This window comes from Dialister succinatiphilus YIT 11850, assembly GCF_000242435.1.
GTDB lineage: Bacteria > Bacillota > Negativicutes > Veillonellales > Dialisteraceae > Dialister > Dialister succinatiphilus.
The window spans coordinates 532,291-589,961 of the sequence record NZ_JH591187.1; the positions used below are offsets into that span (position 1 = coordinate 532,291).

A 57,671-nucleotide genomic window follows, 5' to 3' on the forward strand; every position below is an offset into this window, starting at 1 on the left:
AGCTGGTAAAAGTTATTAGAGATGTTTACCGAAATTCTTCGCCCGGGGTCAGGATGGTCTGTCGGCCAAATAAAAGGAAGGCCCCTCTGAATTTCTCGTTTCCCCTTGAGGGGAAATGCCACGTAGTGGCAAAAGGGTGTACGAGGGTAAGCATACCAATGAAACTCACCATCGTTCTCCTCGGGAGGGCTTTGGCCGACTCGCGCATTCTATGCAGAATGCGCGCAAGTGAGGGCGGGAAGGGAAGCAGGTAACGCAGGCTCCTTTCTCAGAAAGGAGCTGGACAAAGCCCTGAGGAACACCGAGTAATACACTTTATACTTATGAATCAAATCAGGCCATTTCAGGGCCTCGGATTTTTTACGAAAATCCGCTATCCTCCGTCGCCTAACGGCGTGCACAGCGAACACATTTTGTAGGAGCAAAGCGACGCACAAAATGTAGTGAGTCGTTTCCCCTTTAGGGGCCACCCCCTTCCAAAGGAAGGGGGCTATAAACTGCCGCGCAGCGGCCACCACAACCCTCGGGCCAGGGGCCCGTCAAACCTAAGAACCTTTGGGCCCGAAGGGCCTATCAATCTTAAGAACCTTTCCCTCCGATCGCGCTCAAAGGGCGCTCCCCTGTAAATTTCATGCCATAAAAAAAGACAGCCCCGGGGCTGCCTTTTTTTATTTGGTATTAGTAGTTTTCAGCTTTGATAGCAAAGAAGCTTCTTGGATGGCCGCAAACCGGGCATTCCTGCGGAGCTTCTACGGATTCTACGGTGTAGCCGCAGTTAGCGCACATCCACAGTTTCTTTTCGCCCTTCTTGAATACCTGGCCGTTTTCTACGTTAGCAAGGAGCAGTTTGTAGCGGGCTTCATGGGATTTTTCGATTTCACCGACTTTGGAGAAGAGGAAGGCAATCTGGGGGAAACCTTCTTTTTTAGCGGTTTCAGCGAATCCCGGATACATGGAGGTCCATTCATCGTGTTCGCCTTCAGCAGCCATCTTCAGATGTTCAGCGGTGGTCTTCTTCAGGTCGCCTACCAGCCAGAACCAGATTTTGGCATGAGCTCTTTCGTTGTTTGCAGTTTCACGGAAGAGGTCAGCAATCTGGCGGGAGCATTCCGGATCCTTTTCTGCTTCGTTGGCGAAGAGATTGTACTTTACATGAGCCTGGGATTCACCGGCATAAGCGGCACGCAGGTTCTTTTCAGTCTGGGTGCCTTTCAGTCTCTTCATTTCTTCTAATACTTTTGCTTCGTCCATAATAAATCCTCCTTTTAATTTTGCAGGATAATTGATTGTTTTTTTGTGTGTGCCTGCACACACTTTAAGTATATGGAGATTAATGAAAAAAGTCAAATGAAGAATATTGTATGACACTTACCTAAAAATTAGGATGATTACTTCTTAATAATTTAGACATGGCGATAATAGAAATAAGGAATACTGAAATTCGGAAAGGACGCGGCTGATGGCGCAATTGAAATCGGGACTGGGGCGGTGCTTTTCCGTATTTCCGCAGAGTCTGTGGCCCTTGGGAAGCACTGATTAATTCATAGAGTTTTCTTTTATAAGAATTTTTATGCACTGTTTCGTCATGGGCTTCCTTAAATAGCTCGCTATTCGCGTCAGCCCATTCCTCGCATTGCATAAAAATTCAAGAATAAAAGCAAACAATGATTTAATCATCGCTTCCCTTGAGTGAAGCGATGCAGCTCTTCTATACAACCTGCGGCGCAGCCGCATTACCCATTTCCAAAAATCATGAATTGAATTATAATGGGTATAAAGAACGCATTATTTCTTTATCTTTTCTCGACAATCTTTACAAAACCTTTACATTCATGCGGTACCATACATATAGCAGTTTGTGCGTTTTTTACGGAGGACACCCATGTTTAGTCTTGTCAATAAGCACGAAGAGTTTTTTGATTTTCTCGTTACCAACGCAGAGTATTTCCACAAAGGGTCTCTCATGGCCAGGGAGGTGCTGCAGGATCCATCCAAGCTGGAGCGGTATGTAAAGGATGTAAAGGCCCTGGAGCATTCGGCGGATAAGGTGACCCATGAAATTTCCGCGAAGATGCGCCATGTGTTTATTACGCCCATTGACCGGGAGGATTTCTTCCTGCTCACCACCACGCTGGATGACTGTGTGGATGATATCCAGGATGTGGTAATGTGCCTGAAGCTTTATCATGCCGGTATCGGGTCCAAGCTGCCTATGCGCATGGCGGATATTCTGGTGGAAATGTCTTCGGAGCTCATTGTCCTTTTCCGTCTCTTGAAGTCCATTGATAAGAATGAAACGGAAATCGGTGAGCGTACCCGTAAGATCAATGCTCTTGAAAGTGAAGGAGATGAAATTTACAGAAACGCAATTTCTGACTTGTTTGACGGCACCCATGAGGTGATGGAAATCATCCGCTGGAAGGAAATCATGGAGGCCATGGAGGATACGGCCAACAGGGCAGAGAAGGTGGGGAACCTGATTAAAGAGGTGGTCATGAAGTATGCCTGATATTTACATTATAGGCATCGTGATTGTCCTGGCGCTGTGTTTTGATTTCATCAATGGATTTCATGATACCGCCAACGCTATTGCCACCTGCGTGGCAACCCGTGCTTTAAGCCCTAAAGTGGCAATCATCATGTCAGCCATCCTGAATTTCGTGGGCGCCATGATTTCTACCGGCGTGGCCAAGACTATCGGCGGCGAAATCGTCACTTCTCCGCACATGGTGGACTCGGTGGTTCTTTCTTCTGCCTTGGCATCCGCCATTATCTGGAATCTTTTTACCTGGCGCATCGGCATGCCGTCCAGCTCTTCCCATGCTCTTATCGGTGGGGTCATTGGAGCGGTGATTATTTCCTACGGCACTGGCGCCATCCATCTGGCCGGGGTGCTCACCATCGTCATCGGCCTGGTGCTTTCTCCGGTATGCGCCCTGGTAACGGGATATATAATGATGACCGTTCTTTATATTGCTTTCCGAAACGTGGGAAAATCGAGGGTAAACTATGTGGCTACCCATATCCAGATGGTATCTGCGGCACTCATGGCTTTCTCTCATGGTTCCAACGACGCCCAGAAGTCCATGGGCATCATTACGCTGGCTCTTCTTTCAGGCGGCTACATTGGTCAGCTGGAGGTGCCCTGGGAAGTGAAGGTGGCCTGCGCCCTGGCCATGTGCCTTGGTACGTCTGTGGGTGGCTGGCGGATTATCCGTACTGTAGGAAATAAGATTTTCCGGATGCAGCCGGTCAATGGCCTGGCGGCAGATTTGAACTCGGCCATCACCATTTTCTCTGCCACCATGCTTCACCTGCCTGTTTCTACTACCCACGTGGTAACTGGCTCTATCATGGGCGTGGGCTGGGCGACCCGTTTCCGTGCTGTCCACTGGAGCGTGGCTTACCAGATGGTGTCCGCCTGGATTATGACCATCCCCTGTACCGCAGCGGTAGGGGCGCTGGTGTATCTTTTGATTAAACATGTATTGTAATAAAAGAGGCTGTGAGAAATGCAAACCCATTTCTCACGGCTTTTTTGCATGGTTCCGTTTGAGTAAACTATCCGGTCCTGCTGGCGAGATCGGGATCGGGACCGAGGGGGCACGCGCCTTTGGCGCGTAGGTTGTGGCCGCCTGATGGCGGCAGGTTGTGTTCGCTTCGCTCAGGGGGGCGACAGCGCCTACGGCGCTGAGGGTTGCGGTATCGCCCTATCGGGCGAAGAGTATTATAATGCCGCCTTTCGGCGGTCACGTCCCCATAGAGTATCATAATCATTCTTTCCTTCGTACATCCCTTCGCCACTTCGTGGCCCTCTTCCCCTAAAGGGGACGCAAGAACGTTACGGGATTGGCTGTCTGTGTCATATGTGACACAATATCCAGTGCCACCTATTTTCTCGTTTCCCCTTGAGGGGAACGCCTCGAAGAGGCAAAGGGTGTACAAGACAGAACGCCGATTTGACACCCCATCGCTATCCTGACCGCCAATCGGCGGCCCCCTGAACGAAGTGATGCACAGCAAACACATTTTGCACTATGCGAACTGGATTTGTAAGGGAGCATCAGCGACCTGAAAATCCAGTGAGTCAGTGACAGCAGTGGATGCACTATGCGAACTGGATTTGTAAGGGAGCATCAGCGACCTGAAAATCCAGTGAGTCAGTGACAGCAGTGGATGCACTATGCGAACTGGATTTGTAAGGGAGCATCAGCGACCTGAAAATCCAGTGAGTCAGTGACAGCAGTGGATGCACTATGCGAACTGGATTTGTAAGGGAGCATCAGCGACCTGAAAATCCAGTGAGTCAGTGACAGCAGTGGATGCACTATGCGAACTGGATTTGTAAGGGAGCATCAGCGACCTGAAAATCCAGTGAGTCAGTGACAGCAGTGGATGAAGGAGCACTAGCGACGCGCAAAATGTAGTGAGTCGTTTTCCCTTTTGGCGGCTATGCTTATGAAGTCAGCGTTACGGGAATTCCTTCCCGCCCTCACTTGCGCGCATTCTGCATAGAATGCGCGAGTCGGCCAAAGTTGGCCCTTAGCCTGCACATTAAAGGGCCTTCCTTTTATTTGGCCGACCGACCATTCTGAGCCGTAGGCGAAGAATCTCGGTACATGTAGATAGTGACACTTACTAGTCCACTAGTTCACTAGCCCACTAGCTCACTAAAGAATCCCAGTCGGCGGGAAGTGCGCTTCAGGTACCAGGCCCCTGCATGAATTCCTATGGCTTCATATTCGCCAGGCACCGAGATTCTTCACTGCATTCAGAATGACAGAGTCAAGGGGCCATCCAACGACCGGTACTGCCTCGATTTCTTCCCGCCTCCCCTTTGAACCTTACAAACCTTCCGGCCAAAGGCCGATCAATCCTAAGAAGCTTCACGCCCGATAAGGTGGTTCCCTTCATAGCGGATGATTCTCGAAGATATCCTATTTCTTTGGTTTATGTTAAAATAGGGTGCATAGGTAACCCGGGATGGGTATACCGGGAGGTGTATATGTTAATTCAATGGTTCCCAGGCCACATGACGAAGACGAAGCGGATGATCGAGGATCATCTGAAGGCGGTAGATGTGGTGGCTGAGCTGCTGGATGCGAGGATTCCTGCTTCCAGCGCCAATCCTATGGTGGAAGAGCTGGTGAAGGGGAAACCCCGGATTGTCATACTGAACAAGGCGGATCTGGCGGATCCGCGGCAGACGGATCGGTGGGTTTCTTTCTACAGGAAGAGAAATATCCCTGTGGTGCCCATGAGTGTAGGCAACGGGAAGAATAAAAAGAAGCTTTTGTCTCTTATTCGGGAGACGGCGAAACCGATTCTGGACAAGTGGTACAGGAAAGGGCTGAAGAACCGGTCGGTGCGGCTCATGATTCTGGGTATTCCCAATGTAGGAAAGTCGTCGCTTATCAATTTTCTGGCAGGCACGGCTGCGGCCAGAACGGCGAATACGCCGGGCCATACCCGGGGGAAGCAGTGGGTCCGTCTGTCGGAGGGACTGGATCTTCTGGATACGCCGGGGGTGCTGTGGCCCAAGTTTGATGACCAGACTGCGGCCCTTCGCCTGGCGGCTACCGGGGCCATTGCAGGGGATGTATTTAATCCCGACGAGGTGGTGCCGGTGCTTCTGTCGTCTCTGGCGGAAACGGAACCGCAGGTTCTGAAGGAGGTTTACCACATCGATGATGTAAACCAGGATCCCCAGCTGCTTCTGGAGGCAGCGGGGCGAAGGAGGGGATGTCTTCTTCCCGGAGGGGCCATCGATTATGACCGGGCGGAAACAGCGGTGCTTCACGATTTCCGCAGCGGCAAGCTGGGGAAGATTACCCTGGATCCGGTGCCGGAGGAGGAGCCATGACGATTTCTGAAATCCGGGAGATCCTGAAAAAGGATGATGTGCCGGAGGAGGTATTAAAGGAAATCCTTTCCGATGAGCGTAAGGGGGTCAGGAATCTGGCTGCTTCCTATATGCGCCGGCTGGAGCGGGAAAGTAGGGAACGCATGCGGGTAGAGGCTCTCTATGAGGTGGAGAGCGAATTTTACAAAAGAGGCATGACCCACATCGTAGGTATCGACGAGGTGGGGAGAGGCCCTCTGGCCGGGCCGGTGACGGTGGCGGCGGTAATTCTGAAACCCCATTGGTTTGCACCGGGCCTGAACGATTCCAAAAAAGTAACGCCAAAGCACCGGGAGGCGCTTTCTGCAAGGATTCATGAGGAAGCGGTGGACCTGTCTATCGTGAGCATGCCGCCTTCGGAAATCGACGCGGTGAATATTTACCAAGCCACCATGGAGGCCATGTACCAGGCGGTGAAAAATCTTCATGTGAAGCCTGACGCTGTCATTGTAGACGCCATGCCTCTCCATTTCTCCTGTCCCACCATTTCCATGATTCACGGCGACGCCAGAAGCGCTTCCGTAGCAGCGGCGTCCATTGCAGCCAAGGTATACCGGGATCATCTGATGGATGAGTACGACAAGAAATACCCGGGCTACGGCTTTGCCCAGAATAAGGGCTACGGCACAGCCGAGCACATCGAAGCGCTCCACCGGCTGGGGATTACGCCTATCCACAGGAAAAGTTTTGAGCCCGTAAAGTCTATGATTTATGAGGGCTGGTAATAGAGGAGGAAAAGTATGAAACAATGTATGGATGCGGACAATCTTCACCGAAGGCTGAAGAAAATTATCGGCCAGGTGCAGGCCATCGACCGCATGGTGGATGAAGATGTACCCTGTGAAGACATTATTACGCAGGTAAACGCAGCAAAATCGGCGCTTCACAAGGTGGGGCAGATCATTCTGGAGGGCCACCTGCAGCACTGCGTCAGGGATGGCATCGAGCAGGGAGATGCGGAAGAAACCATAGCGAAATTTGCGAAAGCCGTGGAGCGGTTCTCCAATATCATTTAAACTTTTCCGCTCTTCAGGGCGCGAAATGGTAGCAGCCGGATTTCAGAAATCAAAGCAGGAGGCCTCGAATCAATGCTTTCCTAAGGCACTCTTGTACAAAATCATATAATTGAATAGAGATAAATGAATAAAAATTATATACATATTAGGCTGCATTAGAACTATCTTTTACATATCCGCTTTTGTTGTCACTGGACTTCTGTGGTGTTACAATTTTAAGTGCGGTATAAGTTTTAGCGTGCCGCTTGTTATATAGGGAGGCTTTTTTGTATCCTGTGAATTTAAAAATGAAGGGACTTCCCTGTCTTGTGATTGGCGGAGGGCATGTTGCTGTCCGTAAGGTGAAGAAGCTGCTTCTGGAAGACGCAGAGGTGACTGTGCTGGCTCCGGAGATTTCGCCGGAACTGATGCAGTACTTCAGGGAAAAGCGGATTTCCTGGCAGCAGGCTTCCTACCGGAAAGGGGACGCGAAGGGGTATCGCTTTGTGGTTACTGCCTGCGGTATCCGCCAGGTGGCGGAGTGGGTGCATGAAGAGTCCCTTCTTCAATCCTTTTTGTATAATGCGGCGGATTTTCCGCCTTTGGGGAACTGTTCTCTTCCTGCCGCTTTTGAAACGGGAGGCATTCACTTTGCCATTTCTACCGACGGAAGGTCGCCGGCCATGGCGAAATATGTGAAGAACTGGCTGAAAGGCAGGATTCCTCCTGCTTTTGGTGTGTGGCTGGACAAGGCGGCCCTTCTCCGGGAGGAGCTCAGGAATGAAATCGCTGACAGCCGGGATCGGGAACGTTTCTGGCATATGGTATTTGATGATGAGATTATGAATCTTGTTATTACAGGGAAATTAGACGAAGCAGAGGAGCGTGTGCGTAATGCAGTTGGTTGTTTTAGGTCTGAATCATAAGACCGTTTCCGTAGACATACGGGAGCAGTTTGCTATTTCTGAGGAAAGCGCCAGGAGTGGTCTTCGCCATCTGGATGAACAGGAGGGAATCGAGGAAGCGGTGGTTCTTTCCACCTGCAACCGGACAGAAATCTATGCGGTGCTAAAAAATGGCGCTGCTAAAAAGACGCTCTACCAGTTCTTCCTGGCCCTTTCGGGAAACAGCGAGGCGAAGAAGGAATATTTCTTCTATTTTGAAGGAGAAGCCTGCATCCGCCATCTCTTCGAAGTAGCATCAGGGCTGGATTCCATGGTGATCGGTGAAAGCCAGATCCTGAACCAGATTAAAACGGCCTATACCATGGCTCTTTCTGAAAAGGCCACGAAAACTATTCTGAATACCCTTTTCCATCGGGCCATTACCACGGGGAAACGGGTGCGCACGGAGACCCGCATTTCCTATAGCGCTGTGTCCGTGAGCTACGCTGCCGTCAAGCTGGCTGAAAAGATTCTGGGCGGCCTGGACGACCGGACGGCCATGGTTTTCGGCGCCGGGGAAGCAGCGGAGCTTCTGGTGAAGAACCTCATGGGCAAGGGCCTCAAGAAGGTGATCGTCACCAACCGCCACATGGATAAGGCGGAAGACCTGGCTTCGAAAATCCACGGGGAAGCGGTACCTTTCCACAGCGCCCTGTCTCACGCCGACGATGTAGATATCATCGTCACCGCCACCGGCGCTTCCCAGTACATTGTGAAAGCCTGGGATGTAAGGAATCTCATGATGCGTCGGGGCAGCCGCCCTCTGGTGGCCATCGATATCGCCGTGCCCTGTGATATTGAGCCGGAAGTGGGGAATATCCGGAATGTGACCCTTTACAATATTGATGACCTCCAGGAAATCGTGGCCAATAACATCCGTTTCCGTGAAGAGGAAGCACAGCGGGCGGAAGTCATCGTACAGGAGGAAATCGAATCCATTGAGGATCGCTTCAAATATTTAAGCACCCGTCCCGTTATGGTATCCCTGTCCGATAAGGCAGAGGAAATCCGTCAGCGGGAGCTCCGCCACGGCCTCTCTAAAATTGAAGGACTCACTGATGAGGATAAGAAGGTGCTGTCCCATATGACCCATATGATTGTGCGGAAAATCCTTCGGGAACCCATGATCCATCTGAATGAATACGCCGGCACGGAATGGGAGTCGGAGGATAAGTCCGCCGTTGCCCGCCTGTTCAAGCTGGATGTAAGAAAGGGGCAGGAACTTGAAAAATAAAATTACCATTGCCACCAGGGAAAGCCTTCTGGCTCTCTGGCAGGCCCATTATGTGGAAAACCGTCTGAAAGAACAGTATCCCGGTCTTTCGGTGGAGCTTCTTCCTGTCACCACTAAGGGAGACCAGATTCTGGACAGGCCGCTGGTGGAAATCGGAGGCAAGGGCCTTTTCATTAAGGAACTGGAAGTGATTCTTCTGGAGAAAAAGGCGGATATTGCAGTCCACTCCCTGAAGGATATGACCGCTAAATGCCCTGATGGGCTCACCATTGCGGCAGTCACCAAAAGGGAGGACCCACGGGACGCCTTCGTTTCCAATACCTTTAAATCTCTGGATGAGCTGCCTCACGGCGCCAGAGTGGGCACATCCAGCCTGCGCCGCCAGGCCCAGCTTCTCCATTGGCGGCCGGACCTTACCATCCGCTCTCTTCGCGGCAATGTGCAGACAAGGCTGCGCCATCTGGATGAGGGGGATTTTGACGCTGTCATTCTGGCAGCGGCGGGCCTCAAGCGGCTGGGACTTGGAGACAGGATCACTTCCTATATTTCTACGGAAGACAGCATTCCTGCTGCCGGCCAGGGCGTCATGGCGGTGGAAGCCAGAAGTGATGACCAGGAAACCCTGGACCTTCTTTCTTTCCTCCATGACGAGGAAGTCGCTTCCTGTATCCGTGCCGAACGGACCTTCCTGGCCAGGGTAGGGGGCGACTGCAAGGTGCCGGCCGGCATTTATGCGGTGCCGGAAAAGGGACATATATCTGTGAAGGCTTTCATTGCTTCCCCTGATGGAAAGAAACTGTATCGGGGCAGCACGGAAGGTCCCATTTCCCGGGCGGAAGACCTTGGCAGCGCTATGGCCGGCAGGCTTCTTGACGAAGGCGGCCGGGCAGTGCTGGAAAAACTGCAGAAAATCTGACAAATGAATTGAGGAGAATATACATGAAACAAGGGAAAGTCTATTTAATCGGCGCAGGCCCAGGAGATCCGGAACTTTTGACACTGAAAGGGAAGCGGTGCCTGGAGGAAGCGGATGTCATCGTAGGTGACTACCTGGCGGACAAGCGGCTCCTTCGGTATGCCCGGCCCGATGCGGAGTATGTGTACGTGGGCAAGAAGGCCGGATGCCACACCATGAAGCAGCATGAAATCAGCCTCCTTCTGGCGGAAAAGGGAAAGGAAGGGAAGATTGTGGCCCGCCTCAAAGGCGGGGATCCCTTCGTTTTCGGCAGGGGAGGAGAGGAAATCGAGGTGCTTCGCGAGGCAGGCGTCCCCTTTGAAGAAGTGCCCGGCGTGACCAGCGCCATCGCAGCGCCGGCTTATGCAGGTATTCCGGTGACCCATCGCGGCGTGGCTGCTTCCTTTGCGGTGATTACCGGCCATGAGGATCCCAATAAGGACAGGTCTTCCATTCACTGGGACAAACTGGCCGGCGGCGTGGATACCCTTATTTTCCTTATGGGCGTAGGCCATACTGCTCTCATTGCTTCCCAGCTTATGAAGTATGGAAAAAGCGCCGATACGCCGGCTGCTTTTGTCCGCTGGGGTACTCGTCCTTACCAGGAAACCTATACCACCACCCTGGGAAAGGCGGCGGAAGATGTGGTTAAAATGGGAATCAAGCCGCCGGCGGCCTTTGTGGTAGGCAATGTGGTGAAGCTGAGAGAAAAAATGCGGTGGTTTGACAACCGTCCGCTCTTTGGGAAACGAATCATTGTCACCCGTTCCCGGAGCCAGGCTTCCCGGCTGGTGACCGTACTGGACCAGAAGGGCGCTGAAACCTTGGAAATCCCTACCATTGCCATCAGGGATCCCTCTGATGATTTCAAAGGCATGGATGAAGCGCTGGACCGTCTGGAAATGTATGACTGGCTTATTTTTACCAGCCAGAACGGGGTAGATTCCTTCTTCCGGCGTCTCTACCAGTCCGGTCGGGACACCCGAGCCCTGGGCCACATGAAAATCGGGGCCATCGGACCGGCCACCGCTCGCCAGCTCACCCGTCACGGCCTTCATGCCGACTGCGTGCCGGCAAAGTACAAGGCGGAAAATCTGCTTTCCGAGATGAAGCCTCTCCTGAAAGGCTATGAAAAGGTGCTTATCCCCCGGGCCAAAGTGGCCAGAAGCGTCCTTCCTGAAGGCCTTCGGGACCTGGGATGCCGGGTGGATGTGGTGGAAGCTTACCGCACGGAAGCGGACACCGCCCACAAGGAAGAGCTGCTGGACGTGCTGGAGCATCACGGAGCTGATATCATCACCTTCACCAGCTCCTCCACCGTGTATAACCTCATGAACCAGATCGACGGGAGGACGGATCTTCTGAAAGGCGTTACCCTGGCATGCATCGGACCCATTACCGCCGCTACATGCCGTAAATATAATCTGGAACCATCTATCATTTCTGATATCTATACGATTGATGGCCTTGTCAATGCAATTGAAAAAGGAGTCGAAAAGAAATGAAATTAAACACACTTCGTCCAAGAAGACTGAGAAGAACGGAAGCCATCCGCTCCATGGTCAGGGAAAACTCCCTGGAACTCAATGATTTCGTCTATCCGATTTTCGTAGTGCCCGGCACTAACGTGAAGGAAGAAATCCCCAGCATGCCTGGACAGTACCACCTTTCTGTGGATAATGCGGTGAAAGTGGCGGAAGAAATTTACAAAATGGGCATTCCGGCAGTGGAAGTCTTCGGCCTTCCGGAATACAAGGACGACATTGGCTCCTCTGCCTGGGATATGAAGAGCCCCGTGCAGCGGGCTATCCGGGCCATCAAGGAAGCGGTGCCGGACCTTGTCATCGTAGGTGACGTATGCCTCTGTCAGTACACAAAGAGCGGCCACTGCGGCGTGCTCAAAGGTCATGAAGTGGATAACGACCCCACTTTGGAACTTATTGCCAAAGTCGCACTTTCCCAGGCCGAATGCGGCGCCGACATCGTGGCACCTTCCGATATGATGGATGGCCGTGTGGCTAAAATTCGTGAAACCCTGGATGCCAACGACCTTTCGAACGTTTCCATCATGTCCTACGCCGTGAAATACGCTTCCGGCTACTACGGTCCCTTCCGTGACGCCGCTGACTCTGCGCCTCAGTTCGGAGACCGCAGAGGCTACCAGATGGACCCGGCCAACAGCAGGGAAGCCATGAAGGAAGTGGATCTGGATATGGCTGAAGGCGCCGACATTATCATGGTGAAACCGGCCCTGGCTTATCTGGATATCGTCCGCCAGGTGAGAGACCATATCAACCGTCCCGTAGCAACCTACAATGTATCCGGTGAATACGCCATGGTGAAAGCCGCTGCCGCTAAAGGCTGGATTGACGAAAAGAGAATCGTCATGGAATCCCTCCTCTGCATGAAGAGAGCCGGCGCTGATATCATCATTTCCTACCATGCTCCCGATGTGGCTAAATGGATGAAGGAGGAAGCAGGGAAATGATCGACCTCACCAAGTCCAAAGCCGCTTTTGAAGAAGCTAAAAAATATATGCCCGGCGGCGTCAACAGCCCCGTGCGATCCTATCCCCATATGGGCTGCCCGCCTCCTTTCATCCAGGAAGCCCATGGATCCCATATCACCGATATCGACGGCAACACTTACATTGACTATGTAGGCTCCTGGGGTCCCATGGTCCTGGGCCACGCCCATCCGGCTGTAATCAAAGCCATCCAGAAAGCCGCTGAAAGAAGCACCAGCTACGGCGCTCCTACAGTGATGGAAACGGAAATCGCCGAACTTATCCACCAGGTTTATCCATCCATTGAAAAAATGCGCATGGTCAACTCCGGCACCGAAGCCACCATGAGCGCTCTCCGTGCCGCCAGAGGCTATACCGGCAGGGACAAGATCCTGAAATTTGAAGGCTGCTATCATGGACACGGTGACAGTCTTCTGGTGAAAGCCGGCTCCGGCGCTGCCACCTTCGGCAGCCCCGACAGCGCCGGTGTCACCAAAGGCACTGCCAAAGACACCCTGGTGGTTCCTTACAACGATATCCCCGCCTTCACAAAAATGATGGACGAAAAGGGCGATGAAATCGCCGCTGTCATCGTAGAACCGGTGGCAGGCAACATGTGCTGCGTACCTCCGGTAGAGGGATTTCTTGAAGCCCTCAGGAAAGAAACGGAAAAACACGGCACTGTCCTCATTTTTGACGAAGTCATGTGCGGCTTCCGTACCACCTTCCACGGTGCTCAGGCCCGCTATCATATCCACCCCGATATGACATGCCTTGGCAAAATCATCGGCGGCGGCCTCCCTGCAGCAGCCTACGGCGGCAGAAGAGAAATCATGAACTGCATCGCTCCCGACGGTTCCGTCTACCAGGCCGGCACCCTGTCCGGCAATCCCCTGGCAGTCACCGCCGGCATCGAAACACTGAAACAGATGATGGCCATTCCGGACTTTGATAAAATTCTGGAAAAGAAAACAAAGGACCTCCTGACAGGCTGGAAACAGGCTGCAGACAAAGCAGGGGTACCCCTTGTATGCCACCAGTCCGGCTCCATGTTCGGTATTTTCTTCTCCGAAAAAGACGTGCTCAATTATCACGACGCCTGCAGCGCTAATGCGGCGCAGTTCAAAGCCTGGTTCCTCTCCATGCTGAACCAGCACATCTACCTGGCTCCCTCTCCTTTTGAAACCCTCTTCATGTCTTACGCCCACAGCGACGAAGACATTGAAAAGACCATCCAGGCAGCAGACAAAGCCATGGAAGAAGCAGCGAAAGTTAAATAAATAAGTAAAAATCACGGTCTCCCTGCGGGGCCGTGATTTTTTTTGCCTGTCTGCGGGAAAGTTTTTCCTTATGTCCTCTGGCTGCCTCGTGAGCAGAGAAAGGTCCGGCCCCTGGAGGAAATTAAGGAAGCGCTGATTAAATCATTGTTTGCTTTTATTCTTGAATTTTTATGCAATGCGAGGAATGGGCTGACGCGAATAGCGAGCTATTTAAGGAAGCCCATGACGAAACAGTGCATAAAAATTCTTATAAAAGAAAACTCTATGAATTAATCAGTGCTTCCTTAAATATACAAAAAAATATATTTAATTTCCTTTACTTCGATAAATGTCTATGATATAATATAAACATCGAAGGGGTTCGATAACGAGCCTCACAGTGTGAACGAAGCAAAGGAGAAACACCCATGAAATTATCCGCAAAACTTTTAAAAGCCCTGAACAAACAGATCAATATGGAACTGGCTTCCGGTTATTTATACCGTTCCATGTCCCATGACATGAAGAACCTGGCTCTGAACGGCTATGCCAAATGGCTGGACAAGCAGTATGAAGAAGAAAGAGAACACGCTTTCAAAATCATTTCCTATGTAGAAGACAGAGATGGTGTAGTAGACTTTGACTCCGTAGAAGGCGTTAAGAAACATTACGACAAGCCGCTGGACGCTGCCAAAGATTCCCTGGCTCATGAAGAAAAAGTATCCGCTTCCATCAGAGACCTCTTCAAACTGGCCAGAGAAGAAGGGGACATTGAAACCGAAGTCTTCCTCCAGTGGTTCATCACTGAACAGATTGAGGAAGAAGTCAATGCCCGCGACAACGTGGCAGGCTTTGAAAAAGCAAAGGATTGCGAAGGACTGCTCTTCATGTTCGATGCACACCTGGGCGGCCGCTGATTTCTGATTCCTGTAAAGTACCTTCCTTTTGGAGGGTACTTTTTTGTTTGGGAACGACTTAAGTCAGCACAAGGGTAAGCAGGTAACGTCAGGCTTCTTCCTTAGGTGGTAATTTTATGCAGAATGCGCACATGAGGGTTGACGGGGCTTCGCCCCGAAGGTTCTTAAGGGGCTTAAGTTTGACGCGCCTTTGGCGCGAGGGTTGTGGTGGCGCCTATGAATTTATAGAAGGCGCCCTCTTATGAAAAAACCTTTACAACCGGGCTTTCACCCGAGGGAAAACAGGCCAACCGCCCTGGCGGGCGTCGGAAATGCATCCCCCTTTGGTGGCTGGCGCCACCACCTTTCCCCCACTTCGTGGTGGCACTATAAAGCTCCGTTATGCTGTGAGCGACTTATGAAAGGAACGCTTCGCGGTGCTTTATTCTGCCCCCCTGCATAAGGGGAAGTCCGGCGCAGCCGGATAGGGTGGTGCGCCCGGCATGGGTGTAATCTAATGGGTGAAAGTCCCTAGTGCGGTATGACCATAACAAGCACACAGCCAATGGCAAGGGGTCCACCGTGAGGTGGGGTCTGAAGGAAGCCGGAGGCAAAACCTTGGTCCGACGAATAGAAACTTTATACGAAGGCAGAGTCTGACAGGATGAGGCAGCCACCTATGCTGAAGTCCAACGATGGTCTTGGCCAGGCTTTGTAAATAAAGCGGATAGATGAGGTGAAAGATTACACTCTTACCCGGGGAGGTCTCATGGACGTCAAAGCAGTGATAGGTCGTATATCTGGACCGGGCGGAGACGGTTGGAAAAGATTTGTCATGAGAAGTCAGCAGAGGTCATAGTACCGCAAAAGCGGAAAGGACCGAACAATTCCGGCCAAAGTAAATCATGAAAGGAGGAACGTGTGATGAAAACAGAATACAGTTTACAAACTGGCTACCGGTTGGAAAATAGTGGAACTGACGAAGATACAACAAGGAGCGTCGAGCACGGTCCTCGGGAAATGGAAGAAATGGCAAGCAGAATCACACTGGAGCGCATTGTGAACAGAGGTAATCTCTACGATGCCTATCAGCGAGTAAAAGCCAATAACGGGGCACCCGGCATAGACAATATGACTGTGAAGGAATACCCCGAATGGTACGCAGAGCATGGAGAGGAATGGATTGCAAGTATCCTGAACGGAACCTACAAGCCACTCCCTGTGCGGCGAGTAGAAATCCCGAAGGACAACAAAGGAGGAAAGAGGAAGCTTGGAATACCCATTGTTAAAGACAGAGTATTACAACAGGCGACCGCACAAATCCTCATGCCCTTCTATGAGTGCAAATTTGCAGAATGCAGTTTTGCATACCGGCCTCATAGAGGGGCCCGGCAGGCAATGGAAGTGGTAAAGCGGAGTGTAGAAGAAGGATATGAATACGCATGCGTACTCGACCTTTCTAAATACTTCGACACCATCAACCATGAACTGCTGATGAATATGCTGAGACAGGACATTTCGGATAAAAGAGTCATCGAACTCATCAAGAAATTTCTGAAAAGCGGAGTCATGGTCAAGGGATTGAAACAACGCACAGAAGAAGGCTCACCGCAAGGTGGGAACCTGTCCCCATTGCTGGCAAATATCTATCTGACTCCATTCGACAAAGAGTTTGAGGGGAGAGGCGTACGTATCGTCAGATACGCCGACGACATCCTCATACTGGCCAAAAGCCAAAGAGCGGCAGAAAGACTGCTGAAAAGCAGTACTAAGTATCTGGAAACCCGGCGGAGGCTTAAGGTAAACAGAGAAAAGAGCAAAGCAATCAGCATCTATAAAACGCCGGACTTTAAATTTCTTGGATTCTCGGTGACCAAAAGAGGGAAAGAGGTTAAACTAATGCCTCATCCGAACTCAGTAGCCAAGTTGAAGAGGAAATTGAAAAGTCTGACAGGTCGTAGCAAAGGCAGGGGCGCAAGAGAGATTATCCACAAAACGAATGAATATAATCGTGGATGGGTTGGCTATTATGGAATAGCAGACCTGACACGGATAGCAGGTCTTGATGGATGGGTAAGGTCTCGTATACGAATGTGCATATGGAAGCAGTGGAAGAACATATCCACACGGATAGATGCACTGCTCCGACTGCATGTTCCATGGAGACTTGCATTCAAGTGGGGAAAGAGTCAGAAAGGATACTGGCGCATAGCTCATAGCCAGATAATGATGACTTCAGTGACAAACAGGATACTGGAGAAAGCTGGATTCATCGGTCTAAAACAATGCTATGAGAATATAATCTGCCCAAGGAATTGAACCGCCGTATACCGAACGGTACGTACGGTGGTGTGAGAGGGATGAATAATCTCTACTCGATTGGCGAGCGCAGCGAGCCAGTCAGCAGAATGCGTATTAAGCTATATTACCCATAACGACAATCCCGTAACGCTGACTTTATAAGCATTGCCCGAAGGGCAATCCGCAACCCTCGGGGCCAAAGGCCCCGTCAAACTTAAGAACCCTCCGGCCCGAAAGGGCCGGTCCATCTTAAGAACCTTTTCCCTATGAACCCTGTGAACCCTCAAGCCGCAGCCGCGCTTCCATTTCAAATAAAATTGACACTCCCAGTGCCGGCTATGATATAATTTATCGGAGAAGTAGAGAAAAGGGGAACTGCCATGTCGGACAAACCACGCAAGTTTATTATTTTGACAGCCAGCATAGGAACAGGGCACAGCCAGGCAGCCCGGGCGATTGCGGAGGCCATGCAGGCGTCCCATCCCTCCGATTCCGTCAGTGTCCTCGATTTTGTATCCAATAACCGGCTTTCGGTGGACCATATTATCAAAGATACTTACTTGAAGATGATCGATGTATTTCCCTCCATGTATGACCACTTATACAGCGATTCCCAGAACAGCCGGTTCGGACAGATGTCCCAGCTCATGCTTTCCTTGACTTTCAAGCGCCGCATGAAGAGTCTGGTGAATACGCTGAAGCCCGATGCGGTCATTTTCACCCATCCTTTTCCGGCAGGCGCCGCGGATCTGCTGAAGGCGGAGGGAAAAATCAGCGTGCCTCTTCTGGGGGTTATTACAGATTTTGATATCCACCAGCTCTGGGTGGACCATTATCTTGACGGTTTCTGTGTGGCTACGCCGGACCTGAAGACACTGATGGAAAGCTATGATGTGCCTGGTGATATCATCCACGTCACCGGTATTCCCGTTCGCCGCTCTTTCTATGAGCAGGCGGCCAGGAAGAGGCCTTTTGAAAAGGGGACAGTTCTTGTCATGGGCGGCGGATTGGGCCTTGGGAATGTGGTGGACAACATTCGCCGGCTGGACGAGGTGGATGAAATTTCCAAATTTATTGTCATCACCGGTAAAAACATCGATCTTTACGAAAAAGTAGCGGCCCTTTCCGACAAACTTCACCATCCCGTGGAGCTTCACAGCTACACCAATAAGGTGGCGGAAATCATGGCCCGAAGTGAAATCCTTGTCACCAAGCCCGGGGCGCTGACCTGCACCGAAGCCATGGTGATGCACCTTCCCATGGTGCTGGTCAATACCCTGCCGGGGCAGGAGCGGGCCAATGCGCTCCACATGAAGAACCGGGGCTGCGCCGAATGGGTGAAAAGGGGAGACTTGGCGGAAACAGCCAGGCGGATTTTAAGAAATCCCGATGTGAGAAGCGCCATGGCCGCTGCCTGCGGCGATGTGCACCCTGACAGCGCCAAAGATGTGGTGAATGTGCTGTACAGCCTCTTGTAACAGGCTTCAAGGTGGAATATCTCGATTCTGGAATGGGGGAGAGAGCGAAGGCTTATCGTTCAGCAGCTTACAGAAGTTTCTTCCTTGTAAGATTCATTTGCAGAATGGCCTTGACAAATGGGCCAAGTCGTACTATAGTATGACCATACACGTGATGACGGAGACATGATGCATCCGGATATCTTTGAAGAGAGTCTGCGGCCGGTGCGAGCAGACAGGAAGATGGATGGGTTACCGCTCCCGAACAGAAGGATTGAAGTCCTTCCGGCCGGATGCCGTTATGAGCCATAGAGTGAAGCGTCATGCTTTATTTGGGTGGAACCGCGGAAGTTAACTTTCGTCCCTTAGGGACGGAAGTTTTTTTGTGTCTTAGTTTCTACAGGGCTGTTCCCAGCGGCCTGGAAACAAATAGGAAAGGAAGATTTTCATGATTACAATCAAATTGAAAGACGGCAAGGAAAAGCAGTTTGAATCTGCCATTTCCCTGGCCGATGCTGCGAAAGCCATTTCCAACAGCCTTGGCAGGGATGCCATTGTGGCTAAGGTGAACGGTGAACTGACAGATCTCCGTGATCCCATTGTGGATGGCAGTGAAGTTGAATTTTTTACCAAGGAAGATAAGGAAGGCCTCTTTACTCTGCGCCATACCGCTTCCCATGTAATGGCCCAGGCTATCCAGCATCTGTTCCCGGGCACCAAGTTTGCCATTGGACCGGCTATTGATGACGGCTTCTATTATGATCTGGACTCTGACCATGTATTCAGCCAGGAAGATTTCGCAGCCATTGAAAAAGAAATGGCCAAGATTTCCAAAGAAAACATTCCTCTGGTCAAGAAAGTGGTAAGCCGCGGCGAAGCGCTGAAGTTCTTCCAGGACAAAGGCCAGGATTACAAGGTCATGCTTATCAATGACCTTCCTGAAGATGCACAGATTTCCCTCTACGAACAGGGCGATTTCACAGACCTCTGCGCAGGTCCCCATATGCGTTCCACCGGCAAGGTGAAGGTATTCAAGATTATGACCGTAGCCGGCGCTTACTGGCGCGGTGATTCCAAGAACAAGATGCTCCAGCGTATCTATGCTACCGCCTTCTTCAAGAAGGAAGATCTGGATCATTACCTCTTTATCCGCAGCGAAGCAGAAAAGAGAGATCACAGAAAGCTGGGCAAGCAGCTGGACCTCTTCTCCTTCCATGATGAAGGCCCGGGATTCCCCTTCTTCCATCCAAAGGGCATGGCTCTCAGAAATATGCTCATGGATTATGAAAGAGAACTGTTCAAGGAATTCGGCTATGTGGAAATCATGACACCGGTAATCCTTTCCAAACAGCTCTGGATTCAGTCCGGCCACTGGGATCATTACAAAGAAAATATGTACTTCACCAAGATCGATGATGAAGACTATGCCATTAAGCCGATGAACTGCCCCGGCGGAATTCTCTATTTCAAGACCCAGCAGCGTTCCTACAGGGATCTGCCTATGCGTGTCGGCGAATTCGGCCTCGTTCATCGTCATGAACTCCGCGGTGCGCTCCATGGCCTCTTCCGTGTACGCTGCTTCACCCAGGATGATGCCCACATTTTCATGACCCAGGACCAGATGAAGGAAGAAGTCATCAAGTGCATGGCCATGTACAAGAAGATGTACGGCGTATTCGGACTGGAATACCATGTGGAACTGTCCACTCGTCCGGAAAATTCCATGGGAAGCGATGAACTGTGGGAAATTTCTACCAACGCTCTTCGCGAAGCCATCGAAAAGACCGGCGTTCCCTACCAGATTAATGAAGGGGATGGCGCTTTCTACGGCCCGAAGCTGGATTTCCACGTACAGGACTCCCTGGGACGTACCTGGCAGTGCGGCACCATTCAGATGGATATGCAGCTGCCGGAACGGTTTGACGTCAACTATATCGGCGAAGACGGTGAAAAGCACAGAGCTGTCATGCTGCACCGTGCAGGTTATGGCTCCCTGGAACGTTTCATCGGCATCCTCATCGAACATTTTGCTGGCGCATTCCCCACCTGGATCGCTCCGGTACAGGTCAAGGTTATTCCGGTAACTGAAAAGCATATGGACTATGCTAAATCCGTGGCCAAGACCCTTTCCGAATCCAATATCCGCGTAGAACTGGAAGAGGCCAATGAAACTTTGGGCTATAAGATCCGCAAAGCCCAGATGGAAAAGGTTCCTTACATGCTCATCGTAGGGGATAAAGAAGAAAAGTCCCACACCGTTTCTATCAGAAGCCGCAAAGATGGCGACAAGGGCTCCATGATGGTTCCCATGTTCATTGCCGGCCTGATGCAGGAAATCAAGAGCAGGGAATACTGATATGCAGAGGGAATTTCAGAGCGCTGATGTGGCACGAGCCGCCGTGCGCATGGCTTTGTCGGAAACCAGGGCGGATGAAAACGAGCTGAAGGAAAAGCTGGCGGCCCAGGGCATCCGTTCCGTTGCTGTTAATTTTGGTGGTAAATTCACGGATATTCTTCCCAAGATTTTTGAATCTGCCATTGTGGCTGCCCAGAGGCAGCATGTCATTTCTGATACCCATGTAGGTGACGGCTCGGTGCTTGGCGCTATGGAATCCGCTATCGAACAGGTGAAGCTCATGGCCATTGGCATGAACGTAGGGGGCAAGATCGGTATTGCCCGCTGGAAAGAACATCTCTGCGTCGCCGTTTTCGTAGGGGTAGGGGTGCTTCACTTCAATGAAGTCACCATTGGCCTGGCTCACCGGGTTTTACGAAATGACTTGACAGACTGAATTTCATGATGTATTATTGTTCATGTGATTAATTGCAAGCAGAAGTCATCCGCTTCTCACCTTACAAGGCGCAGGCTACTAAGGTTTACGTATGAACTCGGGGCGGACGGTGTATGCTGTCCGCCTTTTACTTGCAATGATTTCTTTTTCGGAGGTGAAAAGAATAGGTAAAGAACTGAGTATCAATGAACAGATTCGGGCCAGAGAAGTCCGTGTAGTCAGTGATACAAACGAACAGCTGGGGATCATGACGCTCCATGAAGCAATCCGCATTGCGGAAGAAAAGGGACTTGATCTCGTAGAGGTGGCGCCTAACGGCCGTCCGCCGGTATGCCGTATCATGAATTATGGAAAATACAGATACGAGCAGCAGAAACGTGATAAAGAAGCAAAGAAGAAACAGAAGGTATTCCAGATTAAGGAAGTCAAACTTCGTCCAAACATTGAAGACCATGACTTCTTCGTCAAGCTGAAGAATGCCCAGCGTTTCCTCGGAGATGGTAACAAGGTCAAAGTGACCATCATGTTCCGCGGAAGAGAAATGAGCCATCCCGAATTGGGACAGGAAGTTCTTGATCGCTTTGCAAAAGAGCTCGGTGACTCCATTGTTCGAGAAAAGCCACCGAAATTAGAAGGGCGCAACATGACCATGGTCATCGGCCCGAAAGCATAAAAAGGAGAGACAGATATGCCGAAAATGAAAACCCGTCGCGCTGCGGCAAAACGTTTTACCGAAACAGGATCCGGTCAGTTCAAGAGAAATAAAGCCTTCAAGAGCCACATTCTTGAAAAGAAATCCCCGAAGAGAAAGAGAAACTTCAGGAAAGCAGCACTGGTTTCCAAGTCTGATTACAAACGTGTAGCAAGATTGCTTCCAAACGGCTAATAAGGAGGATTTAAAGAATGGCAAGAGTAAAAAGCGGCGTAACCGCCCATGCAAGACATAAGAAGATTCTGAAACTGGCTAAAGGCTACAGAGGTGCCCGTCATACCCAGTTCAGAAAAGCAAACGAACTAGTCATGAAGGCTCTCTACTATGCAAGAAGAGACCGCAGATCCAAGAAGAGAGAATTCCGTAAACTCTGGATCGTTCGTATCAATGCAGCAGCTCGTCAGAATGGTCTGACCTACAGCAAGCTCATTGCAGGCCTGACCAAAGCAGGTATCGAAGTGAACCGCAAGATGCTGTCCGAACTGGCTATCAGCGATCCTGCAGGCTTCACCAAGATCTGCGAAGCAGCAAAGAACGCTTAATCAGCAGAAAGAAAACACCGTTTCTCAGGAAGCGGTGCTTTTTTTATTGAGTAATTTATAAAGACGCCTCTGAGGCGCAGCCGGGACCAGGATCGGGGTGGAGGCCCGTTAAGGAAGCGCTGATTAAATCACTGTCTGCTTTTATTCTTGAATTTTTATGCAATGCGAGGAATGGGACGACGCGAATAGCGAGCTATTTAAGGAGTCCCATGACGAAGCAGTGCATAAAAATTCTTATGAAAGCAGACTCTATGAATTAATCAGTGCTTCCTTAACCTTCCCTGCTGAACTTTCTAAACCTTTTATACAAAAATACAAACAAAAAAGGGGCTGTGAAAAAATGTTTGAACATTTTTTCACAGCCCCTTTTTATTCACAATGAGTGGTCAAATGGTTCAAATGGTATGAGCGGATCCGAGGACGGCTTCAATCTTATGCTTGACCATTTCTTTTACTGCATTTCTGGCTGGTTTCAGGTAGTTCCGGGGGTCAAAGTTGGAGGGATCTTTGTAGAGAGCTTCTCTGATGGCGCTGGTCATGGCCAGACGGATATCGGTGTCGATATTAATTTTGCAGACTGCCATGGTGGCAGCTTTTCTGAGCATGTCTTCCGGCACGCCTTTGGCACCGAGCACTTTGCCGCCGTACTGGTTGCATTTTTCTACAAATTCCGGAATTACCGTGGAGGCACCGTGGAGGACGATGGGGTAGCCGGGCAGGAGTTTTCCTACTTTTTCCAGTCTTTCATAGTCCAGATAGGGGTCGCCTTTGTATTTATAGGCGCCGTGGCTGGTGCCGATAGCAATGGCCAGGGAGTCGCAGCCGGTCCGTTCTACAAATTCCGCAGCCTGGTCGGGGTCTGTGAAGATGGCATCTTTGGCATCTACACTGACCATATCTTCCACGCCGGCCAGACGGCCCAGTTCTGCTTCTACGACTACGCCTTTGTCATGGGCATATTCTACGATCTGCTTTGTGACTTTGACGTTTTCTTCAAAGGGATGCTTGGAGCCGTCATACATGACAGAGGAGAATCCGCCGTCAATGCAGGCTTTGCAGATTTCATAAGAGGAACCGTGATCCAGGTGAAGGGCGGTGGGGATTTCCGGATAATCCTGCAGCGCAATTTTTACGAGGCCTACGATGTATTCCTGCCCTGCATAGTTGCGGGCGCCTTCGGAGGCCTGAAGAATGACCGGAGATTCTTCTTCCTTGGCAGCTTCCATAATGCCCTGGATGATTTCCATATTGTTCACATTGAAAGCACCGATGGCATAATGACCTTTATAGGCTTTCTTAAACATTTCAGTAGTTCCTACAAGCGGCATAGTGATGACCTTCCTTTCAAATTGATTCATATGAATTGAATGCATGGTTTTCATGGGATTATGCATGTATCTGATTTCATTATACTGAATGGGGGAGCGGATTTCCACCGGAAAATGATGGGAGATTTTAAGCTATGGGAGGGTAAGGCTCTATTCCCGAATGAAAGAGGGCTGATACCTGGCGAGTGGTAAAAAGTTGGACTTCTTTTCGCTTGTTGAAATGCAGCCTGTCTGCTGCTGAGTCATCCTCGTCCTGGCCGTCATGGTGAGCTTTTAATTTTTTCATAAAAATTCCTCATTTTTCCCGCCGCATATGGTAAAATGAAATGGTGTAATCAATTTCATTTACAAGGAAGTGGAAAGTCACAGATTTCTGTGGATTCCTGCCGGAGTAGGAGGACAGGATGGCTAAGGATTATTCTTTCGATGTGGTGTGCCGTACGGATCTGCAGGAGGCACAGAATGCGGTGAATCAGGCGGCCCGGGAAATCGGGACCCGTTATGATTTCAAAGGAAGCAAAAGTTCTGTGTCTCTGGAAGATGGCAGAATCACTCTCATCGGTGATGATGATTTCAAGCTTCGTCTGGTGAGGGATATCCTGAATACGAAGCTGGTGAAGCGGGGGATTTCCCTGAAGAATATCAGGGAGGAAAAGAAGGAGCCTGCTGCCGGCGGCACGGTGCGTCAGGTGTTGGAGCTGACGAACGGCATTTCTTCGGACATGGCAAAGGATATCGTGAAGCGGGTGAAAGCATCTAAAATCAAGGTGTCTGCTAAAATCAACGGTGACGAAGTGAGGGTCAGCGGAAAGGATAAGGATGCCCTGCAGGCCTGCATTGCTTTCCTGAAGCAGCAGGATCTTCCCATGGACTTACAGTTTGTGAATTACAGATAAAAGAGATGAAGGGATAATGAAACCAGAGGAAATGATTGGCAAGGTGCTCCGCGAGGGCCATACCACCGGTGCTACGGCGGCAGGGGCCATGAAAGCGGCAGTGCTGGCTATGAGAGGAGAATTTCCAAAGACTGTCACCGTCCTTTCTCCCCAGCGGCAGGAAATCGTGATTCCTGTGGACCATGCAGAGGCAGACGGCGAGAAGGGATGTGCCACCTGCCTGAAGGATGCGGGGGATGATCTGGACTGCACCAATGGCACCCCCATTGTGGTGACAGTAGAACTTAAAAGGGAGCCGGGCATGGAGCTTCGCGCCGGGAAGGGTGTGGGCATTGTGACCCGTCCGGGCCTGCAGGTGGCGGTGGGAAAGCCGGCCATCAATCCGGGACCCCAGATTATGCTCCGTTATGTGTATGAAGAGTTCTTTACAAAGGATGACGGCATCATCGTCACCGTTTCTATCCCCAAGGGGGAGGAGCTGGCGAAACAGACGCTCAATCCTTCCATCGGCGTGAAAGGCGGCATTTCCGTTCTGGGGACCACAGGCATTGTAAAGCCTATGAGCGAGGACGCCTACAAGCGGTCTCTGGCGCCCCAGGTGCCGGTGGTTTGGGCGTCGGGGTTCCGCACGGCGGTACTCTGTCCTGGACGGATCGGCGAAAATGCGGCCAAAATCATGGGCATCCCGGAAGGGGCCATCATTGAGACCAGCAATTTCATCGGCTTCATGATGGAGCAGTGCATTGCCCGGGGCTTCGACCGCATGCTTCTCATCGGCCACATGGGGAAATTGGTGAAGGTGGCGTCCGGCAGTTTCCATACCTATAACAGGAACAGCGACGGCCGCATGGAAACCATGGCTGCCTATGCCGCCATGAACGGCGCTTCCCCTGCTGTGGTGAAGGAAATCATGGACTGCAATACCACTGACGGCGCTGCCATCATTATCCACCGGGAGCATCTGGATATGGTGTATGGTCAGATGGCTGAACGGGCCCAGGTGCGTTCGGAGCGTTACATTTTCGGTAAAGCGAAGGTGGGCGTTATTTTTGCCGCCATGGACGGCACCATCCAGGCCATGAGCAGTCATGCAAAGGAGATTTTAGAGGAAAACAAATGGATCATACATTAATCGTTGCAGGCATCGGACCGGGGGGACGGGACTACATCCTTCCCAAAGCCCTTGAGGCCATTGAAAAGGCCCACTACCTGGTGGGCGGCAGGCGGGCGCTCCATGACTATGCCAAAGAAGGACAGGAGACTTATCCGGTGACGGGAAAGCTGTCCCTCCTTTCTGACTGGCTTACAGAAAAGCTCGCTTTGGGCGATGTGGTGGTTATGGTGAGCGGGGATCCCGGGTTCTACAGCCTTCTTCCCTGGCTGAAGAAGAAGTTTCCCGAACATCCGGTGAAGGTGATTCCCGGTATTTCATCGGTGCAGGCCGCATTCTGTCTGATTTCCGAACCCTGGCAGGGAGCCAGATGGCTTTCCTTCCACGGAAGGGTGCCGGAAACGAAGGATACGGCCTATGAAAAAGGCAGAAAGCTGGCATTTCTGACGGATTATGAACATAATCCTGCCTATATTGCCGGTTATCTGATAAAACAGGGGTGGCCGAAGAATACAAGGGCCGCAGCCTGCGAACATATTTCCTATGAGAACCAGCAGGTGGAGGAGTCTACTCTGGAAAAACTGGCCTCTCTGGAAGGATTTGGTGAATCAGTAATGGTGGTGATAGGCTAAGATGCAGACATTTGGTATTCGTGATGAGGAGTTTATTCGGGGAAAGGTACCGATGACGAAGGCGGAAATCCGGGCCATGGTAATGGTGAAGGCGGGAATCCGTCCCACTGACAGGGTGGCGGACATCGGTGCAGGAACGGGATCCATTTCCATCGAGGCGGCATTGGCTGCTTCCGAGGGGGATGTGTATTCCATTGAAAGAAATCCGGAAGGCATTCGGCTGATTGAGGAAAACGCTGAAAAATTCGGATTGAAGAATATCCATACTATACAGGGGACGGCGCCGGAGGCCATGGACGGCCTGCCGCCTCTTAATGTGGTAATTATCGGCGGTTCCAGCGGTAATATGCATGCTATCCTTGACAGGGCGGAGGAGCTTCTGCCCAAGGGCGGGCGCATGGTGCTCACCGCTGTGACTGCCGAAACCACAGGCGAAGTGGTGCGGGAATTTCAAGGCCGCCCCTTTACCCTGGAAGGTTTCCAGATGCAGATTAACAGGCTCAGGAAATTGGGAAGGTATCATCTCTATGATCCCCTGAGCCCTGTATTCATATTTACTGCAGAAAAAATTTGAGGAGGTTTTTTATGGCAAAATTATATTTTATCGGTGCAGGCCCCGGAGATCCGGAGCTCATTACCCTGAAGGGAAAGAGACTGATCAGCGAAGCGGATGTCATTATTTACGCCGGCTCCCTGGTGAATCCGGAAATTCTGAAATACGGTAAAGAAGGAGCTGCCATTTATAACAGCGCCACCATGAATCTGGACGAAGTGCTTCAGGTGGAAATTGAAGCGCTGAAAGCGGGCAAAAAGGTGGCCCGGGTGCATACCGGGGATCCCGCCATTTACGGCGCCATCCAGGAGCAGATGGATGGACTCCGCGCTGCCGGTATTCCTGACGAGGATTTCGAAGTGGTGCCGGGGGTGAGCTCTTTCCTGGCTACCGCGGCTGCTCTGAAGCAGGAATATACACTGCCCGGGATTTCCCAGACTGTCATTATTACCCGCATGGAAGGCAGAACGCCGGTGCCGCCTAAGGAAAAACTGTCCCTTCTGGCAGCCCACCAGGCCACCATGTGCATCTTCCTTTCTGTCCATGCCATTGAAAAGGTGATGGAAACCCTGAAGGAAGGCGGCTATCCGGGTGATACACCGGTGGCCATCGTCGCAAGAGCTACCTGGCCGGACCAGCGGATTTTCCGCGGCACCATCGATACCATTGCCGATATTCTCCATAAAGCCGGCGTGGTGCGCCAGGCCATGATTGTGGTAGGCAAGGTGCTGGATACGGACTATGACCTGTCCAAGCTTTATGACAGCAAATTCACCACCATGTTCCGTAAAGGAACTGACGAAAAATGAAGTACGCAGTGATTTCAGTCTCCCGGGAAGGAGCCCTGCTTGGCCGGCGGGTGAAAGATGGAATTTCCGGAGAAGGAACGCTGTATGAAAGAAAGGGAGCAGAAAGTGGGGGAGAAGCGGTGTATTTCAACCGCACCCTGGCTCTCACTTCGGACATTTTCACAAAGTATGATGGCCTCCTCTTTATTATGGCCTCCGGCATTGCGGTGCGGGCTGTGGCTCCCCATGTGGTGAGCAAAGCTTCGGATCCGGCAGTGCTGGTGATGGACGAATGCGGAAAGCACTGCATTTCCCTTCTCTCCGGCCATCTGGGCGGTGCCAATGCCTGGGCCCGGGAGGTGGCGGCAGCGGCAGGAGCGGATCCCGTCATTACCACAGCCACCGATGTCCATGAACGAAGGGCCCCCGATGATGTGGCCCGGGAGCTCATGATGCGGGTGGAGCCTTTAGGGGCCCTGAAACCGGTGAACAGCTTTATTGCCGAAGGGAAAAGAGTGTGCTGGTTCCTCGATATGGAAACAGAGGGAGCGGTATCTATAGGAAAGCGGCTTTCTGAAAAAGGCATTTCCTTCCTGCCCCTGTCAGACCTTCCAAAGGAAGAGTTTGAAGGCTGCGTCATCATTTCCAATGAAAAAGTCCATGCGGACAAACCTTTTGTCAGACTCATACCGAAGAATCTGTATGTGGGCATAGGCTGCAAACGGGGAACAGCGGAAGCGCTCATTGAAGACGCTTTCCAAAAAGCTCTTTTCCAGGCCCGGGCCTATGAATACCAGGTGGCGTCCCTGGCCAGTGTGGATGCCAAGGCCGATGAAAAAGGCCTTCTTGATTTTGCTATGCACCATCATCTTCCCATTCATTTCTATAAGGCAGAGGAACTTAGGAAAGTGACGGAAGATTTTGGTTTACCGATTTCAAAATTTGTAGAAAACACGATAGGAGTGGGAAACGTATGTCAATCAGCAGCGTTAATGGAATCAATGAAGGGAAAAACGCTTCTGCCGAAAACGAAGTTTGCAAGTGCCACGGTGGCCATTGCCCTGGGATTATCCGGGTCATCGGCATTGGACCGGGTCACGAGGAGGAAATGACTCCCAAAGCCGTAAAGGCGCTGGAAGATTCTGATATTATCGTAGGCTACAACACCTACATCGCCCTGGTGAGAGACCTCATCGGGGATAAGGAAGTGGTAGGAAATGGCATGCGTCAGGAAGTGGACCGCTGCCAGAAAGCAGTAGACCTGGCTGTAGAAGGTCACAAGGTGGCTGTCATTTCCTCCGGCGATCCCGGCGTCTACGGCATGGCCGGCCTGGTACTGGAACTGGTAGAGAAGGTTGACAGAGAAAAGCGGCCCTCCTGTGAAATCATTCCAGGCCTCACCGCTGCCAATACAGCCGCTGCTGCCCTGGGAGCGCCGCTGATGCACGACTATGCAGTCATCAGCCTCTCCGACCTCATGACTCCCTGGGATCTCATTAAGAGGAGAGCCCGCCTGGCAGCAGAAGGGGACTTTGTCATTGCCATTTACAACCCCAAGAGCCGTGGCCGTGCCACCTATCTGGACCAGATCCGTGACATTGTGCTGGAATATCGCAAACCTGAAACACCGGTGGGTATCGTAAGAAAGGCCGGCCGTCCAGGCATGAGCACCACCGTTACCACTCTGGAAAAACTGCCGGAAGCGGATGTGGACATGCAGTCCACCGTCATTATCGGCAACAGCAACACCTATGTGGCTGATGGTATCATGATTACACCAAGGGGGTACAAGGTTTGATCTGGATTATTTCTGGTACCCAGGATGGCAGGGAAATCGGCGCAGAATTGGCTGACCGGGAAATGGCCAAGCCGGAAGAAAGCCGCCGGGAAATCCTCATGACTGTGGTGAGCCAGTACGGCAAGGTGCTGGCTGCCCATAAGGGCCTTGACATCGAAGTGGGCCGTTTCAAAAAAGAAGACATGGTGCGGGTCATTAAGGAAAAGGGCGTGACCCTCATCCTTGACGCCAGCCATCCCTACGCCGCCATCGTGTCTGAAACAGCCCTTGCCGCTTCCAGGGAAACGGGCATCGACTATGTGCGCTATGAACGGGCGGAAATTCCCCTTCCCGATTATGACAAACTCTATCATGCCAAAGATGAATACGAAGCAGCGAAGCTGGCAGGCAGCCTGGGGAAGAGCGTTCTTCTCACCACCGGCTCCAAAACCCTTCCCGTTTTCGTCCACGAACCTTCCCTTCAGGACAAAACCATCTGGGCCAGGGTGCTTCCCGTATCCAATGTGATAAAAATGTGTGAAGACCTGGGCATGAAAGCCAAAAACATTCTGGCCATCCAGGGACCTTTTTCCTATGAAATGAACCTGGCCATGATCCGCGATTATCACTGCGACGTCATGGTGACCAAGAACAGCGGACTCATCGGCGGAAGCGACACCAAACTGAAAGCAGCCATGGACAGCGGTATTTCCGTCATCGTTATCGATAAACCAAAAGCAGATTTGAAAGGCGTCCCGGTCTTTGATACCACCGAAGGCGTTTTGAAATATATGGAGGAACATTATGGATTTCATCAAAAACCCGAGAGCCATTGAAGAAAAAAGCATGGATCTCATTGATCCCTTTATCAGCGACATCGACCTCACTCCGGAAGAAGTGACCGTATACTCCCGCATGATTCACGCCTCCGGCGACGTGGACTATGGTCATCTCATCCGTACCAGCGAAGGCGCTGTAGAAGCAGGCATCAAAGCCCTCGCCGGCGGCTGCAATATTTACTGCGACGTGAACATGGTCAAAGCAGGCATCAACAAAAGAGCTCTTTCCGCTCTGGGAGGCGAAGTATTCTGCCGCGTAGCGGACCCGGAAATTGCCAGGATTGCCAAAGAAAAGAACATTGCCCGCTCCATGGCAGCCATGAACTCTTTCGGCACCGACCTGAACGGCTCCATCATTGCCGTAGGCAACGCTCCCACAGCCCTCTATGAAGCTATTCGCATGGTAGAAGAAGACGGCATCCGCCCGGCCCTCATCATCGGCATTCCTGTAGGATTCGTAGGCGCTGCGGACTCCAAGGAACAGCTGGTACGCCGCGCTCCCTGCCCCTACATTACCGTGAGAGGCACCAAAGGCGGCAGTTCCATCGTGGCATCCTGCGTGAACGCTCTCATGTACAACCTGGTCAAAAGAGATAATATGCTCTACGTGCAGGGAAAGAAATAAGACGGTGAGCTGGCGGGTTCTTAGTGATGCATATGAGGCAGGAGTCTGCACTCATTAAAACTTATGCCCCTGCTTGTCAGGTGGCAGGCGCCATATGAACAAGCCCCTTTGGGGTTTGAGGGTTGACGGCCCGCTGGGCCGAAGGTTCTTAAGGGGCTTAAGTTTGACGCGCCTTTGGCGCGAGGGTTGTGGAGGGCGCCTCTAAATTTATAGAAGGCGCCAGTTTGTATAAAACCTTCACAACCGGGCTTTCGCCCGTCGGAAAACAGGCCAACCGCCCTGCGGGCGTCGGAAATGCATCCCCCTTTGGTGGCTGGCGCCACCACCTTCTCGCCCCGTTGGGAAGCGTGTCACTGGATTCTCAGTCGCCTACGGCTCCCTGCGAATCCAGTTCCCTTGCCACCGCGGTTCGGTGGGGCGGCAAAAGGAAAGCGCCTTAATGGGCAGGCTAGGCGCCTTACTTCGCCCCACTTGGAGGTCCTATGCAGGACCTCCACAGTGGGACTATGGGTGCTTAGCCATGGAGCCATGTCTCTGCAGGAAAGCATAGAAACCTATTCTGCCCCCTGAACAGGGGGAAGTCCGGCGCAGCCCGGATAGGGGGTGGCGAGCGCAGCGAGCCAGTCAGCAGAATGCGTATCAAGCTATATGACCCATAACGACAATCCCGTAACGCTGACTTCATAAGTATTGCCCAACGGGCAATCCGCAACCCTCGGCCCGAAGGGCCGTCAAACTTACGAACCCTCCGGCCCATGGGGCCGGTCCATCTTAAGAACCTTTCCCCTGGGCGCCCGCGCGGCGTCTATACCTCTTGTATTAATATCTGAAGATGCTATAATTAAATAGTACTGATATTTTGATACTGTTCCATTAGAGAAGCAGCGGGTGATTGAAAGAATCAGCACTGCTTCTTTTTGTATTTTCTCTTTTGAAGGAGTGGGTGTATGGAAGAGAAAAGAAACGAAACCGGGAAGAGCAGGGGCCTTCGCATTTTCATTATCTTTATTTTTGCCGCCTTTACTGCATTTGCCATGGTTTTCAGCCTGATTTTCGGTTCTGCCGATATTTCCTTCGCCTCCATCATGCATACCCTGATGGGCCATGTGGAAACGACGGATGACATGGTTATCTGGAATATCCGGTTCCCAAGAAATATAGTGGGCGCCCTGGTGGGTGCCAATCTGGCTGTATCCGGCGCTATTCTGCAGGCGGTGATGAAGAATCCCCTGGCGGATCCCGGCATTGTAGGTGTTTCCAGCGGTGCAGGCCTGGCAGGTGTGATGATGCTGATTTTCATGCCGGAGGCATCCCTTCTTCTGACACCGGTGGCCTTTGTGGGCGCCATGCTTTCGGCAGCGGCGGTCTATGCCCTGGCCTGGAAGAATGGCATTCGTCCCAGCCGCATTATTCTGGCTGGTGTGGCAGTGAGCGCTTTTCTGGGAAGCGGGATTTCCGCCCTTCTTGTTTTCTATTCCGATAAAGTGCAGGGCGCCCTTCTGTGGATGGTAGGCGGTCTCTCGGCCAGAAGCTGGCCCCAGGTGGAAGCCCTCTTTCCTTACACCGTTCTTGGTCTGGTTCTGGCACTGGCAGGCTGCAAGGCCCTCACCATCCTGAGTCTTGGCGATGAAACGGCCCGGGGCCTGGGAGTGCCGGTAGAAAAGGTACGGTTCTCTATGACCGCCGTGGCGGCCCTTCTGGCTGCCGGTGCCGTCAGCATTGCAGGACTTATCGGTTTTGTAGGACTGGTGGTGCCCCATATTGTACGTCTCATCATCGGTACGGACTATAAGTATGTGGTGCCGGGCTCTGCCATTCTGGGGGCCGGGGTGCTTGTATTCTGCGATACCTTGGGACGGGTGCTCTTTTCGCCCATTGAAATCCCGGCCGGGATTATCATGGCCTTTCTGGGTGCGCCTTTCTTCCTGTATCTCTTAAGGAGGAGCGCATGATGAGTACGAACGATATAGCCATTAAAATTTCGGACATTCATGTTTCCTTTGGAAACCATCACGTTCTACGAGGTGCCAGCGGCATCATCAGAAGGGGGAGTATTGTTACCTTTTTAGGAAGAAACGGCTGCGGCAAATCGACCCTTTTGAAGACGGTGACCGGAAATCTGAAGCCCCAGCAGGGTTCCATTGAAATCGACGGCAGGCCCCTTTCTTCCTACAGTTCCGACGAAATGGCCCGGGTGGTGGCCTTCCTGCCCCAGTTCCACGACGTGCCCAAAGACATGACGGCAGAAGAACTGGTTTCCTGCGGCCGCTATCCTTATCAGCACTGGTGGAGCGGCGTTTCCACCAGGGACCGGGAAGTGGTGGCGGAGGTTATGAAAAAAACAAACACCACCCACCTGAAAGACCGCCTTGTGGCCAGCCTCTCCGGCGGTGAAAGGCAGAGAGTGTGGATCGCCATGGCTTTAGCCCAGGAACCTAAAATACTGATTCTCGACGAACCCACCACCTATCTGGATGTGTGCCACCAGCTGGAAGTGATGGAACTGGTGTCCAGGCTGAACCGGGAAGAAAATCTGACGGTGGTCATGGTGCTTCATGAGATCAACCAGGCTGTCCGCTATTCTACGGATCTTCTGGTCCTTGAAAACGGCATCATCCAGCGCCATGGCCCGCCTATGGAAGTCATGACCCATGAAGCCATAGCTGAAGTCTTTGACGTAGATGCGGATGTGGAAATGAGAAAAGGAAGGCCCATGATCTGCATCAACGGGCTTCTTGATAAATCGCATACATAAGTGCCGGGCACCCCATAGGGCCGGTGCACCTGAGGATTTTCCCCTGTGGCGGGACAATAAAAAAGGGGCTGTGAAAAAATGTAAATCATTTCTTCACAGCCCCTTTTTGGTGTCTTTTTTTGTGTCAATGACAGTAAGGGGCTTGTCCTCATTGTCATCTCGAGCGGAGCTCCATGTCGTTAGCAGGACAAAGGGTTCCAGGCACTATAGAGACTCTGAGTCGAGAGATCTCCTGCCACCGTCCTCCTGTTACCATTAGGAAGTGAGATTTCTCCACTACGCAACGCTTTCGTCGAAATGACGGTGGGGCAGGGTAGCATCTGTGTCATTTCTTCACAGCCCCTTTTTTTGTTTCCTTTATTCTCCATAAGCCAGCTGGTAAAGCTTTTCCATGGCTTCCGGTGTCCGTATGCCGGGGTTCATGAGGAAGAGGTCCGGTTCCAGGAAGTAGACCCGGTTGTTCTGCACCGCTTTCAGGTGGGCCCAGGAAGGGTTGCTTCTCATGGATTCGTCCAGTTTCTTGTTGATTTCATTCTGCTTGCCCATGGTGACAATGAAGATGGTGTCGGGATCATCAGCAGAGAGCTGTTCCAGAGAGTAGGGGACGGTTTTGCTGTCCAGTTTGATGTCTTTATGATTGGTGATGACGTTGTCCATTTTCAGCATTTCCACCATGGAGGCGCAGATGGATTTCGGTGTTTCTGCCGTCACATCCTTGCCGGTGGCGCGAAGGACAGCGACTTTGGCCGGCGTCTTGGAAGCGGCTTTATCTTCCACCGCCTTTACTCCTTCTTCATAGGTTTTGATCACGTTGTCCGCTTTGGCCTGCTGGTCATAGAGCTGACCCATAAATTTCAGGAGGGGTACATTATCAGTAATGCCGTCGTATTGGACGAGGAGGTAGGGGATTTTGTTGCTCTTTAAGAGTGACTCCAGTTTGGAATTCTGGTTCTTTTCACCGAGCACCAGGTCTGGTTTCATACCGACCAGGGTTTCCATATTAATGTTCTGTACGTGGCCCAGGGTAGGGAGGGATTTGGCTTCTTCCGGAATGGGGCTTGTCGTTTCCGGCCGGGCTGCGGAAGTGCCGCCTACAGCATAGGCCATGTTGAGAAGGGGAGCGGACAGTTCAATTATTCGCTTGGGCGGCGCCTTCATGGTAATGGTCTGGTCTTTGTAGGTGTAGGTGACGCCGTTCCCGTTTCCTTCCTGCTTGGACGTGCCGCAGGCGGATAGGGAAAAGCAGAGGATGGCAGCGGCAGCTGCTGCTAGTACTTTTTTCATCAGATTCTCCTTTATTTTTATTAATATGAAATAGACCCCTTCGCCGAGATGACGAAGGGGTCCAATGCAGAGACAAATCATCTCTTACATATCATACCACAAATTATTTCTGCAGTGCTGCCAGTGCTTCATCAGCGCGCTGTACATAGATATCTCTGACAGCTTTGTTTTCACCAAGGCCGTGGATGTAGGTGGAAACTTTGAAGCCCTGTGCTTCCAGCTGGCTCTTGTGGGAGTCCGGTTCAGATCCGGCCATATCGTTATTTGCATGGTCGCCGGCAACCATCATGATCGGCATGAGGGTTACATGATTGAAGCCGCCTGCTTTCAGTTTCGGAATGACGTCTTCCAGGTTCGGACGGCCTTCAACGGAGTAAACGAATACATTGTTCATGCCCAGTTGATGGAGTCTGTCCTGGATAACGCTGTAGTAAGCGTTGCCGGGATGCGGAGTGCCATGAGCCATGATAAGGGTAGCATCGTGAGCGCCCATCTTCGGGAACTGGGTGGAAACGGCTTTCAGGAAATCAACAACCTGGTCCGGTTCGCCTTCGGTGCCCTGGAAATACATGAGTGGGGTAGCAAGGGAAATCTTCTTGAAGTTAGGAGCCTGCATCTTGGTGACTACGGAGTCATAGCTGTATTCCATGCCCGGAATGACGTCCAGGGAAACAACAGCTACGCGGGTGTAGCCGTCAGCTTTCAGCTTGGCAAAAGCTTCTTCCGGAGTCAGCTTGGTGATGCCTTCTTTAGCTTTTACGCGGTCAATAATGATGTGGGAAGTATAGGCTTCGTATACCGGTACGTTCGGGTTCGCTTCCTGGATAGCTTTTTCTACGGCATCAATGGTCTTATGACGAGTATCGGTAAAAGTGGTGCCGAAGGTCATAACCAGGATGGCATCTTTATCCGGTGCGTTTTTCATTGCCGGGTTTTCATGTGTCCATACACCTACAGTGGAAGCTTCACGAAGGGCCGGAGTTACGTCTTTTACTTCCGGGTTCAGTTCGTACGCATTGACGGACATACCCATTCCCATAACGCAGAGAGCTGCCATAGATGCAGTTAAAACACTTTTAATACTTCTTTTCATGAAAAATCACTCCTTTGAAAATTTCCCTGGAATGCAGGGTTATGTACAGTCCAAACCCGAAAGTACAAGATGTTTCCCAGGTACTTGTACATTCTTCATGCGCTGTACTTTACATGACTTAAGTTTAGTACAACATTATGGCAAAGTCAATAAGTTTTTTGACAATTTCTAATAATTGGACATGAAATATTAACGTGCCTTACTCATATTTTTGAAAAAGATGAATCAAAAGTTAGAAACGAAGACTTCCTTGGAAAAGGGGTAAAACCAGGGACTGGAAACATGTATTTGTACCTTATGTCTTCAGGTTCTGGCACAAAAGCGAAAGAGCAGGGGACTTTTTCTAAAATTATCCCTTGCATTCGATGGGATCGTTTGTTATAATAGCAAAGAATTATCTATGTATTTGAAATGAGGTGCAACAAGTGAAGAAGGGAATCCATCCGGATTATCATCCAGTCGTTTTCCGTGATATCGGTGCTGACTACTCTTTCCTGACCCGTTCTACAGCTACTTCCAACCAGACTGTGAAATGGGAAGATGGCAATGAATACCCGCTGATCAATATTGATATCAGCAGCAAATCCCATCCGTTCTATACAGGACAGCAGCGTTTCGGAAAGGCTCGCGGCCGTATCGAAAAGTTCAACAAACGTTACGGAAAAACATCCGACTGAGAAACAGGGCGCAAGGCCCTGTTTTTTACTGCCCATTTTCACCCTGTGATATACTTTATACATATTAAAGAAGGATTTCTTACATTTCATATAAAGGAGTAATCATATGCAGACGAGTAAACTGGAGGGCATGGAAGCCCGTTATGTGACCCTGGAGGACCAGCTCAGCGACCCCTCTGTCATTGCGGACCAGAACAGATGGCGGACCCTGTCCAAGGAACATGCGGAACTGGGGGACATTGTAGCCAGGTACCGGGAATACAAGGAAGCGGACCAGGCTGTCAGGGATGCGAAGGACATTCTGGAAGACAAGTCCCAGGCGGACCTCCACGAGCTGGCCAAGGAAGACCTGAAGGAAAATGAAAAGAAAATGGAAGAGCTGGACCTGGAAATCCATAAAATGCTCATTCCCAAGGACCCCAATGATGGCAAGAATGTCATTCTTGAAATCCGTGCCGGCACTGGCGGTGAAGAGGCAGCCCTCTTTGCAGCGGACCTTCTCAAGATGTACATCAAGTTTGCAGAACGGAAAGGCTGGAAACTGGAGATTGCCAATGCCAATGAAACGGACCTGGGCGGTTTCAAGGAAGTGACATGCACCATTGAAGGAAAGAATGCCTACTCCATTCTGAAATTTGAAAGCGGCGTGCACCGGGTGCAGCGCATTCCTGAAACCGAAAGCCAGGGCAGGGTACACACCTCCGCTGTTACCGTAGCCGTGCTTCCGGAAGCGGAAGATGTGGATGTGGATATCCGGAGAGAAGACCTTCGCATCGATGTGTACCGTTCCTCCGGCGCCGGCGGACAGCATATCAATAAAACCTCCTCGGCCATTCGTATTACCCATCTGCCCACGGGCATGGTGGTGACCTGCCAGAATGAAAGAAGCCAGCGGCAGAACAAGGAAAAGGCACTGCAGATTCTGAAATCCCGTCTCTATGACCAGGCTCTCCGTGCATCTATCAGCAAGGAAGCTGCCGACAGGAAGAGCCAGGTAGGCTCCGGCGACCGGTCTGAACGTATCCGTACCTATAATTACCCCCAGGGACGTGTGACGGACCATCGGGTGAATATGAGCATTTACCAGCTGGATGATTTCATGAACGGAAATATGGACCCCATTCTGGACAGACTCATGGAAGAGGATCTGGCAAGACGGATGAAAGAAGGGGAAGCCAATGGCCGGTAGTACCATTTGGACCATTAAAAAGCTCCTTCTATGGACAACTCATTACTTTCAGGAACATCATCTGGATTCTCCCCGTCTGGATGCCGAACTCCTTCTGGCCCATGTGCTCCATAAGCAGCGGATTTACCTTTACACCGACTTCGACCTCATCGTGGAGCCCTCGGAGCTTTCCCTGTACCGGGAATATATCAAAAAGCGGGTGAGTGGTATTTCTACAGCCGCTATTATTGGAGAAAAGGAATTCATGGGTCTCACCTTCAAAGTGAATGAAGACGTGCTCATTCCCCGGCCTGATACGGAAACCTGGCTGGAAAAGGTGATCCAGTATCATAGAAATGAACAGGGCCTTACAGTGGCGGACCTGGGTACCGGCAGCGGCGCCATTCTTTTAAGTTTCCTCTATTACTGCAGGGAAGATACAGGGGTGGGCGTAGATATTTCAGAAAAGGCCCTGGCCCTGGCAGAAGAAAACGGCAGGAACCTCAAAATGGATGACCGGGTCACCTGGCGCAGGGGAGACTACCTCAACGCCTTGGAAGAAGGGGAACTCTTTGACGGCATCCTCACCAATCCGCCCTACATTCCCACAGGAGACATCAGAGGCCTTGCCGAAGAAGTGCGCCATGAACCGATGAATGCCCTGGATGGCGGGGCTGATGGACTCACCTTCTACCGGAAACTGGCGGAAGGAGCTGCAGAACATTTGAAAGATGGCGGTTTTCTGGCGGCGGAATTCGGCATCCATCAGGCTGCTGATGTGGTGAACCTTTTGAAAGAAACAGGGAAATTTGATTCCTTTGAAGTAATTACCGATTACGGCGGCATTGCAAGAGCCGTATACTGCAGGAAGAAGGCAGAACCATGACCACGGACATCGTACCGGTGAATGAAGAATATTTCAAAAAAAGAGTATTTGAACTGGGAAAAATCATCAGAGAAGGGGGCCTTGTTTCCTTTCCTACGGAAACAGTGTACGGCCTGGGTGCCAATGCCCTGGATGCAGAAGCAGCCAGGAAAACATATGCCGCCAAAGGACGGCCCTCAGACAACCCCCTCATTGTTCATGTGGCGGATAAGAAAGAAGTGTCCCGCTATGTGAAAGAAGTGACACCGCTGGAAGAAAAACTGATGGACGCCTTCTGGCCGGGACCTCTGACCATCGTATTTCCAAAGAAAGACATCATCCCCAAAGCCACCTCCGGCGGCCTTGACACCATTGCCATCCGCTGCCCGGCCAACGAGGCCACCAGAGCCCTCATCCGCGCAGCCGGTGTCCCCATCTCCGGCCCCAGCGCCAATCTTTCCACAAAACCCAGTCCGACCACGGCGCAAGACGTATACCATGACATGAAAGGCCGCATCGAAGCCATTATCGACGATGGCCCCTGCCGCATCGGCGTGGAATCCACAGTCATCGGCATCGAAAAGGGAAAAATCATCATCTACCGCCCCGGCGGCATTACCCTTGAAATGCTCTCCGCCTTTGCTCCCACCGTAGTAGACAGCGCTCTGGCCAAAGGAAATGCCCATCCCAAAGCGCCGGGCATGAAATACCGCCACTACGCACCTTCTGCCCCCCTCACCGTGTACACGGGAAACAGGGAAGAAGTGGAAAAAGAAATCCTTTCCTTCGCAGGCAGGAAAGACAAGACCTACGGCTTCTTCGTGAGCCGTGAAATCGCAGACAAACTGGACAGAAACCTTCCCGTCTTCGTCTGGGGCAGCCGTGACAGCAAAGAAAGCTTCGCCCACAACCTCTTTTCCGGCCTCCTCTATTTCAACAAACATCCGGTGGACCAGATCATAGGAGAAGGCACCGATGATAAAGGCCTGGGCCTGGCCATCATGAACCGCCTCACCAAAGCATCGGGGTACCATATCGTGGTGGAAAAGAAAGAGAAGGACTGAGACTCTGGTACTTTGTCACGCACCACTGGGGACACAAAGGGAAGCACGTAACGTCAGTCCCTTCCTCAGGCGGCGATTCTGCATAGAATTGCCAAGTCGGGCAAAGCTGGTCCGCGGTGAATGATGGTGAGTTCCATTGGTATGCTTACCCTCGTACACCCTTTTGCCACTACGTGGCATTTCCCCTCAGGGGCACTATAACCCGTGCTTACTGTAGAGCGAGGGAATGCACCCCTTTTGGTGGCTGGCGCCACCACCTTCCCCCCGGCGGGGGGACTTTATTCTTCGCTATGCGTTGAGCGGTGAAGGGGTAGACGAGGGGAAGAATGATTATGATACTCGATGTGGACGTGACCGCCGAAAGGCGGCATTATAATACTCATCGCCCAGCGGGCGATACCACAACCCTCGGCCCGAAGGGCCGTCAAACTTAAGAACCCTCCGGCCCGAAAGGGCCCATCAATCCTAAGAACCTTTTTCCGCAACCCTTCTACACAACCCGCGGCGTCAGCCGCCCCTTTTTTTATCTGCGGCGAAGCCGCCACCGCCCTCTGCCTCCTGGACCCTTTTTCCTTTACATCCCTGCCAATTCTGATGTACAATGAGTCCGTGTGGAAGTTCTATTGTTCATGGAAAGGATGAGTCCTATGAAGATTGCCATTGCCAGTGATCATGGCGGATTTGAGCTGAAAGCGTCTTTGAAGAAACATCTGGATGAAGAAAAAATCGAGTACATCGACTGCGGCACCGATTCCACAGAGTCCTGCGATTATCCGGACTTTGCGGAGAAAGCCTGCCGGCTGGTGCAGAAAGGGGAAGCCACCTATGCCTGCCTCATCTGCGGCACCGGTATCGGCATGTGTATTGCAGCCAACAAGATGAAGGGCATTCGCGCAGCCCTCTGCGGTGATACCTTCTCTGCCCATTTCACCAGAGCCCATAATGATGCCAACGTCATTACCATGGGCGCCCGGGTCATCGGACCGGGGCTGGCTGAATTTATTCTGGATGAATTTCTGAAGACCCCCTTTGAGGGCGGCCGTCATGCCAGAAGAATCGGCAAGATTGCCAAAATAGAAGAAGATGAATCCCATGTATGAAGATTTGAAGAAAGAAGCGGCGGAAGCCTTTGAAGAACTGCTGAGCCAGTCCCATTTCAGAAAGGGAAGCCTCATCGTCATCGGCGGCTCCTCCAGCGAAATCCGGGGCGGCCGTATCGGTAAGGACAGCTCCTACGAAGTGGGCACCGCCGTGGTGGAAACGCTGATGGAGATCGCGGAAAAGAATGGCCTTCGTCTGGCTTTTCAGTGCTGCGAGCATTTGAACCGTGCCCTTATTGTGGAAAGGGAGACTGCAGAGAAATATGGCTATGAAGAAGTGACCGTCGTGCCCTGGCTTCATGGCGGCGGCTCTTTTGCCACCAATGCCTACTACCATTTCAGGGATCCTGTGGCAGTGGAAGAAATCAAAGCCGATGGGGGTCTGGATATCGGTCTGACTTTGATCGGCATGCACTTGAAACGGGTGGCTGTGCCGGTCCATCTGACCCATAACAGGGTGGGCGAAGCCATCGTCACCGGTGCCCGCACAAGACCGCCCCTCATTGGCGGCGAAAGGGCCCGTTATAAAAAAGATGACAACAGAGGTGCTTTCTGATATAATTGCATAAAAGCTGTATATGACTCAAAGCTGAGGTTTGAAAAGGAGAGGCGAAAAGCGTCTTCTCCCTTTCAGACCTTTTTTATTTCATCTATGTACCACGGCCATGGGTATGGTACAATGAAACTGTTGATACCTGAACATATTCAGCTATCTATAGATTTGGGAGAGTGCCGCATAGAGGCGGCAGGTTTTGCAGGAAGGGAGTTTATTGTATGAACCATTTAAAAGATGACAAACAGGTATATGAAGCCATTCAGGAAGAACTGAACAGACAGAGAAATAAGCTGGAAATGATTGCTTCTGAAAATATTGTCAGCTACGCAGTGATGGAAGCCCAGGGAAGCGTCCTTACAAACAAGTACGCTGAAGGCTATCCGGGCAAGAGATACTACGGCGGCTGCGAATTTGTAGACAAGGTGGAACAGCTGGCCATTGACCGGGCCAAAGAACTCTTCGGCGCCGAACACGTCAATGTACAGCCCCATTCCGGCTCCCAGGCAAACTTTGCCGTATACTACGGTCTCCTGAAACCGGGAGATACCATGATGGGCATGAACCTCACCGACGGCGGCCATCTGTCCCACGGCAGCCCTGTCAATATTTCCGGCAATTACTTCAATGTCGTTCCCTACGGTGTCCGTAAAGAAGATGAACTCCTGGACTACGAAGCTATGGAAAAGACAGCCAAAGAAGTCCGCCCGAAGCTCATTATCGGCGGCACCAGTGCTTACTCCAGAATCATCGACTTTGAAAGAATGGCAGCCATTGCCCACGAAGTAGGGGCCCTCTTCATGGTGGATATGGCTCACTTCGCAGGCCTCGTAGCCGGCGGCGAATATCCAAGCCCCGTGCCCTATGCCGATATCGTAACCACCACCACCCACAAGACCCTCCGCGGCCCCAGGGGCGGCATCATCATGTGTCGTGAAAAATATGCCAAAGCCATCGACAAGGCCGTATTCCCCGGCATGCAGGGCGGCCCCCTCATGCACGTCATTGCAGCTAAGGCTGTAGCCTTCGGCGAAGATCTTACCGACGACTTCAAGCAGTACGCAAAGCAGATCAAGAAGAACGAAAAAGTCCTCTCTGACGAACTGCAGAAACAGGGCATCCGCGTCGTATCCGGCGGCACTGATACCCACGTCCTCCTGGCCGATATGAAAGCCATCGGCATTACCGGCAAAGTCGCCCAGAACGTACTGGATGAAATCGGCATCACTGCCAACAGGAACACCATCCCCTTCGAAACCCTCTCTCCCTTCGTAACCAGCGGCATCCGCCTCGGATCCCCGGCCCTCACCACCAGAGGCCTCAAGGAAGATGACTTCAAGGAAGTGGCAGACATCATCGCTACGGTTGTAAAGAACCCTGAAGACGCAGCCATCAAGGCATCCTGCGCCGACAGAGTAGCGGCCCTCTGCAAGAAATATCCGCTTTACGAAGACTTATAATCCAGCGGATTCAAAAAAGGGGCTGTGAAGAAATCATTTAGATTTTTTCACAGCCCTTTTTTCATGGGCGAAATCGGGACGCCAAGCCTTTGGACCTTTTGGAAGAAATCATGCAGATACCGCAATCATTGGCCTGGGGGAGGCACCGGGTTTCTTTGTGATGAAAAAGACAGCACAAAAACACGGATACAAATCCGTGCCAGACAGTATTGCGGGCCTCTCAGAATCAGGCGTCAACGCTGAGCATACAGGAAAGTCCTGCAGCCGCCTTGAACTTGTCGTCCGGGAATGCGGGCTCATGCTGCAAGGGATGGTATCCGTGTTTTTGATGTTATCTTGCTTTAACTTATTCTGCAGAATCCGTTTTGCTTCCCAGGCGCCTGGGGAGCCGGAGAGAGGAAGCAGGAAATCTGTATACAGGGATTCTTTATTTCCTTCTGCCAAAGCTGCATTCCGGCCGGAATATTCGCGATATACATAGCAGAAAGGAAAATGGAATCCTTCCATGGAAAGATTCCTGCTTTGTCTCTCCATACATTTATATTGCATAAGCCCCCTCTTTTTACAACCTGCCTTTGAAATTTTATGAATCACTAAGGAAAGAGTGCGCTCTGACGATATATATCAATTAGCAGAAGGGAATATGAGAATATCATTAAACTTTTCGTTTTCGCGTTCACAAAAACGCGATTTTTTCGATTTATATAGTAGAGGGATGTGAAAGACCTGCAGAATGGAAAGAAGTCATCCATAAATTCCCAAGATGGCCATAGGGGATGCAAGTATGGAAGGAAGGCGTCCATGGGTTAACCTCTTTTACCCCCCTCCCTGATCAGGTAAAAAGAAAACGCAGAGAAATCCGTAACTTCCTCATCTATCACGGCAGAAATGACGGGAGACTCATGCCTGGCTCGCGCCGTCGTGTCATAACACAGCAGCGGCCGTAGACCATGCAGACACCGAACTCATTGGGCATAGGGGATGGGAGGGCACCGGGTTTCTTTGTGGTGAAAAGGGGCTGTGAAAAAAATGATTTACATTTTTCACAGCCCTCCTTTTGTATACATAAATTTCCATGGAAATTGGCTAAATGACAGTCTGCTTCCTGCCTCTACGTCATTTCGAGCGATGCTGCATGTGGTTATGAATGATAATGCCTTTCGTTCTATTGAGGCTCTGAACTCCGAAATCTCCCGCCGCAATGAGGTTTATACTATCGTGGAATGAGATTTCTCCACTCCGCTTCCGACCGTCGAAATGACAGTGAGGTGGAGTGGCAACGGTGTCATTTCTGTATTTTTTCACAGCCCCTTTTTGTTTTTATGAAGGCTCTAACACTACGGCACGTGCCGAACTGTCATTTCGAGTGCAGCCGGTCAGCCGCCAATAGGAAAGCCTCTTATTGGGCAGGCTATAGGCCAACTTCGGCTGACTTGGAGGTCCTATGCAGGATCTCCACAGAGCCCCGAAATCTCCTACCGCTATGCTCCCCGCTCTATTGGCCTCATATCATAGAACGTAACGCAGGCTCCTTCCTTTGGAAGGAGTTGGGCGGAGCCTTGAGTATAGGTCCAAGAAATTTTCTGAATTTTTTTCTTCCAGGGGGTAAAAAAATCGAACCTCAAACGATATTAATAATAGAGGGATGAAAAGACCTCATGAGATGATGAATCCCATTTCCTAAATGCCTTTTTCCACATCCGCGGTAGAGAAGAGGGCAGGGGAGAGGGGAGACATCAGGGAATTCCACTTTTCATCCTTCCGCTTCTGAAAGCCCGGGAAAACAGAAGAAAGCAGAAAAACAAAAGACAGAAAAGCAATAAGGAAGAGCGATCGCAGGACTTTCCTCTCTCTGATGTGCGTATCCTGCATAGGATACGCAAGTCGGGAAAAGTTGGCCCTTAGTCTGCACATAAAAGGGCTTTCCTTTTAATTTCCCGACCGTCCAAGTATCGAGCAGCACCCATGCGAATGGGAGGGCCAAGGCGCAGACGCCTGATTCATTGGTTGAACTTACCTGGATACTCCCCCTGATAGGCTTTTCTGCTTTTTGCGTGGCTGGATTCGAGACATCATCACTTTGAAACGTTTTATAACCATAGAATTCTCACTTGCGGGAGCGGATTTCTTCTATTCGCTCCCTTTTTTCATTGCCTGTTATGGATAAAAAATTCCTGAGAAAATTATGGGATTTCGTGGGGCTGGTTTATAGAATAATACGATTCGTTTTTTACCAATAATACTGCACAGCTGTTTAATCACAAAATAGATGACGTAAATACAGAAAAATATCAAGAACAAAGGAAAGAATATGAGGTATTTATATAGTTAATTTGAAATATATGATGAAATGATATAGATGATGTACTGAAATAACGGAATTTTACCATATTCATGTATTATCAGATTTTTGTTTATATTCCTGTATGCAATTTGACCTTCCTGTAACATTACGTCCTATTCTAAGAAAAAATGAATCTAATCTTGGCTTCAGGCTCTATGTGTTTCTTGAAATTTTCAGAATGCATTTGATTTATCTTCAATGGAGGAAATCATGAAAAAGAGGACGTATCTAGCCATCATCGCATTGCTTTCTCTAATGTACGGACAGGCCATGGTTTTTGCCGCAAATAATACGACTGGCAGCGCTGGTATTGTTATCAAGGGCGATAATAACACCGTTTCCAGTTCAAATTCCATCACCCTTGGCAATGAAATCAGTTCTCTTGGTGGGGCGAATGTTGCCATTGGATACAAGAGCAAGGCAGGAAATCAGGAACATCCGCTGGGCCCGAACCAAGCGAACGGTGCAACGGCAGTTGGCACCGGGGCCCAGGCAACTAACTACAGGGCAACGGCCCTTGGCGATTATACAGTTGCTTCCGGGAAAGATTCTCTTGGATTGGGAACTACTGCCAAGGCGACTGGTGAACGTTCTTTAGCAGCAGGGCTTTCATCACAGGCATCCGGAGTGAATGCTATAGCCATTGGGGATGGAGCGAAATCTACTAGTAATGACACTGTGGCCATTGGTGAAAAAGCCGATGCGTCGGACAGCCAGGCCATTGCCATTGGCAGCGCTTCTTCCGCTTCCGGAAAATACAGCGTGGCCATTGGGCTGAATGCAAAAGTACGCAAGAATGATAATTGGTCTGTTGCCCTGGGAAACAGTTCGGAAACTGCAGAAGCTGTTTCAACTGCAAGTATGACAGTAGGAGGAAAAACGTATCGAACCGCCGGTGGAGTGGCAAAGGGTACGGTAAGTATAGGAAATAACAACATCAAGCGCACGATTACAAATGTTGCAGCAGGCCGTGTGCTTGATACTTCCACCGATGCAGTGAACGGCAGTCAGCTGTATGCAACGAATCAGAGCGTTGCCTCGAATACTGAAAACATTGCCTTGAATGCTAAAAATATTGCGAAAGGAATGAATTTTGCGGCAGATACAGGAAACCCCTATAATGCACAGCTGGGCGATACCATTTCCATCAAAGGTGACGGGAAAAACCTGTCCACTTCTATGGATAAAGGAACGATTACCGTACATATGTCAGATACGCCCGTGTTTAAGACAGTGACAGCAGATACGGTTGCCGGAAAAACCATAAAAGCCGGTGATACCGTTACCATCAGCAAAGAGGGAGCTGATTTTGGCGGGACAAAGATTACCCATTTAAAGAAAGGCGAAATTTCTCCCACATCCACCGATGCAGTGAATGGAAGTCAGCTGTATGGCACAGAAGTCCGTATCAATCAGCTGGGCGATCGCATCAACAAGGTGGGCGCCGGCGCCGCCGCTCTGGCTGCCCTTCATCCGCTTGACTTCGACCCGGAAGATAAATGGAACTTCGCCGTGGGCTATGGCAATTACCGCAATGCCAACAGCACAGCCGTCGGTGCATTCTACCGTCCGAATGATGACACTATGCTCAGCGTCGCAACTAACTTCGGCAATGGCGAGAACATGATTAATGCCGGCGTCAGCTTCAAACTCGGCGGGTCGGGCAAGTCCCCAGCCCGCCTGGCCTCCCTGCAGGAAATCAAAGAACTGCGAGAAGTCGTCGCCCGTCAGGACGACCAGCTCAAAAAGCAGGACAAAGAAATCAGGGAACTCAAAACCCTGGTCCATCAGCTCCTTGCCGCACAGGGAAATAAGACAGCTGATTGATAACCTATCCATCAGCAGATTAACTTAGCTGCAATTTGTATCGTTCTTACAAGGCTGCTGAGGTGGGGCCTTTCTGGAGACGCCATGCGGACGTGAGGATGGTGGGGCGACTTAAAAAATAATGGGCGCCCTCTTATGATAAACCCTGGAAGCCGCCCTTGCGGGCGAGGGGAAAGCCACTGGAGGCGGCTAATCCATCGCAATGATTAGCGGGACTTAATCAGAAAAAGGTAAATCCCGTAACGTAGGCTCCTTCCCCAGGTGGCAATCCTGCATAGGATTATCAAGTCGGGCGAAGTAAGGCGCCTGGCCTGCCCATAAGGGCGCTTTCCTTTTGTCGCCCGACCGTCAGCAGCTGGGCGAAGCCCTGAGGATAGGTCCGAATAAATAGCAGGTACATAAAGATTCACATTATGGGGGCCTTGGCTTTTCAAAGAAAGGCCTGCTATTTTCCATCGCCTTCGTGCCTTTAAAACATCTTATCTCCATAGCATTCCCACATAAGGAAGCGGAATTCCTCTATCCACTTCCATTTTTTTGCTCATATATGAAATAAAAACTATGTAAAAAACCTTATGACACTTTGAAATTATGATTCATGAAATAATACGTTTTGCTATTTAACCATATTAATACAGGAATGTTTAAACATAAAATCAACGGCACATATATGGAAAAAAGCAGCAGAAGTGACGAAAAGTCATAATCTATTTCTATAGAATAACTGAGGAAACATGAGAAAGTGGCATAAACAATACACTGGAATGACGGAAATCAGCTATAATTATGAATCCGCTCTCTCTTATTCTTATTTCCATATGTAAATTTCTTATTTCCATATGTAAATTGACCTTCCTCTTACATCATGCCCTATTCTTAAAAATACAAATCTAATTTTTGCTTTTGGTTCTATGCATCTCTTAGTATTCTCGGATTACATAGATTTACGGTCCGTTGTAATAGAGCGTTTTTGGAGGGAGAATTGAAATGAATCGAATCTACAAAGTCATTTACAGCAAAGCACGGCAGTGCGCCATGGTCGTGTCTGAGCTTGCAAAAAGCAGCCATAAAAAAAGCCAGAAAGAAGCCGGCCACGCCAGTACACCGGCCCTGGCCCGCATCATCGCCACAGTCCTCGCCGCTGGTGCTTTGACCTGGGGAATCGCGCCGGGAGTCAGCTGGGCGGCACCGGGTAATGACCAGAGTGCTGTTGTTTTTGATGACAAGGGTTCTTTGATGAGCACTGATGCGACAATTGATCATAATCATGAAGACGGTTTTGGAATCACAAATGTATCTAAAGGGATGGCTTTGGGGCATAATGCTTATGTTTTTAACCAAGGTGGCAGAAAGGCCAATGCAATGTTATTCGGTAGTCCTACTTATACCAGCGGTATTGCCATTGGTGAAAATGCATATGCTTTGGAAGATTCTATTGATTTAGGCAATAAAATCTATAAAGGTGCAATGGGTGATGTATTAGATCTTTCTAAATACGATGCGCAGACATCTTCGGGAACTGGTCGATTATTAATTGGCAACAACTCGTATAGCTCTGGTACACTTTCTACGTTAATTGGCAATCATTCTATTATGACTACGAATTACTTAAATGGTAGTGGGAACGCAATGCAGAATGCGGGGGCTGTTTCTATTGGTGCTTTAAACAGTATCGAATCTTATAGCTCGGAAAGCAGTATGTCTGGGGTTGCTAATAGTATTATCGGTTTAGCAAATAAAACTACTAATGCAAATGGTGCTTTGATTTTAGGTGCTGGTAACGAAATCAAGAATTCAATCACAGATATTACGGTGAGTGGATCAGCAAGTACAGATGTAGCAACTGCATCTCAAGATATTCGCGATAGTATGGCCGATGGATATGCTGGCGGTGCTACTTTGATTATTGGCGGCGGTAATAAAACGGATTATACACAAAGCAGCCAGATTATTGGTGTAGGCAGCAGCATTACCGGGACGAAGGAAAATCCTGCACAGTTCAATATGCTCAATGGTGTTCAGAGCCATATCAGTAATTCCTCTAGTGTTTATGCGATTGGCTACCAGAATACCATTGGAAATTCAAACAAATCCATTGTGGTTGGTGATTACCACAAGCTGGATGGTGGCAATAATAACGTCATCATCGGTTCGATGGATTCTGTGAAAAAAACAGAAAAAATTGAAAAGCATTTTTGGGGATACACTTGGACAGAAGAAGTAACAACTGAAACACCAGTAGAACACGCAGCTGATCTTGCCGATGCCGTCATGATTGGCCATAATGCGGATGTACTGAAAAATGGCGGCGTAGCTCTGGGCAGTGGTTCTATAGCCGATACCAAAGCCGAAGTATTTGGCTGGGACCCTAAAACGAAAATTGCAAGTACTATTGATAAGAAAGATTGGAAATCTTCCTGGGCGGCTGTGTCTGTCGGTGATAGCACTCACACCCGCCAGATTACCAATCTGGCTGCCGGGTTGAATGATACCGATGCGGTGAACGTGGCCCAGCTGAAAGCAGCTATGGAGAATGCGGCACCGAAAATTGACTTCGTCGCCGGTGATGGTATCCAGATTGAAAAGGATTCCACTGGCACCAAGTACACTATCAAGGCCAACATTACAGGCGGCAAGACGGATACAGATACAACTAAGGTGATAACAAAAGAAGAAGGAAGCAGCTCCGGCACCGGTTCTTCCGTCACTTCCGGCAGTGGAAAAGCGCTGGAAATCACGACGGAAACAAATCCTATTTCCTTTGCTGCCGATGAGGGAACTGCTGCAAAAGTCAAACCTTCTGAAACATTGGGAATCCTTGGCGATGAGACCAATATTTCCACAAAGGTGGATGGTTCCAGTATTACTGTAAGCCTCAAGAAGGATATTACCGTAGACAGTGTGAAAGCGGGGAACACTACGGTAAACAATGAAGGTGTTACCATTGCCGGCGGGCCGTCCATGACTGTTAATGGCATCAATGCAGGCGGAAAGAAAATTACCAACGTAGCAGATGGTACTGACGCTTCTGATGCGGTGAACTATGGGCAGCTGCAGAATGTAGAAAATCAGGTGACTTCCAATACCCAGAATATCAACTACCTGAACGGCAGAGTAGGGGAACTGGGCGATCGCATCAACAAGGTGGGCGCCGGCGCCGCCGCTCTGGCTGCCCTGCATCCGTTGGATTATGATCCGGAGGATAAATGGGACTTCGCTGCCGGCGTAGGCAATTACCGTAATGCCACCGCTGCTGCTGTGGGACTCTTCTATCGTCCTAACGAAAGGACCATGTTTAACCTGGGATGGACCATGGGTGATAACCGTAACATGGTAAATGGTGGGTTCTCTTTGAAATTTGGAAAGAGCAATAAGTATATCAAGTATTCTAAAGCGGAAATGGCATCTGTCATTGACAAGCAGAGCAGGGAAATTGCCGAGTTGAAGGCCAGGGATGTGCAGAATGCAAAGGATAAAGCTGAAATGAAAGCGGACAATGCAGAAATGAAAGCAGAAATCGAAGCACTCAAAAAACAAGTGGAGGCTCTGGCTGCAAAGAAGTAATCTGACATCCAAAAAATAACGAAAAAATAGCAGATGGTATGCTCCTTTCGGAGCAGGCAGGTGAAACAAAAAATCTGTCTGCTCGGAAGGGAGTATACCGTCTTTTTTATGGCTATAGAAGAAATGAAAAGGAGAAATTTTACATTCATTCAATCAATCGAATCATGAAATAATACGTTTTGTTATTAAGCCTTTTGTTATACACGAATGTTTATTCATTAAATAGGTGAAGTTTATCAAGGGAGGGATTTAAAATCTGAAAAGGCTTATGAGCTGATAGTATGAATTGTTGGTGCAATATGAGGTAATAGTATAGATGATATATTGTATCAACAATAATTTGACGTAAATTTACCGTATTTATTAGTTTAGGATTCTTATTCATATTTTGATAGTCAATTTGACCTTACTGTGACAGCAGGCCCTATTCTAAGGAAAATGAATCTAATCTACACATTAGATTCGAAGTCTTTTTAGAATACAGGAGGCAGGGTCACATGAACAAAATCTATAAGGTCATGTACAGTAAAGTGAAGCAATGCTGTGTTGTTGTTTCCGAAATCGCCAAGAGTCATAGTCATAACGGGGAGAGCAGCGGTGTGAAGAAGCATGCTGCTTTGACGGCTGCTGTATTGATTGCACTGGGAAGTCTTTCCTTTACAACTGCATTTGTGCCTATGACGGCAGAAGCTGCTGTTAAAACCAGGACAGACGGTTCTAACTTTGTTGGCGTAGAGCGTACTGATGATGGGCTTGATGAAGGCAAATTTGAGAATTCTGGTGGTAAAGGAGCGAATGGTGCAGACTCCATTACGATTGGCCTGAAAGCTCAAGCTGGAGCAGGAACGATAACAATCGGTGATCGAAGGGCAAGTGCTTCTATGGGAAGTGTCTATGTAGGCCAGGGCGATATTGCTAACCCGAAAGTTGATACCGGTGGTTGGGCCACATCGATTGGGTATAACTCCGATGCTACTGGATATGGCTCTATTGCTTTAGGCTCCAATGCAGTAGCTAAAAATTCTTATGCAAAAGATTCGAAAGGCGAAAGCCTGGTCTACCAGCAGACTGTTGTCGAAAATGGAAAACAAAAAGTACGCTTGGTTACAAAGCCAGATATCCAGCGCGCATCCGTCGCCATTGGTTATGGTGCCAGCGCCGATAATGGCAATATCGCCATTGGTTCTTATTCCGATGCTTCTACGGACCTTCGTACGGTCGAAGATGATTCCGCAAAAGCATATTTGACAGGAAACACAGCTGATTCCTATGTATCTGTCGGTAAAACAGGTGCCCTGCGGCGCATTTCCAACGTCGCCGACGGTGCCAGCGTCTCTGATGTTGCTACGGTTGGTCAGTTGCAGGCTTTGTCTAAGGAACTCGGTGGGTACAAGCCAGGTTTCGGCATCCAAATTGATCCTGATAGCACAGACAAGACAAAGAATACCATCAGCCTGAACCGCAACCTGGGCAGGGATGCAGATAATAAAGATAAAGCCGTTCTTAAAGCTGATGAAAACAAGAGTGCTTTGGTTATTGGTGGTCGTGTTAATCCCGGCGATGCCACAGGTGGACAAACGGCTGAAAAGGATTATGGTGCTTTAGGCCAGGATTCTGTCACGGTTGGTGGTGCAGATAATACCGTTAGAGAAAATGGTGATGCAGCTGTCGTTGTCGGTGGGGTATCCAATACAGCATCTGCACAGTACTCTACGGTGATAGGTGGTTCCGCAAACGATGCTCTGGGCAATCAGTCCTCTGTATTTGGCGGTCATGATAACGATGCTCATGGTACGTATTCAACAGCAAGTGGTGGCAGTATGAATAGAGCCTATGGCGCAGCTGCTTCTGTTTTCGGCGGTGGGGTGAATAGTGCCCTTGGAGATTCCTCTGTAGCTGTTGGCGGCTTGCAGAGCACAGTAAATGGAACTTTTGCCGTCGGTATTGCTGGTGGCTCTACAAATGCTGATTATGCACTGGCAGCAGGTAATGGTGCAAATGTAACTGTGGAAAATGGTACGGCCATCGGCTATCAGGCTACAACTGATGAAGCAGGCACAATTGCATTTGGTCATGATGCTGGAGATGCATATTATTCGTCTACGACTTGGCCACAAAAAGCGACGAAACAAAATGGAAAATATTATGATGCTAACAATAAGGAAATCAGTAAAGCTAGATACGATGCTTTGAAAAATTCTGATGGTACATGGAATGATTACAGCAAGACCCCGACAGTTGTAGAAAAAACGTATGATAAAGCTGCTTACAACCGCCTCGTCAAAGTCGCCGATGGTATTGATGACCACGACGTCGTTGTCATGGAACAGTTGAAACAGTACGCTGAAAAAGATGCATCAAATCTTGGCAACAACATCGAGGTCTATAAGACAGATAAAAATGGCAACGTGCAGCTTGATGAAAATAAAAAGCCTGTCAAGGATGAAGCCGCCACGACAACGGCTCAGCAGAAGAGCAAAGATGACTGGGGCAAGGCTCTTGGTGCAGAACCGTTTACTACAGGTACAGATACTACTGTCACAAATGCTTCTACTTCCGACCAGCTGGTAACGGGCAAGACGCTGTACAACTATGATGCGCCGGTTGCAGAAACTGGCAAGAAATTGAATTATGTGTCGGCAAACAATACGACTGGCCAGAACCTGAGTGCTCTCGATGCACAGGTCAAATCCAATGCTGACACGCTGAATGATAAGACTCATAACATCAAGTACTATTCGGTATCTGATAATGCACCTATGCTTGGATTTGACAGCTATAGCAATGCAGGTAATGACGGTGCTAAAGGCAAGGGCAGCCTGGCCGCAGGTTTTGTTACGCATGCAGACGGCATCGCTTCGACCGTTGTCGGCTCGTACTCTGGCGTCATGAATACGGGCACTGCTTTGGGACCTTGGGGACTTGATTATCGTGGGGCTACTGCTGTTTCTTTGGGTACTGTCAACGTTAACAACAATACAGATACAAGCAAGCTTTACAGCGGTGTAGCTAACAGCATTGTCGGCCAGGCAAATATGACGACTGACTCCAATGCAGCTATTATCGTCGGTGCAGGCAACACCGTTACGAATTCCTACCGTCCCATTGATACGGATAAAGCTTTGGCTATCTTAGGAAGTGTATCCGATTCGACCGATCCGACAAAACTCAGTAAGGCTATGCAGGATGCCGTCAAGGAAAGCGGCGGACAGGTCATGGTCATGGGCGGCGGCAATAACGTCGAAAGTGCCTATATGAGCCAGGTTGTCGGTGTCGGAAATACCGTCAAAGGTAATCAGGTGAAGAACGATAAGGGCGAATGGGTTACTGATACTTCCACTGATACTTCCACTGATACTTCCAATACTGCCATTCAGGATTATGATCCTAAAAAGTCTTCGCAGTACAACTACGTCGATGGCTTCAACAATGAGGTCATTAACGGCAAGCATGATTATGTCATCGGTGCCAACAATAAACTTTCCGGCGACAGCTATGATGACAAAGAGGCCAAAAAGTATTCTAATGAGTCCAATATTGTCTTTGGCGACAACCATACTCTGACAAATACGAAAAACGCCGTTATTATTGGCTCGTCTGATACTCAAATGCTCTTGGACAAAGGTGATAACGCAACTGCCATTGGCCATAATGCCAGCGCACAGAGAGATGCATTGGCTGTAGGCGTTAATACCGAGGCTCGTGGCAATGCAGTAGCATTAGGTACGAGTACAACAGCGCATAATAACAGTATTGCTATTGGTACAAAGGCTACAGCCGTTTCCAGTCAGAACTTAGCTATTGGTTGGGAAGCGCATATTGGTAATATCCAAAAAGACGATGAAAAGATTAAGAACGCCGTAGCTTTAGGTTCCGATAGCCAGGTAAAAGTTAAAGATCTTCTGGAAAGCGATAATGACCGTGGTGTCCTTTCCATCGGTGATGATAATAAGGAACGCCGTATCATCCATGTCAGAGCCGGTGTCAATGATACAGACGCAGTCAACGTAAGCCAGCTGGAATCTGTTCAGTCCGATTTGACAGTCAAGGGACTGAAATTCGCAGCTAACTCTGGCGATAAATACACGGCTGAGTTGGGCAGCACGGTGACGATTCAGGGCACTAAGAAGACAGAGGGCCATGAATACACGGCTGATAACCTGACCACGGAGATCGATGAAAAAGGCAACATCACAATCCTCATGGACAAGGATATGTCCGTGGAAAAGCTGGCTGTAAACGGCAAGAATGGCAAAGATGGTGCTCCCGGTACTCCCGGCAGCATCGGCATCAGTGGCCAGGACGGCCAGTCCAGTGTTGGTATTGACGGCAAAGACGGTATCTCCATCAAAGGCAGAGATGGCAAAGATGGTGTGACCATGAAAGCTGTCGATGGTGAAAATGGTACAGAAGGCCATATCGGCCTGACAGGCCCTGCTGGCACCAATGGCATAAATGGTGCAGATGGAAAGCCGGGAACTTCCATTGATATCACCGTCAAGAATGGTTATGATGGAAAAGCTGGAACAGATGGCAAGGATGGTGTCAAAGGTGAAAAAGGCGTCGATGGTACAAGCCTGACACGTATCGTCTACAAAGATGGTGCTGGCGAACATCAGGTAGCTACTATGGAAGACGGCTTGAAATTTGCCGGCGACGATGGCCAGACCAGTGCTGATAAAGTCATTGCCAAGAAACTGAATAACACTGTCGATATCATCGGTGGCGCCGACAGCACGAAACTGACCGCCAACAACATCGGCGTGAACAATGTGGATGGCAAGCTGAAAATCCAGCTGGCCAAGAATCTTGCAGGCATTACATCCATTGCCAACCAGACAACAACTGGCAAAGGTGATGCCCAGACTACTACTGGTGCAAAGATTGACCTGAAGGACGATGGCAGTATCAGTGTCAATAGCGGTAAGATTACTGATGTTAAGAGCGGCCTTACTGCAACTGACGGAACCTATGCAGATACAGATAAGAACAATGCCGCCAACATTGGTGACGTCCACAGCATGATTGAAAAAGAAGCTGGCAATACGGATGACAAGCTGGCGCTGAAGGCAAATGTGGCTGCTGACAATATCGGTACCCATATCACTGATACAACAGCACAGAAGACAAATCTGGATAATTGGGGCGAAGCCATTGGTACGGGCAAGATTGCTGATCCGGACGCCTCGGATAAAGAAACGAACGGCAGCAAGCAGCTGGTCACCGGCGGCACGGTGTACAATGAAGTACGGCCGTCCAAAGATGGGAAATATGTGAAGATTGCCCAGACCACCGGCGCAAACCTGATTGCACTGGATGATCAGGTGAAGCAGAACGCTCAGAATATTTCCGATAACACCTATGCCCAGGGCGACGGCATCCTCATGGATAAGACGAAGAAGACCATTTCCGTCAACAAAGGTGACGGACTGAAATTCACCGAGGACCATAAGCTGGCCGTCTATACCGGCAATGGCCTGAAAATCGACAATGGGGCTGTAGCCATCAAGACTTCTGACAGCAACCTGAAGGTGGACTCCAACGGCATCGGCCTGAGCGACAAGATTACCATTGGTTCGGACAAGACCAAACAGGTCACCATTGACGGGACGAAAGGTGAAATTTCCGGCCTGACCAACACGACCTGGGATTCGAAAGCCGATTACTCCCAATCCACGAAGGCCGCAACCGAAAGCCAGGTGGACGCGGCTGTGAAGGATGCTGTCAAGCAGGCCGGGGAGAACGATATCCATGTAGCAGCTGGTTCCTATGCAGTAAATGATCAGAATCAGGTTTCCATGAATCTTGTTGATAAGAATAACGATACAAAAGGTACCGTTATCATTACCGACGTAGCCAAGTCCAGCGAAATGGGCGATGTTTCCAAGCTGGCTGACGGTGTGAAGAACGCTGGTGGCAAAACGACTACGGTGGTGGATGCCATCAACAACGTGAATACCAGTATGAATACCAAGATTGGCGACCAGAACTACAGCAATACCAGCGGCACCAACAAATATGTGAGCGATGGTGACAGCATCACCAGTGCCATCGGCAAGCTGGATGGCGCGGTGCAACAGGCAACCACGGCGGCCGGTCAGCATTCCACCGTTTCTGCAGGTAGCAACATCACGGTAACGCCGGCGAAACAGACGGATGGGCATACTGATTACCAGGTGGCCCTGAACAAAGATATTATCGTAGACAGCGTGACTGCTACGACTGCGACTACGGATACCCTGACTGTGAACAACAGCGCCACCATCGGCGGTGTGACCATTGCCAATAAGACCATCAGCGGTCTGGACGATACCAAGATAGAAAAAGATTCCCCGAATGCTACCAATGCGGTGAATGAACGTACGATTTATAACGAACTTCGTCCGACGTCCGATGGCTCGTACATCAAGCAGACCAACACCACGGCCCAGAACCTGACGTCCCTCGATACCCAGGTCAGGGCAACCCACGACCTCATCAACAGCGACGGCAAGACCATCAAGATTGGCGGTTCCGACGCTGCGACGAAGATTGATGTCAATGGCAAGGATGGCAAGGGCCGCGTGATCACGGGTGTTGTCAGCGATGCTAACGACCCCACCAGCGCTGCTAATGTTGGCTATGTGAACGGCGTCACCGCTGCCAATACCCAGCAGATTTACCGGGATATGAACAATGCTTACGGCAGGCTCAACAATAATATCAATAAGGCTGCAGCTGGAAGCAACGCTTTGGCCGCTCTCCATCCGCTGGACTATGATCCCGACGACAAGGCCGACTTTGCTGTAGGCTATGGCCATTACCGCAATGCCAATGCCGCCGCTGTAGGTGCCTTCTATCATCCTAATGAAAATACTATGGTGAACGTAGGCG

At 50.3% G+C, this 57,671-nt stretch carries 47 protein-coding genes (1 of these 47 running past the window's edge); 41 read left to right on the forward strand and 6 right to left on the reverse strand.

The window, feature by feature from the left end; translation table 11 throughout:
- Window positions 1–254: hypothetical protein (locus HMPREF9453_RS12235; RefSeq protein ID WP_222859637.1), on the forward strand; the 254-nt coding region annotated here is incomplete at its 5' end.
- Window positions 255–678: 424 nt separating this feature from the next.
- On the opposite strand, the gene rbr is transcribed toward HMPREF9453_RS12235, so the two are convergent.
- Complete coding sequence (gene rbr / locus HMPREF9453_RS02205) at window positions 679–1,251, reverse strand: rubrerythrin (protein ID WP_008858934.1); 573 nt, start codon at window positions 1,249–1,251, stop codon at window positions 679–681.
- 631 nt (window positions 1,252–1,882) lie between these two features.
- Here rbr and HMPREF9453_RS02210 point away from each other — a divergent pair.
- The 19 genes from HMPREF9453_RS02210 (at window position 1,883) to rplT (ending at window position 22,495) form a co-directional block, all read left to right on the forward strand.
- A complete protein-coding gene (locus tag HMPREF9453_RS02210) occupies window positions 1,883–2,509 on the forward strand; it encodes a DUF47 domain-containing protein (protein WP_008858935.1) in 627 nt (208 codons plus the stop codon).
- Window positions 2,502–3,494 (forward strand): inorganic phosphate transporter, encoded by a 993-nt coding sequence (locus tag HMPREF9453_RS02215; RefSeq protein WP_008858936.1) that lies wholly within the window; start codon window positions 2,502–2,504, stop codon window positions 3,492–3,494. The genes HMPREF9453_RS02210 and HMPREF9453_RS02215 overlap by 8 nt, the downstream gene beginning before the upstream one ends.
- Before the next feature lie 1,511 nt (window positions 3,495–5,005).
- Complete coding sequence (ylqF, locus tag HMPREF9453_RS02220) at window positions 5,006–5,863, forward strand: ribosome biogenesis GTPase YlqF (RefSeq protein WP_008858938.1); 858 nt, start codon at window positions 5,006–5,008, stop codon at window positions 5,861–5,863.
- Window positions 5,860–6,627 carry a ribonuclease HII gene (locus HMPREF9453_RS02225; RefSeq protein WP_008858939.1) on the forward strand — a complete coding sequence of 256 codons (768 nt, stop codon included), beginning with the start codon at window positions 5,860–5,862 and terminating at the stop codon, window positions 6,625–6,627. The genes ylqF and HMPREF9453_RS02225 overlap by 4 nt, the downstream gene beginning before the upstream one ends.
- Before the next feature lie 15 nt (window positions 6,628–6,642).
- Complete coding sequence (locus HMPREF9453_RS02230; RefSeq protein ID WP_008858940.1) at window positions 6,643–6,918, forward strand: metal-sensing transcriptional repressor; 276 nt, start codon at window positions 6,643–6,645, stop codon at window positions 6,916–6,918.
- Between the two features lie 275 nt (window positions 6,919–7,193).
- Window positions 7,194–7,823, forward strand: a complete 630-nt coding sequence (locus HMPREF9453_RS02235) for a precorrin-2 dehydrogenase/sirohydrochlorin ferrochelatase family protein (RefSeq protein ID WP_232217305.1) — start codon at window positions 7,194–7,196, stop codon at window positions 7,821–7,823.
- The gene (gene hemA / locus HMPREF9453_RS02240) at window positions 7,792–9,075 is read left to right on the forward strand and encodes a glutamyl-tRNA reductase (RefSeq protein WP_008858942.1); all 1,284 of its coding nucleotides are present in this window, start codon (window positions 7,792–7,794) and stop codon (window positions 9,073–9,075) included. Before HMPREF9453_RS02235 ends, hemA begins: the two co-directional genes overlap by 32 nt.
- Window positions 9,065–9,991 (forward strand): hydroxymethylbilane synthase, encoded by a 927-nt coding sequence (gene hemC / locus HMPREF9453_RS02245; protein ID WP_008858943.1) that lies wholly within the window; start codon window positions 9,065–9,067, stop codon window positions 9,989–9,991. The genes hemA and hemC overlap by 11 nt, the downstream gene beginning before the upstream one ends.
- 23 nt (window positions 9,992–10,014) lie before the next feature.
- Entirely contained in the window at window positions 10,015–11,535 is a 1,521-nt protein-coding gene (cobA, locus tag HMPREF9453_RS02250) for a uroporphyrinogen-III C-methyltransferase (RefSeq protein WP_008858944.1), read from the forward strand.
- Complete coding sequence (gene hemB / locus HMPREF9453_RS02255; RefSeq protein WP_008858945.1) at window positions 11,532–12,518, forward strand: porphobilinogen synthase; 987 nt, start codon at window positions 11,532–11,534, stop codon at window positions 12,516–12,518. Before cobA ends, hemB begins: the two co-directional genes overlap by 4 nt.
- Entirely contained in the window at window positions 12,515–13,816 is a 1,302-nt protein-coding gene (gene hemL, locus HMPREF9453_RS02260) for a glutamate-1-semialdehyde 2,1-aminomutase (RefSeq protein WP_008858946.1), read from the forward strand. The genes hemB and hemL overlap by 4 nt, the downstream gene beginning before the upstream one ends.
- A gap of 407 nt (window positions 13,817–14,223) precedes the next feature.
- The gene (locus HMPREF9453_RS02265) at window positions 14,224–14,712 is read left to right on the forward strand and encodes a ferritin (protein WP_008858947.1); all 489 of its coding nucleotides are present in this window, start codon (window positions 14,224–14,226) and stop codon (window positions 14,710–14,712) included.
- Window positions 14,713–15,615: 903 nt separating this feature from the next.
- Window positions 15,616–17,010 carry a group II intron reverse transcriptase/maturase gene (gene ltrA / locus HMPREF9453_RS02270; RefSeq protein WP_008858889.1) on the forward strand — a complete coding sequence of 465 codons (1,395 nt, stop codon included), beginning with the start codon at window positions 15,616–15,618 and terminating at the stop codon, window positions 17,008–17,010.
- Window positions 17,011–17,372: 362 nt separating this feature from the next.
- Window positions 17,373–18,470 (forward strand): MGDG synthase family glycosyltransferase, encoded by a 1,098-nt coding sequence (locus HMPREF9453_RS02275; protein ID WP_008858948.1) that lies wholly within the window; start codon window positions 17,373–17,375, stop codon window positions 18,468–18,470.
- 427 nt (window positions 18,471–18,897) lie between these two features.
- Window positions 18,898–20,805, forward strand: coding sequence for a threonine--tRNA ligase (gene thrS, locus HMPREF9453_RS02280; RefSeq protein ID WP_008858949.1), 1,908 nt, complete (start codon window positions 18,898–18,900; stop codon window positions 20,803–20,805).
- A gap of 1 nt (window position 20,806) precedes the next feature.
- On the forward strand, window positions 20,807–21,241 hold the full coding sequence (locus tag HMPREF9453_RS02285) for a HutP family protein (RefSeq protein WP_008858950.1): 435 nt from the start codon (window positions 20,807–20,809) through the stop codon (window positions 21,239–21,241).
- Window positions 21,242–21,377: 136 nt separating this feature from the next.
- Window positions 21,378–21,914 carry a translation initiation factor IF-3 gene (gene infC, locus HMPREF9453_RS02290; RefSeq protein ID WP_071986741.1) on the forward strand — a complete coding sequence of 179 codons (537 nt, stop codon included), beginning with the start codon at window positions 21,378–21,380 and terminating at the stop codon, window positions 21,912–21,914.
- A gap of 15 nt (window positions 21,915–21,929) precedes the next feature.
- The gene (gene rpmI / locus HMPREF9453_RS02295; RefSeq protein WP_008858952.1) at window positions 21,930–22,127 is read left to right on the forward strand and encodes a 50S ribosomal protein L35; all 198 of its coding nucleotides are present in this window, start codon (window positions 21,930–21,932) and stop codon (window positions 22,125–22,127) included.
- A gap of 17 nt (window positions 22,128–22,144) precedes the next feature.
- Window positions 22,145–22,495, forward strand: coding sequence for a 50S ribosomal protein L20 (gene rplT, locus HMPREF9453_RS02300; RefSeq protein ID WP_008858953.1), 351 nt, complete (start codon window positions 22,145–22,147; stop codon window positions 22,493–22,495).
- Window positions 22,496–22,890: 395 nt separating this feature from the next.
- On the opposite strand, the gene fba is transcribed toward rplT, so the two are convergent.
- Both fba and HMPREF9453_RS11870 read right to left on the reverse strand, forming a co-directional pair.
- The gene (gene fba / locus HMPREF9453_RS02305) at window positions 22,891–23,823 is read right to left on the reverse strand and encodes a class II fructose-1,6-bisphosphate aldolase (RefSeq protein ID WP_040379486.1); all 933 of its coding nucleotides are present in this window, start codon (window positions 23,821–23,823) and stop codon (window positions 22,891–22,893) included.
- A 127-nt stretch (window positions 23,824–23,950) separates the two neighbouring features.
- Window positions 23,951–24,109: a hypothetical protein gene (locus tag HMPREF9453_RS11870; RefSeq protein WP_008858955.1), complete on the reverse strand. Its 159-nt coding sequence runs from the start codon at window positions 24,107–24,109 to the stop codon at window positions 23,951–23,953.
- A 118-nt stretch (window positions 24,110–24,227) separates the two neighbouring features.
- Here HMPREF9453_RS11870 and HMPREF9453_RS02310 point away from each other — a divergent pair, with 118 nt between their 5' ends.
- From HMPREF9453_RS02310 to HMPREF9453_RS02360, 11 genes are all read left to right on the forward strand, one after another.
- Window positions 24,228–24,719 (forward strand): YajQ family cyclic di-GMP-binding protein, encoded by a 492-nt coding sequence (locus HMPREF9453_RS02310; RefSeq protein WP_008858956.1) that lies wholly within the window; start codon window positions 24,228–24,230, stop codon window positions 24,717–24,719.
- Window positions 24,720–24,735: 16 nt separating this feature from the next.
- Complete coding sequence (gene cbiD / locus HMPREF9453_RS02315; RefSeq protein WP_008858957.1) at window positions 24,736–25,851, forward strand: cobalt-precorrin-5B (C(1))-methyltransferase CbiD; 1,116 nt, start codon at window positions 24,736–24,738, stop codon at window positions 25,849–25,851.
- Window positions 25,836–26,462 (forward strand): precorrin-6y C5,15-methyltransferase (decarboxylating) subunit CbiE, encoded by a 627-nt coding sequence (gene cbiE / locus HMPREF9453_RS02320; protein WP_008858958.1) that lies wholly within the window; start codon window positions 25,836–25,838, stop codon window positions 26,460–26,462. Before cbiD ends, cbiE begins: the two co-directional genes overlap by 16 nt.
- 1 nt (window position 26,463) lies before the next feature.
- The gene (gene cbiT, locus HMPREF9453_RS02325; RefSeq protein ID WP_008858959.1) at window positions 26,464–27,036 is read left to right on the forward strand and encodes a precorrin-6Y C5,15-methyltransferase (decarboxylating) subunit CbiT; all 573 of its coding nucleotides are present in this window, start codon (window positions 26,464–26,466) and stop codon (window positions 27,034–27,036) included.
- A gap of 11 nt (window positions 27,037–27,047) precedes the next feature.
- Window positions 27,048–27,824 carry a precorrin-4 C(11)-methyltransferase gene (cobM, locus tag HMPREF9453_RS02330; RefSeq protein ID WP_008858960.1) on the forward strand — a complete coding sequence of 259 codons (777 nt, stop codon included), beginning with the start codon at window positions 27,048–27,050 and terminating at the stop codon, window positions 27,822–27,824.
- Window positions 27,821–28,915: a cobalt-precorrin 5A hydrolase gene (locus tag HMPREF9453_RS02335; protein ID WP_008858961.1), complete on the forward strand. Its 1,095-nt coding sequence runs from the start codon at window positions 27,821–27,823 to the stop codon at window positions 28,913–28,915. Before cobM ends, HMPREF9453_RS02335 begins: the two co-directional genes overlap by 4 nt.
- A complete protein-coding gene (gene cobJ, locus HMPREF9453_RS02340) occupies window positions 28,912–29,601 on the forward strand; it encodes a precorrin-3B C(17)-methyltransferase (RefSeq protein ID WP_008858962.1) in 690 nt (229 codons plus the stop codon). The genes HMPREF9453_RS02335 and cobJ overlap by 4 nt, the downstream gene beginning before the upstream one ends.
- The gene (gene cobK, locus HMPREF9453_RS02345; protein ID WP_008858963.1) at window positions 29,598–30,416 is read left to right on the forward strand and encodes a precorrin-6A reductase; all 819 of its coding nucleotides are present in this window, start codon (window positions 29,598–29,600) and stop codon (window positions 30,414–30,416) included. Before cobJ ends, cobK begins: the two co-directional genes overlap by 4 nt.
- The gene (locus HMPREF9453_RS02350) at window positions 30,385–31,044 is read left to right on the forward strand and encodes a precorrin-8X methylmutase (RefSeq protein WP_008858964.1); all 660 of its coding nucleotides are present in this window, start codon (window positions 30,385–30,387) and stop codon (window positions 31,042–31,044) included. The genes cobK and HMPREF9453_RS02350 overlap by 32 nt, the downstream gene beginning before the upstream one ends.
- Window positions 31,045–31,991: 947 nt before the next feature.
- Window positions 31,992–32,996, forward strand: coding sequence for a FecCD family ABC transporter permease (locus tag HMPREF9453_RS02355; RefSeq protein ID WP_008858965.1), 1,005 nt, complete (start codon window positions 31,992–31,994; stop codon window positions 32,994–32,996).
- Window positions 32,993–33,799 (forward strand): ABC transporter ATP-binding protein, encoded by an 807-nt coding sequence (locus HMPREF9453_RS02360; RefSeq protein WP_008858966.1) that lies wholly within the window; start codon window positions 32,993–32,995, stop codon window positions 33,797–33,799. Before HMPREF9453_RS02355 ends, HMPREF9453_RS02360 begins: the two co-directional genes overlap by 4 nt.
- Window positions 33,800–34,156: 357 nt before the next feature.
- Here the strand turns inward: HMPREF9453_RS02360 and HMPREF9453_RS02365 are convergent, their stop codons facing one another.
- Together HMPREF9453_RS02365 and HMPREF9453_RS02370 are read right to left on the reverse strand one after the other, a co-directional pair.
- On the reverse strand, window positions 34,157–35,083 hold the full coding sequence (locus HMPREF9453_RS02365) for an ABC transporter substrate-binding protein (protein WP_008858967.1): 927 nt from the start codon (window positions 35,081–35,083) through the stop codon (window positions 34,157–34,159).
- Between the two features lie 103 nt (window positions 35,084–35,186).
- Complete coding sequence (locus HMPREF9453_RS02370) at window positions 35,187–36,176, reverse strand: sirohydrochlorin cobaltochelatase (protein WP_008858968.1); 990 nt, start codon at window positions 36,174–36,176, stop codon at window positions 35,187–35,189.
- 425 nt (window positions 36,177–36,601) lie between these two features.
- Here HMPREF9453_RS02370 and HMPREF9453_RS02375 point away from each other — a divergent pair, with 425 nt between their 5' ends.
- The 7 genes from HMPREF9453_RS02375 (at window position 36,602) to HMPREF9453_RS02410 (ending at window position 43,063) form a co-directional block, all read left to right on the forward strand.
- Entirely contained in the window at window positions 36,602–36,853 is a 252-nt protein-coding gene (locus HMPREF9453_RS02375) for a type B 50S ribosomal protein L31 (RefSeq protein WP_008858969.1), read from the forward strand.
- A 106-nt stretch (window positions 36,854–36,959) separates the two neighbouring features.
- Window positions 36,960–38,042, forward strand: a complete 1,083-nt coding sequence (gene prfA / locus HMPREF9453_RS02380; protein WP_008858970.1) for a peptide chain release factor 1 — start codon at window positions 36,960–36,962, stop codon at window positions 38,040–38,042.
- A complete protein-coding gene (prmC, locus tag HMPREF9453_RS02385) occupies window positions 38,032–38,907 on the forward strand; it encodes a peptide chain release factor N(5)-glutamine methyltransferase (protein WP_008858971.1) in 876 nt (291 codons plus the stop codon). The genes prfA and prmC overlap by 11 nt, the downstream gene beginning before the upstream one ends.
- Entirely contained in the window at window positions 38,904–39,950 is a 1,047-nt protein-coding gene (locus HMPREF9453_RS02390; protein ID WP_008858972.1) for an L-threonylcarbamoyladenylate synthase, read from the forward strand. The genes prmC and HMPREF9453_RS02390 overlap by 4 nt, the downstream gene beginning before the upstream one ends.
- A 647-nt stretch (window positions 39,951–40,597) precedes the next feature.
- Entirely contained in the window at window positions 40,598–41,050 is a 453-nt protein-coding gene (gene rpiB, locus HMPREF9453_RS02400) for a ribose 5-phosphate isomerase B (protein WP_008858974.1), read from the forward strand.
- Entirely contained in the window at window positions 41,043–41,606 is a 564-nt protein-coding gene (locus HMPREF9453_RS02405) for a TIGR01440 family protein (protein WP_008858975.1), read from the forward strand. Before rpiB ends, HMPREF9453_RS02405 begins: the two co-directional genes overlap by 8 nt.
- Window positions 41,607–41,824: 218 nt before the next feature.
- A complete protein-coding gene (locus HMPREF9453_RS02410) occupies window positions 41,825–43,063 on the forward strand; it encodes a serine hydroxymethyltransferase (RefSeq protein ID WP_008858976.1) in 1,239 nt (412 codons plus the stop codon).
- Window positions 43,064–43,171: 108 nt separating this feature from the next.
- Here the strand turns inward: HMPREF9453_RS02410 and HMPREF9453_RS12240 are convergent, their stop codons facing one another.
- A complete protein-coding gene (locus tag HMPREF9453_RS12240) occupies window positions 43,172–43,612 on the reverse strand; it encodes a hypothetical protein (protein ID WP_222859638.1) in 441 nt (146 codons plus the stop codon).
- Between the two features lie 2,005 nt (window positions 43,613–45,617).
- Between HMPREF9453_RS12240 and HMPREF9453_RS02425 the strand changes: the two genes are divergently transcribed.
- From HMPREF9453_RS02425 to HMPREF9453_RS11010, 3 genes are all read left to right on the forward strand, one after another.
- Window positions 45,618–47,234, forward strand: a complete 1,617-nt coding sequence (locus HMPREF9453_RS02425; protein ID WP_008858979.1) for a YadA-like family protein — start codon at window positions 45,618–45,620, stop codon at window positions 47,232–47,234.
- A 987-nt stretch (window positions 47,235–48,221) separates the two neighbouring features.
- On the forward strand, window positions 48,222–50,798 hold the full coding sequence (locus HMPREF9453_RS11005) for an ESPR-type extended signal peptide-containing protein (protein WP_008858980.1): 2,577 nt from the start codon (window positions 48,222–48,224) through the stop codon (window positions 50,796–50,798).
- A gap of 497 nt (window positions 50,799–51,295) precedes the next feature.
- A protein-coding gene (locus HMPREF9453_RS11010; protein ID WP_008858981.1) for a YadA-like family protein crosses the window boundary here: on the forward strand, window positions 51,296–57,671 show its 5' portion. The gene runs 233 nt beyond the window's last position; the window shows 6,376 of its 6,609 coding nt (coding positions 1–6,376); its start codon is at window positions 51,296–51,298; its stop codon lies off the right edge, out of view.

Coding starts and splice junctions, on each gene's coding strand:
- rbr (WP_008858934.1), bottom strand. CDS start 1,251: ATGGACGAAGCAAAAGTATTAGAAGAAATGAAGAGACTGAAAGGCACC.
- HMPREF9453_RS02210 (WP_008858935.1), top strand. CDS start 1,883: ATGTTTAGTCTTGTCAATAAGCACGAAGAGTTTTTTGATTTTCTCGTT.
- HMPREF9453_RS02215 (WP_008858936.1), top strand. CDS start 2,502: ATGCCTGATATTTACATTATAGGCATCGTGATTGTCCTGGCGCTGTGT.
- ylqF (WP_008858938.1), top strand. CDS start 5,006: ATGTTAATTCAATGGTTCCCAGGCCACATGACGAAGACGAAGCGGATG.
- HMPREF9453_RS02225 (WP_008858939.1), top strand. CDS start 5,860: ATGACGATTTCTGAAATCCGGGAGATCCTGAAAAAGGATGATGTGCCG.
- HMPREF9453_RS02230 (WP_008858940.1), top strand. CDS start 6,643: ATGAAACAATGTATGGATGCGGACAATCTTCACCGAAGGCTGAAGAAA.
- hemA (WP_008858942.1), top strand. CDS start 7,792: ATGCAGTTGGTTGTTTTAGGTCTGAATCATAAGACCGTTTCCGTAGAC.
- cobA (WP_008858944.1), top strand. CDS start 10,015: ATGAAACAAGGGAAAGTCTATTTAATCGGCGCAGGCCCAGGAGATCCG.
- hemB (WP_008858945.1), top strand. CDS start 11,532: ATGAAATTAAACACACTTCGTCCAAGAAGACTGAGAAGAACGGAAGCC.
- hemL (WP_008858946.1), top strand. CDS start 12,515: ATGATCGACCTCACCAAGTCCAAAGCCGCTTTTGAAGAAGCTAAAAAA.
- HMPREF9453_RS02265 (WP_008858947.1), top strand. CDS start 14,224: ATGAAATTATCCGCAAAACTTTTAAAAGCCCTGAACAAACAGATCAAT.
- ltrA (WP_008858889.1), top strand. CDS start 15,616: ATGAAAACAGAATACAGTTTACAAACTGGCTACCGGTTGGAAAATAGT.
- HMPREF9453_RS02275 (WP_008858948.1), top strand. CDS start 17,373: ATGTCGGACAAACCACGCAAGTTTATTATTTTGACAGCCAGCATAGGA.
- thrS (WP_008858949.1), top strand. CDS start 18,898: ATGATTACAATCAAATTGAAAGACGGCAAGGAAAAGCAGTTTGAATCT.
- HMPREF9453_RS02285 (WP_008858950.1), top strand. CDS start 20,807: ATGCAGAGGGAATTTCAGAGCGCTGATGTGGCACGAGCCGCCGTGCGC.
- infC (WP_071986741.1), top strand. CDS start 21,378: ATGATTTCTTTTTCGGAGGTGAAAAGAATAGGTAAAGAACTGAGTATC.
- rpmI (WP_008858952.1), top strand. CDS start 21,930: ATGCCGAAAATGAAAACCCGTCGCGCTGCGGCAAAACGTTTTACCGAA.
- rplT (WP_008858953.1), top strand. CDS start 22,145: ATGGCAAGAGTAAAAAGCGGCGTAACCGCCCATGCAAGACATAAGAAG.
- fba (WP_040379486.1), bottom strand. CDS start 23,823: ATGCCGCTTGTAGGAACTACTGAAATGTTTAAGAAAGCCTATAAAGGT.
- HMPREF9453_RS11870 (WP_008858955.1), bottom strand. CDS start 24,109: ATGAAAAAATTAAAAGCTCACCATGACGGCCAGGACGAGGATGACTCA.
- HMPREF9453_RS02310 (WP_008858956.1), top strand. CDS start 24,228: ATGGCTAAGGATTATTCTTTCGATGTGGTGTGCCGTACGGATCTGCAG.
- cbiD (WP_008858957.1), top strand. CDS start 24,736: ATGAAACCAGAGGAAATGATTGGCAAGGTGCTCCGCGAGGGCCATACC.
- cbiE (WP_008858958.1), top strand. CDS start 25,836: ATGGATCATACATTAATCGTTGCAGGCATCGGACCGGGGGGACGGGAC.
- cbiT (WP_008858959.1), top strand. CDS start 26,464: ATGCAGACATTTGGTATTCGTGATGAGGAGTTTATTCGGGGAAAGGTA.
- cobM (WP_008858960.1), top strand. CDS start 27,048: ATGGCAAAATTATATTTTATCGGTGCAGGCCCCGGAGATCCGGAGCTC.
- HMPREF9453_RS02335 (WP_008858961.1), top strand. CDS start 27,821: ATGAAGTACGCAGTGATTTCAGTCTCCCGGGAAGGAGCCCTGCTTGGC.
- cobJ (WP_008858962.1), top strand. CDS start 28,912: ATGACTCCCAAAGCCGTAAAGGCGCTGGAAGATTCTGATATTATCGTA.
- HMPREF9453_RS02350 (WP_008858964.1), top strand. CDS start 30,385: ATGGATTTCATCAAAAACCCGAGAGCCATTGAAGAAAAAAGCATGGAT.
- HMPREF9453_RS02355 (WP_008858965.1), top strand. CDS start 31,992: ATGGAAGAGAAAAGAAACGAAACCGGGAAGAGCAGGGGCCTTCGCATT.
- HMPREF9453_RS02360 (WP_008858966.1), top strand. CDS start 32,993: ATGATGAGTACGAACGATATAGCCATTAAAATTTCGGACATTCATGTT.
- HMPREF9453_RS02365 (WP_008858967.1), bottom strand. CDS start 35,083: ATGAAAAAAGTACTAGCAGCAGCTGCCGCTGCCATCCTCTGCTTTTCC.
- HMPREF9453_RS02370 (WP_008858968.1), bottom strand. CDS start 36,176: ATGAAAAGAAGTATTAAAAGTGTTTTAACTGCATCTATGGCAGCTCTC.
- prfA (WP_008858970.1), top strand. CDS start 36,960: ATGCAGACGAGTAAACTGGAGGGCATGGAAGCCCGTTATGTGACCCTG.
- prmC (WP_008858971.1), top strand. CDS start 38,032: ATGGCCGGTAGTACCATTTGGACCATTAAAAAGCTCCTTCTATGGACA.
- HMPREF9453_RS02390 (WP_008858972.1), top strand. CDS start 38,904: ATGACCACGGACATCGTACCGGTGAATGAAGAATATTTCAAAAAAAGA.
- rpiB (WP_008858974.1), top strand. CDS start 40,598: ATGAAGATTGCCATTGCCAGTGATCATGGCGGATTTGAGCTGAAAGCG.
- HMPREF9453_RS02405 (WP_008858975.1), top strand. CDS start 41,043: ATGTATGAAGATTTGAAGAAAGAAGCGGCGGAAGCCTTTGAAGAACTG.
- HMPREF9453_RS02410 (WP_008858976.1), top strand. CDS start 41,825: ATGAACCATTTAAAAGATGACAAACAGGTATATGAAGCCATTCAGGAA.
- HMPREF9453_RS12240 (WP_222859638.1), bottom strand. CDS start 43,612: ATGCAATATAAATGTATGGAGAGACAAAGCAGGAATCTTTCCATGGAA.
- HMPREF9453_RS02425 (WP_008858979.1), top strand. CDS start 45,618: ATGAAAAAGAGGACGTATCTAGCCATCATCGCATTGCTTTCTCTAATG.
- HMPREF9453_RS11005 (WP_008858980.1), top strand. CDS start 48,222: ATGAATCGAATCTACAAAGTCATTTACAGCAAAGCACGGCAGTGCGCC.